The 57671-nt window shown below is 45.2% G+C and carries 55 protein-coding genes and 3 pseudogenes (1 of these 58 running past the window's edge); 39 read left to right on the top strand and 19 right to left on the bottom strand.

Annotation, left to right across the window (positions count from 1 at the left end; genetic code table 11):
* The 14 genes and pseudogenes from AC08OG_RS00290 to AC08OG_RS00225 form a co-directional block, all read left to right on the top strand.
* Window positions 1-460, top strand: the 3' portion of a protein-coding gene (locus tag AC08OG_RS00290) for a ParB/RepB/Spo0J family partition protein (RefSeq protein ID WP_292358499.1). 404 nt of this gene lie to the left of the window's left edge; the window shows 460 of its 864 coding nt (coding positions 405-864); the start codon falls outside the window, past its left edge; the stop codon is at window positions 458-460.
* 239 nt (window positions 461-699) lie between these two features.
* Window positions 700-2529, top strand: coding sequence for a methyl-accepting chemotaxis protein (locus AC08OG_RS00285; RefSeq protein WP_292358498.1), 1830 nt, complete (start codon window positions 700-702; stop codon window positions 2527-2529).
* Window positions 2530-2817: 288 nt separating this feature from the next.
* Window positions 2818-3192 (top strand): ATP synthase subunit I, encoded by a 375-nt coding sequence (locus tag AC08OG_RS00280; protein WP_292358496.1) that lies wholly within the window; start codon window positions 2818-2820, stop codon window positions 3190-3192.
* Between the two features lie 7 nt (window positions 3193-3199).
* Complete coding sequence (atpB, locus tag AC08OG_RS00275) at window positions 3200-4099, top strand: F0F1 ATP synthase subunit A (protein ID WP_292358494.1); 900 nt, start codon at window positions 3200-3202, stop codon at window positions 4097-4099.
* A gap of 57 nt (window positions 4100-4156) precedes the next feature.
* Window positions 4157-4390 (top strand): F0F1 ATP synthase subunit C, encoded by a 234-nt coding sequence (gene atpE / locus AC08OG_RS00270; RefSeq protein ID WP_007144166.1) that lies wholly within the window; start codon window positions 4157-4159, stop codon window positions 4388-4390.
* Between the two features lie 45 nt (window positions 4391-4435).
* Window positions 4436-4906, top strand: a complete 471-nt coding sequence (locus AC08OG_RS00265) for a F0F1 ATP synthase subunit B (RefSeq protein WP_014705460.1) — start codon at window positions 4436-4438, stop codon at window positions 4904-4906.
* Window positions 4907-4918: 12 nt separating this feature from the next.
* On the top strand, window positions 4919-5449 hold the full coding sequence (locus AC08OG_RS00260) for a F0F1 ATP synthase subunit delta (protein ID WP_286845423.1): 531 nt from the start codon (window positions 4919-4921) through the stop codon (window positions 5447-5449).
* A 24-nt stretch (window positions 5450-5473) separates the two neighbouring features.
* A pseudogene (atpA, locus tag AC08OG_RS00255) lies at window positions 5474-7014 on the top strand (F0F1 ATP synthase subunit alpha).
* Window positions 7015-7028: 14 nt separating this feature from the next.
* Window positions 7029-7895, top strand: coding sequence for a F0F1 ATP synthase subunit gamma (gene atpG, locus AC08OG_RS00250; RefSeq protein ID WP_292358481.1), 867 nt, complete (start codon window positions 7029-7031; stop codon window positions 7893-7895).
* A gap of 50 nt (window positions 7896-7945) precedes the next feature.
* On the top strand, window positions 7946-9322 hold the full coding sequence (gene atpD / locus AC08OG_RS00245; protein ID WP_292358479.1) for a F0F1 ATP synthase subunit beta: 1377 nt from the start codon (window positions 7946-7948) through the stop codon (window positions 9320-9322).
* Between the two features lie 18 nt (window positions 9323-9340).
* Window positions 9341-9763 (top strand): F0F1 ATP synthase subunit epsilon, encoded by a 423-nt coding sequence (locus AC08OG_RS00240; protein ID WP_292358477.1) that lies wholly within the window; start codon window positions 9341-9343, stop codon window positions 9761-9763.
* Between the two features lie 97 nt (window positions 9764-9860).
* The gene (gene glmU, locus AC08OG_RS00235) at window positions 9861-11234 is read left to right on the top strand and encodes a bifunctional UDP-N-acetylglucosamine diphosphorylase/glucosamine-1-phosphate N-acetyltransferase GlmU (RefSeq protein WP_292358475.1); all 1374 of its coding nucleotides are present in this window, start codon (window positions 9861-9863) and stop codon (window positions 11232-11234) included.
* Between the two features lie 98 nt (window positions 11235-11332).
* The gene (locus AC08OG_RS00230) at window positions 11333-11995 is read left to right on the top strand and encodes a hypothetical protein (protein ID WP_292358473.1); all 663 of its coding nucleotides are present in this window, start codon (window positions 11333-11335) and stop codon (window positions 11993-11995) included.
* 2 nt (window positions 11996-11997) lie between these two features.
* Window positions 11998-13104, top strand: a complete 1107-nt coding sequence (locus AC08OG_RS00225) for a helix-turn-helix domain-containing protein (RefSeq protein WP_292358471.1) — start codon at window positions 11998-12000, stop codon at window positions 13102-13104.
* A gap of 314 nt (window positions 13105-13418) precedes the next feature.
* On the opposite strand, the gene AC08OG_RS00220 is transcribed toward AC08OG_RS00225, so the two are convergent.
* Entirely contained in the window at window positions 13419-13832 is a 414-nt protein-coding gene (locus AC08OG_RS00220; RefSeq protein ID WP_482929856.1) for an ester cyclase, read from the bottom strand.
* 126 nt (window positions 13833-13958) lie between these two features.
* Between AC08OG_RS00220 and istA the strand changes: the two genes are divergently transcribed.
* The 3 genes from istA to AC08OG_RS00205 all read left to right on the top strand — a co-directional run bounded on the left by istA (window position 13959) and on the right by AC08OG_RS00205 (window position 16366).
* Window positions 13959-14978 (top strand): IS21 family transposase, encoded by a 1020-nt coding sequence (gene istA / locus AC08OG_RS00215; RefSeq protein ID WP_482929750.1) that lies wholly within the window; start codon window positions 13959-13961, stop codon window positions 14976-14978.
* Window positions 14975-15760, top strand: a complete 786-nt coding sequence (istB, locus tag AC08OG_RS00210) for an IS21-like element helper ATPase IstB (protein ID WP_482929749.1) — start codon at window positions 14975-14977, stop codon at window positions 15758-15760. The genes istA and istB overlap by 4 nt, the downstream gene beginning before the upstream one ends.
* 237 nt (window positions 15761-15997) lie before the next feature.
* Window positions 15998-16366 (top strand): winged helix-turn-helix transcriptional regulator, encoded by a 369-nt coding sequence (locus AC08OG_RS00205; RefSeq protein WP_292358467.1) that lies wholly within the window; start codon window positions 15998-16000, stop codon window positions 16364-16366.
* 31 nt (window positions 16367-16397) lie between these two features.
* Here AC08OG_RS00205 and AC08OG_RS00200 read toward each other — a convergent pair whose 3' ends face one another.
* Together AC08OG_RS00200 and AC08OG_RS00195 are read right to left on the bottom strand one after the other, a co-directional pair.
* Window positions 16398-16877, bottom strand: coding sequence for a DMT family transporter (locus AC08OG_RS00200; RefSeq protein WP_292412777.1), 480 nt, complete (start codon window positions 16875-16877; stop codon window positions 16398-16400).
* Between the two features lie 6 nt (window positions 16878-16883).
* Window positions 16884-17312 (bottom strand): DMT family transporter, encoded by a 429-nt coding sequence (locus AC08OG_RS00195; protein WP_292358464.1) that lies wholly within the window; start codon window positions 17310-17312, stop codon window positions 16884-16886.
* Between the two features lie 89 nt (window positions 17313-17401).
* On the opposite strand from AC08OG_RS00195, the gene AC08OG_RS00190 reads away from it, so the two are divergent.
* Window positions 17402-18322, top strand: a complete 921-nt coding sequence (locus AC08OG_RS00190; RefSeq protein ID WP_292397685.1) for a LysR family transcriptional regulator — start codon at window positions 17402-17404, stop codon at window positions 18320-18322.
* Window positions 18323-18343: 21 nt separating this feature from the next.
* Here AC08OG_RS00190 and bfr read toward each other — a convergent pair whose 3' ends face one another.
* Window positions 18344-18823 (bottom strand): bacterioferritin, encoded by a 480-nt coding sequence (gene bfr, locus AC08OG_RS00185; RefSeq protein ID WP_292358461.1) that lies wholly within the window; start codon window positions 18821-18823, stop codon window positions 18344-18346.
* A gap of 305 nt (window positions 18824-19128) precedes the next feature.
* Here bfr and AC08OG_RS00180 point away from each other — a divergent pair, with 305 nt between their 5' ends.
* The gene (locus tag AC08OG_RS00180) at window positions 19129-21183 is read left to right on the top strand and encodes a TonB-dependent siderophore receptor (protein ID WP_292358459.1); all 2055 of its coding nucleotides are present in this window, start codon (window positions 19129-19131) and stop codon (window positions 21181-21183) included.
* A gap of 82 nt (window positions 21184-21265) precedes the next feature.
* Here the strand turns inward: AC08OG_RS00180 and AC08OG_RS00175 are convergent, their stop codons facing one another.
* Window positions 21266-21652: a hypothetical protein gene (locus tag AC08OG_RS00175; RefSeq protein WP_292358457.1), complete on the bottom strand. Its 387-nt coding sequence runs from the start codon at window positions 21650-21652 to the stop codon at window positions 21266-21268.
* 154 nt (window positions 21653-21806) lie between these two features.
* On the bottom strand, window positions 21807-22382 hold the full coding sequence (locus tag AC08OG_RS00170; RefSeq protein WP_292358455.1) for a TetR/AcrR family transcriptional regulator: 576 nt from the start codon (window positions 22380-22382) through the stop codon (window positions 21807-21809).
* A 101-nt stretch (window positions 22383-22483) separates the two neighbouring features.
* Between AC08OG_RS00170 and AC08OG_RS00165 the strand changes: the two genes are divergently transcribed.
* From AC08OG_RS00165 to AC08OG_RS00155, 3 genes are all read left to right on the top strand, one after another.
* Complete coding sequence (locus tag AC08OG_RS00165; protein ID WP_292358454.1) at window positions 22484-22960, top strand: nuclear transport factor 2 family protein; 477 nt, start codon at window positions 22484-22486, stop codon at window positions 22958-22960.
* Between the two features lie 76 nt (window positions 22961-23036).
* The gene (locus AC08OG_RS00160; protein ID WP_482929855.1) at window positions 23037-23954 is read left to right on the top strand and encodes a DUF808 domain-containing protein; all 918 of its coding nucleotides are present in this window, start codon (window positions 23037-23039) and stop codon (window positions 23952-23954) included.
* 163 nt (window positions 23955-24117) lie between these two features.
* Window positions 24118-25077, top strand: a complete 960-nt coding sequence (locus tag AC08OG_RS00155; protein ID WP_292358450.1) for a diguanylate cyclase — start codon at window positions 24118-24120, stop codon at window positions 25075-25077.
* 80 nt (window positions 25078-25157) lie between these two features.
* Here the strand turns inward: AC08OG_RS00155 and AC08OG_RS00150 are convergent, their stop codons facing one another.
* From AC08OG_RS00150 to AC08OG_RS00140, 3 genes and pseudogenes are all read right to left on the bottom strand, one after another.
* Window positions 25158-25346 (bottom strand): PDZ domain-containing protein, encoded by a 189-nt coding sequence (locus AC08OG_RS00150; protein ID WP_482930560.1) that lies wholly within the window; start codon window positions 25344-25346, stop codon window positions 25158-25160.
* 174 nt (window positions 25347-25520) lie between these two features.
* Window positions 25521-26416, bottom strand: a pseudogene (locus AC08OG_RS00145) (Do family serine endopeptidase); the annotation flags it as partial.
* 147 nt (window positions 26417-26563) lie between these two features.
* A complete protein-coding gene (locus AC08OG_RS00140) occupies window positions 26564-27457 on the bottom strand; it encodes a DnaJ C-terminal domain-containing protein (protein WP_292358446.1) in 894 nt (297 codons plus the stop codon).
* A gap of 245 nt (window positions 27458-27702) precedes the next feature.
* Here AC08OG_RS00140 and AC08OG_RS00135 point away from each other — a divergent pair, with 245 nt between their 5' ends.
* Window positions 27703-29655, top strand: coding sequence for a TonB-dependent receptor (locus tag AC08OG_RS00135; RefSeq protein WP_349676191.1), 1953 nt, complete (start codon window positions 27703-27705; stop codon window positions 29653-29655).
* Window positions 29656-29728: 73 nt separating this feature from the next.
* On the opposite strand, the gene AC08OG_RS00130 is transcribed toward AC08OG_RS00135, so the two are convergent.
* Complete coding sequence (locus AC08OG_RS00130) at window positions 29729-31216, bottom strand: RimK family protein (RefSeq protein ID WP_292358445.1); 1488 nt, start codon at window positions 31214-31216, stop codon at window positions 29729-29731.
* A gap of 167 nt (window positions 31217-31383) precedes the next feature.
* Here AC08OG_RS00130 and AC08OG_RS00125 point away from each other — a divergent pair, with 167 nt between their 5' ends.
* The 3 genes from AC08OG_RS00125 to AC08OG_RS00115 all read left to right on the top strand — a co-directional run bounded on the left by AC08OG_RS00125 (window position 31384) and on the right by AC08OG_RS00115 (window position 34068).
* Entirely contained in the window at window positions 31384-32454 is a 1071-nt protein-coding gene (locus tag AC08OG_RS00125; protein ID WP_292358443.1) for a DUF2817 domain-containing protein, read from the top strand.
* A gap of 110 nt (window positions 32455-32564) precedes the next feature.
* Window positions 32565-33560 (top strand): GNAT family N-acetyltransferase/peptidase C39 family protein, encoded by a 996-nt coding sequence (locus AC08OG_RS00120; protein WP_482929854.1) that lies wholly within the window; start codon window positions 32565-32567, stop codon window positions 33558-33560.
* A 52-nt stretch (window positions 33561-33612) separates the two neighbouring features.
* Entirely contained in the window at window positions 33613-34068 is a 456-nt protein-coding gene (locus AC08OG_RS00115; RefSeq protein ID WP_292358440.1) for a tellurite resistance TerB family protein, read from the top strand.
* Window positions 34069-34135: 67 nt separating this feature from the next.
* Here AC08OG_RS00115 and AC08OG_RS00110 read toward each other — a convergent pair whose 3' ends face one another.
* Window positions 34136-34933, bottom strand: a complete 798-nt coding sequence (locus AC08OG_RS00110; RefSeq protein WP_292358438.1) for a hypothetical protein — start codon at window positions 34931-34933, stop codon at window positions 34136-34138.
* A 49-nt stretch (window positions 34934-34982) separates the two neighbouring features.
* Between AC08OG_RS00110 and AC08OG_RS00105 the strand changes: the two genes are divergently transcribed.
* The 4 genes from AC08OG_RS00105 (at window position 34983) to AC08OG_RS00090 (ending at window position 37225) form a co-directional block, all read left to right on the top strand.
* Window positions 34983-35657, top strand: a complete 675-nt coding sequence (locus AC08OG_RS00105; RefSeq protein WP_292412779.1) for a Fe2+-dependent dioxygenase — start codon at window positions 34983-34985, stop codon at window positions 35655-35657.
* 129 nt (window positions 35658-35786) lie between these two features.
* On the top strand, window positions 35787-36326 hold the full coding sequence (locus AC08OG_RS00100) for a sigma-70 family RNA polymerase sigma factor (RefSeq protein WP_292358437.1): 540 nt from the start codon (window positions 35787-35789) through the stop codon (window positions 36324-36326).
* The gene (locus tag AC08OG_RS00095; RefSeq protein WP_292358435.1) at window positions 36323-36619 is read left to right on the top strand and encodes a DUF4880 domain-containing protein; all 297 of its coding nucleotides are present in this window, start codon (window positions 36323-36325) and stop codon (window positions 36617-36619) included. Before AC08OG_RS00100 ends, AC08OG_RS00095 begins: the two co-directional genes overlap by 4 nt.
* A 309-nt stretch (window positions 36620-36928) precedes the next feature.
* Entirely contained in the window at window positions 36929-37225 is a 297-nt protein-coding gene (locus tag AC08OG_RS00090) for a Rho termination factor N-terminal domain-containing protein (RefSeq protein WP_292358433.1), read from the top strand.
* A 30-nt stretch (window positions 37226-37255) separates the two neighbouring features.
* On the opposite strand, the gene AC08OG_RS00085 is transcribed toward AC08OG_RS00090, so the two are convergent.
* From AC08OG_RS00085 to AC08OG_RS00070, 4 genes are all read right to left on the bottom strand, one after another.
* A complete protein-coding gene (locus AC08OG_RS00085) occupies window positions 37256-38428 on the bottom strand; it encodes a DUF748 domain-containing protein (RefSeq protein ID WP_292358432.1) in 1173 nt (390 codons plus the stop codon).
* Window positions 38429-38540: 112 nt separating this feature from the next.
* The gene (locus AC08OG_RS00080; protein WP_292358430.1) at window positions 38541-40613 is read right to left on the bottom strand and encodes a catalase; all 2073 of its coding nucleotides are present in this window, start codon (window positions 40611-40613) and stop codon (window positions 38541-38543) included.
* 368 nt (window positions 40614-40981) lie between these two features.
* Window positions 40982-43426: an acetamidase/formamidase family protein gene (locus AC08OG_RS00075; RefSeq protein WP_292358428.1), complete on the bottom strand. Its 2445-nt coding sequence runs from the start codon at window positions 43424-43426 to the stop codon at window positions 40982-40984.
* 90 nt (window positions 43427-43516) lie between these two features.
* Window positions 43517-44974 (bottom strand): acetamidase/formamidase family protein, encoded by a 1458-nt coding sequence (locus AC08OG_RS00070; protein ID WP_292358426.1) that lies wholly within the window; start codon window positions 44972-44974, stop codon window positions 43517-43519.
* A 307-nt stretch (window positions 44975-45281) separates the two neighbouring features.
* Between AC08OG_RS00070 and AC08OG_RS00065 the strand changes: the two genes are divergently transcribed.
* From AC08OG_RS00065 to AC08OG_RS00045, 5 genes are all read left to right on the top strand, one after another.
* A complete protein-coding gene (locus tag AC08OG_RS00065) occupies window positions 45282-45446 on the top strand; it encodes a hypothetical protein (protein ID WP_292358424.1) in 165 nt (54 codons plus the stop codon).
* 247 nt (window positions 45447-45693) lie between these two features.
* Window positions 45694-45975 carry a DUF3649 domain-containing protein gene (locus tag AC08OG_RS00060; protein WP_292411431.1) on the top strand — a complete coding sequence of 94 codons (282 nt, stop codon included), beginning with the start codon at window positions 45694-45696 and terminating at the stop codon, window positions 45973-45975.
* The gene (locus AC08OG_RS00055; RefSeq protein WP_292358421.1) at window positions 45972-47615 is read left to right on the top strand and encodes a PepSY-associated TM helix domain-containing protein; all 1644 of its coding nucleotides are present in this window, start codon (window positions 45972-45974) and stop codon (window positions 47613-47615) included. The genes AC08OG_RS00060 and AC08OG_RS00055 overlap by 4 nt, the downstream gene beginning before the upstream one ends.
* A complete protein-coding gene (locus AC08OG_RS00050) occupies window positions 47615-47965 on the top strand; it encodes a DUF3325 domain-containing protein (RefSeq protein WP_292358419.1) in 351 nt (116 codons plus the stop codon). The genes AC08OG_RS00055 and AC08OG_RS00050 overlap by 1 nt, the downstream gene beginning before the upstream one ends.
* Before the next feature lie 26 nt (window positions 47966-47991).
* Entirely contained in the window at window positions 47992-48207 is a 216-nt protein-coding gene (locus tag AC08OG_RS00045; protein ID WP_292358418.1) for a hypothetical protein, read from the top strand.
* Here the strand turns inward: AC08OG_RS00045 and AC08OG_RS00040 are convergent.
* Together AC08OG_RS00040 and argH are read right to left on the bottom strand one after the other, a co-directional pair.
* Complete coding sequence (locus AC08OG_RS00040; protein ID WP_292358417.1) at window positions 48204-49568, bottom strand: DUF5924 family protein; 1365 nt, start codon at window positions 49566-49568, stop codon at window positions 48204-48206. The two genes, AC08OG_RS00045 and AC08OG_RS00040, sit on opposite strands and share 4 nt — an antisense overlap.
* A 143-nt stretch (window positions 49569-49711) precedes the next feature.
* Entirely contained in the window at window positions 49712-51094 is a 1383-nt protein-coding gene (gene argH, locus AC08OG_RS00035; protein WP_292358415.1) for an argininosuccinate lyase, read from the bottom strand.
* A 119-nt stretch (window positions 51095-51213) separates the two neighbouring features.
* On the opposite strand from argH, the gene hemC reads away from it, so the two are divergent.
* The 4 genes and pseudogenes from hemC (at window position 51214) to AC08OG_RS00015 (ending at window position 55122) form a co-directional block, all read left to right on the top strand.
* Window positions 51214-52143: a hydroxymethylbilane synthase gene (gene hemC, locus AC08OG_RS00030; protein ID WP_292358413.1), complete on the top strand. Its 930-nt coding sequence runs from the start codon at window positions 51214-51216 to the stop codon at window positions 52141-52143.
* A pseudogene (locus tag AC08OG_RS00025) lies at window positions 52127-52899 on the top strand (uroporphyrinogen-III synthase). The gene hemC and the pseudogene AC08OG_RS00025 overlap by 17 nt, the downstream one beginning before the upstream one ends.
* Entirely contained in the window at window positions 52889-53923 is a 1035-nt protein-coding gene (locus AC08OG_RS00020; protein ID WP_292358410.1) for a uroporphyrinogen-III C-methyltransferase, read from the top strand. Before AC08OG_RS00025 ends, AC08OG_RS00020 begins: the two are co-directional and overlap by 11 nt.
* Window positions 53920-55122, top strand: coding sequence for a heme biosynthesis HemY N-terminal domain-containing protein (locus tag AC08OG_RS00015; protein WP_292358409.1), 1203 nt, complete (start codon window positions 53920-53922; stop codon window positions 55120-55122). The genes AC08OG_RS00020 and AC08OG_RS00015 overlap by 4 nt, the downstream gene beginning before the upstream one ends.
* 66 nt (window positions 55123-55188) lie before the next feature.
* Here the strand turns inward: AC08OG_RS00015 and dnaN are convergent, their stop codons facing one another.
* Together dnaN and dnaA are read right to left on the bottom strand one after the other, a co-directional pair.
* Window positions 55189-56292, bottom strand: a complete 1104-nt coding sequence (dnaN, locus tag AC08OG_RS00010; protein WP_292358407.1) for a DNA polymerase III subunit beta — start codon at window positions 56290-56292, stop codon at window positions 55189-55191.
* Window positions 56293-56306: 14 nt separating this feature from the next.
* Window positions 56307-57671: a chromosomal replication initiator protein DnaA gene (dnaA, locus tag AC08OG_RS00005; protein WP_292358405.1), complete on the bottom strand. Its 1365-nt coding sequence runs from the start codon at window positions 57669-57671 to the stop codon at window positions 56307-56309.

Below are 57671 nucleotides of genomic sequence, written 5' to 3'. Positions count from 1 at the left end.
GCATCGGCTACGAGAAGAATTTGAATTAACTCACCAGCAAACCGCTGAGGCGGTGGGTAAGTCACGCGCGACCATCAGTAACTTACTGCGTCTGCGAAATCTTAATGATGACGTGAAGAAATTACTGGAAAACTGTGATCTGGAAATGGGCCATGCACGAACCCTGTTGGCTTTAGAGGGCGAAAGCCAATCCCAGGCAGCTTTACAAATCGTTGAAAAAGGCCTCTCGGTTCGTGAAACAGAACAGCTTATTCGTCGATTATTAAAGCCATCCACGGCAGATAAACAGGAAGTCCCACAACCTTCGCTGGAAGAAATCGAGCGAATCGAACAGCGCATCGCCGACAAGTTAGGTAAAGGTTTCAGTATCAAACACCGTCCTAATGGAAAGGGTAAGCTGGTTTTTGATTATTCCAATGTGGATGAGCTAAAACGCCTTATCAAACAAATAGGCGTATAAAGCCAGCGTCATTTCAAGTCCAACTATGTAATGTGCACATAATGAGTGAAAAGTCTGTTTCACTGTGGTGCAACTTTATTTCATTAGCGATGACTCCAAACACTTTAGCAGCATAAACTTAAACTTAGCTGCACCATAAGCTCAGGGTTTTAAAGCATTTCAATCTATTCAATATTGTAAATCCATTCGCTGGACTGACAATTGCATATTCCTGCTGACTCTAAACTAGGGAATCCGCAGTGAAATTGTTGAGCAGACTATTTAATTCATCTGAATTCATTGAAACTCAAATTGCAAGTACCACGGTGCAGGAAGATGTGGCATCAACTCCGCATTTTACCGAAGCAGAAAAACGCTTTTACCGTTCCCTGCAATTGGTGAGCAGTCAAACCGCCCAGCTTTCACGACAGGTTTTCCGTGCGCTTCAGGTTCAGGAAAACTTTTTATCAGAAATCGGCCAGCGTACTGACAAGCTGGATAATGAACTGCAGCGGGCCAGTGATTATCTGAATAGCTCAAATTCAACGGTCGGGGCTTTACAGGCCCAGATAGATGTTGAAGCGAACGAGGTAAACGCCGCAGTCGGCGAAGCGATGCAGCATATATCCCTTACCCTTGACGAAAAATCCCATAGTGTCACCGATGTGCTGGACGGCATTCTGGAAATTGGTAAAGGGGTAAATATGTTGGCACTTAATGCTGCTATTGAAGCTGCACGTGCCGGAGAACATGGGCGAGGATTTGCCGTGGTGGCTGATGAGGTCAGACGTCTTGCTGCGGTTACCATGGAACAGGCACAGCAGGCAGCCAGGCAACTGGACTTCACTCAGGTTAATGCCGAGCTGGATCAGATCCGTCAGACCAATTCTGAAAGACTGAACAGTTTTGTAGAGGTTATCCAATCGGCTACAGCACAGCTCACCGAATTATTTCAATCGATTAGTGAACAGTTGAACGCGGTGATGGAAAACACCGGAGTGATTTTTGAAACGCTGGATCTCAGTAATGGTGTTATGCAGCGTATACAAAGCAAGAATAAAATCATCAACGATGTGGTTGAAGATATGTCCACTGGACTGGAGCAAATTGATATACAAACAGCGGAGATCGATTCAGCAGTCAGGTCAATGGACAACACATTGAAAAAACTCTATCTGGTACCTGATGCATCACATGATCAACTTGACGATATTCTACAACGTGGAAAATTGAGGGTAGCGATAGAACCCAATTTTGTCGGTTTGTCGTTTCGTGAAAAACTCGGTGAGCCGCTGAAAGGACTCGATGTGGATTACGCCAGAGCTTTTGCACGTTACCTGGGTGTCGAATGTGAATTTATCGAAGCGCCTTGGGATATGTGCACAGAGTTGCTCACGGTGGGTAAAAAATATGGTGAACCGCCGGCGGATATTGTTATCAGTGCACTTCCTCCGTCGGCAGAATACGATAACGTGGCGTATTCTGAAGCCTACACATATCTGCATTGGGTATTGGCTCGCAGGAAAGGTGATAATCATATTAATCGGCTTGACGATCTAAATGGCAAAGTCGTTGGAATTATTAATGATCCGGCGGCGTTTCAAGTGCTTGAAGATTGCGGTATTCGCTGGAGCAGTAATGAAAACAAACCCGGTGAAAGGGTCCGACTGGATAATCTAATCGCTTATTCCGATCAAACGCGCATCCATAACTGTCTAGCGGATGGAGTAGTAGATGCCTTTGGGGTCGATTTGCCAATTTATTACTGGGCTTGTGAAAACCCTGCCAGTCCGTGGTTCGGCAAGATTGAAATTCTGCCAGGAAATATTGCGCCCCAACCGTATTATTACACCATGACAGTTAATGCCTGGGCATCAAGTTACCGTCTGCTGGCCAAAGCCAATGCGTTTATTCATTGGTTTAAACAACAGGATGAACGCCAGCAGATAGAACGTAAATGGCAGGGAGCCGCAGTAAATGGCGATATCAGTTACCGCGATGAGCCGGGGGATCTGATGGGGGAGGCCGAATTAAAAAATTTATACGAAGCACATTGCAGCAAATTTAAGCTGGCGCCCAAAAGTCTGTAATCGAAGGCAATGTAGTCTGAGGGGAAAAGAAGATAGTCGTTTTCTACAAAGTTAAATGTCTCGTTATTTAACCTCTTACGGGAAAATATCCCAGTTGTAATCTCCAAAAATCAGATGCCTTAGTGGAATCTTTCATAATTGTGAAGACTCTTCAAACAAAACACTAAATCAGTGTGACATCATCAATCAAAAATAAATTAAGCGATATAGTCGTTGACCGTGCAAAGGGTAGGTCTATATAATTCCCTGATTTGCTTAAGGCAAAACTAAAAGATCCAGCGGATAGAGATGGAGCAACTAGCCAGAGTCAGGCCCGTAAATCAGCTGCTAATAACACAGGTTATAGCGTTGGTTGTTATTGTGGCTTGTGTCTTATGGTTACATGGCAAGGATGTCGCCATAGCCGTATGCTTTGGGGGCATGATCAGTGTGGTCAACACACTATTGCTGAAATGGCATTTACTGAGAACAGTCGTTAAGGCTGGTGCCAATCCGGCAAAGAATCTCGGTGGCGTATACAGGTGTATTGCAGAACGATGGGTTTTTACCCTGGCCATGTTTGTGGTTGGCTTCGCGGTGTTTGAATTTTCCGCGTTACCGCTCTTGCTCGGCTTCGTCGCGATACAAGTGGTTTTATTGTTTGGAAATATGAAACAGGCTTGAGACAAACATGGCGGAAGAATTAACAACTTCAGGATACATCAAGCATCACCTGCAAAATCTGACCTTTGGTCCGAAACATGAAGAGATAGAGGCAGGCGTTTGGGCTCCAACAGGTGATTATGGTTTTGCAATGTCTTCTGGTGAAGCAGCGCAAATGGGTTTTTGGTCCATCAATGTCGACACCATGTTTATGTCGATTCTACTTGGCGGTTTGATGATGTGGTTCTTCCGCAGCGTTGCCAAGAAAATCTCCGCAGGTGTCCCAACCAATACACAGAATTTCGCAGAATGGATCATTGAATTTATTGATGATTCAGTACGTGGCTCCTTCAGCGGTGGTAAAAACACTCTGGTTGCTCCGATGGCATTAACCATCTTTGTCTGGATTTTCCTGATGAACCTGATGGACTTAATTCCAGTCGATCTCATTCCTTTAGCTGTAGCACACGGCGCATCAGCAATTTTCGGTGTTGATCCTCACGATGTCTTCTTCAAAATCGTCCCAACTACCGATCCAAATGCCACACTCGGCATGGCATTGTTTGTTTTCTTACTCATGCTGTATTACAGCTTCAAAGTCAAAGGCGTCGGTGGTTTCATTGGCGAGTTGACCTTGCAGCCGTTTGGTAAATGGGCGCTGCCTATCAACTTTGTGCTCGAAACTGTCACTTTGATTGCAAAACCATTTTCATTGGCATTACGGTTGTTCGGCAACATGTATGCGGGTGAGATGGTGTTCATTCTGATCGCCACCATGTACGGTGCCGGTCTGGTTCTAGGTTCTTTTGCTGGCCTGTTACAGGTTGGCTGGGCGATTTTCCACATTCTTATTATTACCTTGCAGGCATTTATCTTTATGGTGCTGACCACGGTATATATGGATATGGCGCATCAGGAACATCATTGAGTTTGATTGAGTTGTAACTTTATTTTTTTAGTCTTTAGACGTTTGTAGGAGAGAAAAATGGATATGGGTTTAGTTTATATTGCTGGTGCACTGATGATTGGTTTGGGTGCTCTGGGTGCCGCGATTGGTGTAGGTCTGTTGGGTGGTCGCTTCCTGGAAGCTGCAGCTCGCCAACCTGAATTAGTACCAATGTTGCGTACACAGTTCTTCCTGGTCGCGGGTCTGGTTGACGCGGTACCAATGATCGCTGTTGGTTTGGCAATGTATGTACTGTTCGCGGTAGCTGGTTAAGATCATTAACTCAACTCCCAATAGCGATAAACAAGAGGTACAGGCATGAATATCAATGCAACCTTGATAGGCCAGCTAATTGCCTTTGCGATTTTCGTCGCATTCTGCATGAAGTACGTCTGGCCGCCTATCATGCAGGCGTTGGAAGAACGCAAAAAGAAAATCGCTGATGGTCTGGCTGCGGCAGAACGTGGTCGTCATGAACAAGAGTTGGCAGAAAAACGTGCCCAACAGGTAATTCATGAAGCAAAAGATCAGGCAAGCGAAATTGTTTCTCAGGCTCAACGCCGTGGAAACGAAATTGTCGACGAAGCCAAAGGCACTGCGCGTACTGAAGGTGAGCGTATTCTCACTTCTGCCCGTGCAGAAATTGAGCAGGAAGCAAACCGCGCCCGTGATGAACTGAGAGCACAAGTTGCATCAGTTGCACTGGCAGGTGCTGGCAAAATCCTTAGTCGTGAGATTGATGACAAAGCCCACACCGACCTGCTCGATGAGTTGGTCAGCCAAATCTAGAGGAATCATAGGATGGCAGAATCAATAACCATCGCTCGCCCCTACGCATCAGCCGTATTTGCGATTGCACAAGAAAAAGGCGACATGCAGGCATGGTCTGAACTGCTCACAGTACTGGCGCAATGCGCTGCTACTCCCGAGGTCGAATCCATTTTGGTGAGTCCTGCGGTCAGTGATGAACAGGCAGTCAATCTGCTTGGTGACATTACTGGTGAACTTAGTACAGATGCTCGTAGTTTTCTGCTGCTTCTGGCAGAAAACAATCGACTGCTATTGTTACCGGAAATCGCAGAGCTATATGAAGAGTTACGCGCCGATGCGGAACAAATGCTGACAGCCGATGTAATAACTGCGCGGCCGTTGACAGATGAACAAAAAAGCAAGATTGCAGCCGCACTGAAAAAACGCCTGGGCAAAGAAATTACGCTCAGCGAAAGTGTAGACGAGAGTCTGCTGGGTGGCGCAATCATTCGGGCAGGTGATCTGGTAATTGATGGATCTGCCGTAGGTAAATTGAACAGACTGGCCAGCGCGATAAGCTAAGCGGCCCGTAAAGAGGAAACAGAGATGCAACTGAATTCAGCAGAAATCAGTGACCTGATTAAAAAGCGAATTGAAAGCTTTGACGGGGCTACTGAAGCACGAACAGAAGGCACCGTAGTCGGTGTAACCGATGGTATTGTGCGTATTCATGGTCTTGCCGATGTCATGTCCGGGGAAATGCTTGAGTTTCCAGGCAACACTTTCGGTATGGCTCTTAACCTAGAGCGTGACTCAGTCGGTGCCGTTATTCTGGGCGCTTACCAACATATTTCTGAAGGCGACAAAGTCAAATGTACTGGTCGTATTCTGGAAGTTCCAGTAGGTGAAGGCCTGTTAGGTCGTGTTGTTGACTCACTGGGTAAACCAATTGACGGTAAAGGCGATATTCAAGCCAGCGGTTCTTCTCCAATTGAGAAAGTAGCGCCAGGCGTTATTGCTCGTAAGTCAGTTGACCAGCCATTACAAACCGGTTTGAAATCCATCGATGCGATGATCCCAGTCGGTCGTGGTCAACGTGAGTTGATTATCGGTGACCGCCAAACGGGTAAAACAGCTATCGCAGTTGATGCCATCATCAATCAGAAAGGTACAGGCGTTAAATGTATCTATGTAGCGATTGGTCAAAAAGCGTCTTCTATTGCGAACGTGGTTCGTAAACTGGAAGAACACGATGCACTGGGTCACACCATCATCGTTGCGGCTTCTGCTTCTGATTCAGCTGCTTTGCAATTTATTGCTCCTTACGCGGGTTGCTCAATGGGCGAATACTTCCGTGATAAAGGCGAAGATGCACTGATCATCTATGATGACTTAACCAAACAAGCCTGGGCTTACCGTCAGGTATCCTTGTTGTTACGTCGTCCACCAGGTCGTGAAGCTTATCCTGGTGACGTTTTCTACCTTCACTCACGCTTGCTGGAACGTGCAGCACGTGTAAACGAAGATTACGTAGAAAAACTCACTAATGGTGAAGTGAAAGGTAAAACCGGTTCTTTGACTGCGTTACCTATCATTGAAACTCAGGCGGGTGACGTTTCTGCTTTCGTACCGACCAACGTAATTTCGATTACAGACGGTCAGATCTTCCTGAAACTGACTTGTTCAACGCCGGTATCCGTCCTGCGATTAACGCGGGTCTGTCGGTATCACGTGTTGGTGGTGCCGCTCAAACCAAGATCATCAAGAAACTGGGTGGTGGTGTTCGTCTTGATTTGGCTCAGTATCGTGAACTGGCAGCGTTTGCTCAGTTTGCTTCTGACCTTGATGAAGCAACCCGCGCACAAATCAGCCGTGGTCAACGTGTTACCGAGTTGATGAAACAGAAACAATATCAACCATTATCAATTGCTGAAATGGCGATTTCATTGTTCTCAGCCAACGAAGGCTTCCTGGATGATGTTGACGTCAGCAAAGTCGGTTCATTTGAAGCGTCACTGCTGTCAACCATGCGTTCACAGCATGCTGAGCTGATGGACACAATCAACACTACTGGTAATTTTGATGACAATATCGCTGGCCAAATGCGCAGCGCGATTGAAAAATTCAAAGCCAACGGTAGCTGGTAAGCGAGGCATAATTCATGGCTAGCGGTAAAGAGATACGTACGCAGATAGCAAGCATCAAGAGCACGCAGAAGATAACCTCTGCGATGGAAATGGTGGCTGCCAGTAAAATGCGTAAGGCTCAGGAACGCATGGCGGCAACACGTCCTTATGCTGACAAGATCTTAAATGTTATTCAGCATTTGGCGTTTGCCAATCCGGAATACAGACATCCTTATTTGCAGGATCGTGAAGAGAAACAACGTGTAGGTTATATCGTGGTTTCTTCGGATCGTGGTTTGTGCGGTGGTTTGAACAATAATCTGTTCAAGGAAGTGCTGCACGAAATCAAATCCAAGTCAGATAAAGGCCTGCAGGTTGATATCTGTGCAATTGGCCAAAAAGCCTCAACATTCTTCAGCCGCTTGCCAGTGAACATGGTTGCACAGGTTACCCAATTGGGTGATGCACCACGCGTTCATGAATTGATTGGTAGCATCAAGGTTATGTTGGATGCTTACGAATCAGGTCATATTGATAGTCTGTACCTTGTTTATAACCAGTTTGTGAACACCATGACGCAGGAAGACACATTTATTCGTCTTCTGCCTGCGACACCTGGTGCGCCAAGCGAGGAAATGTCCCATCACTGGGATTATATTTACGAGCCGGATGCGAAAGAAGTTTTGGATGATTTGCTGGTCCGTTACATCGAGTCAGTGGTTTATCAAGGCGTTGTTGAAAACATTGCTTCTGAACAAGCATCGCGCATGATTGCGATGAAAAATGCGTCTGACAATGCCGGCGATCTTATTGATGACCTGCAACTGGTTTACAACAAAGCTCGCCAGGCTGCGATTACACAGGAAATCTCTGAGATTGTTGCGGGTGCCGCTGCGGTCTAACTGAATTAAAAGGGCTGAGCAGCCCGAACTTATTTGAAAGAGGAAGCAAGATGAGCTCTGGAAAGATTGTACAAATTATCGGTGCGGTCGTTGACGTGGAATTTCCCCGCGACAGTCTGCCAAATATCTATGATGCCTTGATGGTTGAAGAGGCTGGTTTAACCCTTGAAGTACAGCAACAGCTTGGCGACGGCGTAGTCCGGACCATTGCAATGGGTACTACAGACGGCTTGAAGCGCAGCTTAGCTGTATCAAATACCGGTAAAGCTATCAGCGTACCAGTCGGTCAAAAAACACTGGGCCGTATCATGGACGTATTGGGTAACCCAATCGACGAGAAAGGCGACATCGGTGAAGAAGAGCGTTGGGGTATCCACCGTAAAGCACCTTCATTTGATGAACTGTCTGCCAGTAACGAATTGCTGGAAACCGGTATAAAAGTAATCGACTTGGTATGCCCGTTTGCTAAGGGTGGTAAAGTTGGTCTGTTTGGTGGTGCCGGTGTAGGTAAAACCGTCAACATGATGGAGCTTATCCGTAACATCGCTATCGAGCATAGTGGTTTCTCGGTATTCGCTGGTGTAGGTGAGCGTACTCGTGAAGGTAACGACTTCTACCACGAAATGACTGACTCAAACGTTATCGATAAAGTATCACTGGTTTACGGTCAGATGAATGAGCCACCTGGTAACCGTCTGCGTGTTGCGTTGACTGGTCTGACCATGGCGGAATTCTTCCGTGACGAAGGTCGTGACGTATTGTTCTTCGTTGATAACATCTACCGTTACACATTGGCCGGTACTGAAGTATCTGCATTGTTGGGTCGTATGCCTTCTGCGGTAGGTTACCAGCCAACATTGGCTGAAGAGATGGGTGTATTACAAGAACGTATTACATCTACTAAGACTGGCTCTATCACCTCTATCCAAGCGGTATATGTACCTGCGGATGACTTGACTGACCCATCTCCTGCAACAACATTCGCTCACTTGGACGCAACAGTTGTACTGTCACGTTCAATTGCTGAATTGGGTATCTACCCTGCGATTGACCCACTTGACTCAACATCACGTCAATTGGATCCATTGGTTGTTGGTAACGAGCATTATGATATTGCCCGTGGTGTTCAAAACACGCTGCAACGTTATAAAGAACTGAAAGATATTATCGCGATCCTGGGTATGGATGAATTGTCTGAAGAAGACAAACTGTCTGTATCACGTGCTCGTAAAATTCAGCGTTTCATGTCACAGCCATTCTTCGTTGCTGAAGTATTTACCGGTGCACCAGGTAAATACGTTTCACTGAAAGATACCTTGGCTGGTTTCCGTGGCATTCTGGATGGTGAATATGATTCACTGCCAGAACAAGCGTTCTACATGGTTGGCACCATTGATGAAGCGATTGAGAAAGCCAAAAAGTACTAATCTCTTGGGAGGTAGCTGATGGCTATGACAATTCATGTTGACATCGTAAGTGCTGAAGAATCCATTTATTCTGGATTGGTAGAAGCGGTAATTGCCTCGGCACAAGAGGGTGAGGTGGGTATTTACCCACGTCACGCTCCATTGCTGACACGTTTAAAAGCCGGCGAAGTGCGTTTACTGAAAGATGGTAAGGAAGAGCAGTTTTATATTTCCGGTGGCATTTTAGAAGTTCAGCCACACATCGTCACTATTCTGGCCGATACCGCATTACGCGCTGATGACGTTAATGAAGCCGCTGCTTTGGAAGCCAAAGCAGCAGCTGAAAAAGCGCTAAATGATAAATCTGCTAAACTGGACTTTGCTGAAGCACAAGTTCAATTGGCAGAAGCAATGGCACAGTTACGCGCCATTGAAAGAGCACGTAAAACACGTAAGCATTAATCACGAAAGTGATGACCCAAAAAAGGCTGTCTTCGGACGGCCTTTTTTGTTTCCAGGTCTTTGCTAAACTACAAAGCTGTTACAAGGAATCTCCATTATGTCTCTGGCTATTATTATTCTCGCTGCCGGTAAAGGCACCCGCATGAAATCCGCCAAACCCAAGGTGATGCACACCCTGGCGGGTAAACCCATGTTACAACACGTCATTGATACCGCTAAACAGCTTTCTCCAAGCCAGTTAGCCGTAGTCTCTGGTAATGGTGCTGACGAAGTCGTGCCGTTCCTGCAAAATCAGCAAATCGATGTTGTGATGCAGCATGAACAAAAAGGCACCGGTCACGCAGTAGAGCAGGCCAAAGCCAGCTTTGTTAACAGTGAACAGGTGTTGGTGTTATACGGTGATGTACCGTTGATCACAGCGGATACGCTACAGGATTTGATTGAATCTGGTGATAACAACAGCCTGAAAGTACTGACAGCGATATTGGAAGATCCCACCGGCTATGGCCGTATTGTTCGTGATTATGATGACAATATGTTGTGTATCACCGAAGAAAAAGATGCCGACGAAGAAACCAAACTAATCAATGAAATCAACACCGGCATTATGTGTATTCCGGCTAAGTGGCTCACCGAAGCCTTATCACAGCTCGATAACAATAATACCCAGGGTGAATACTATCTGACCGATTTGATTGCCAAAGCGGTTAATCAGGGCATCGAAATTAACTCAGTCACCTGTGAAGATGAAATGGAAGTGGCTGGTATCAATAATCGCGTGCAGCTGGCTGAGGTTGAAAGTTATTATCAGCAGCTCAAAGCAACAGAATTGATGATGTCAGGTGTCACTTTCCGTGATCCGGCACGGGTGGATATCCGTGGAGATATCAAAGCAGGACAGGATATCACCATCGATATCAACGTGATTTTCGAAGGCAATAATACCATCGCCGATAATGTCAGCATCGGTGCCAACTGCATTCTTATTAATAGCACCATCCATGAAGGGGCGGAAATCCTGCCAAACAGCATTATCGAAAATGCCGAAGTGGGTACTAACTGCTCAGTAGGACCCTTTGCCAGACTACGTCCCGGCACCAAGCTCGCCGCCAAAGCCAAAGTCGGTAACTTTGTGGAAGTTAAAAATGCCAATATTGGTTTAGGTTCTAAAATCAATCATCTCAGTTATATCGGTGATACGGATATGGGGGCAGATGTAAATATTGGGGCAGGTACAATAACCTGTAACTATGATGGGGCGAATAAACATCGTACTGTAATTGGTGATCGGGTGTTTGTGGGATCGGATACGCAGTTAGTTGCGCCTGTCACTGTTGAGGATGGGGCGACGATTGGGGCTGGATCAACGATTCGGAAAACGGCACCTGCAGATTCGTTGACGTTGACTAAGTCGGAGCAGAAGACGGTTAAGGGGTGGCAGCGGCCGATAAAAAAGAAAAACACTGGTTAACAAATTAGATTAAACCCTCCTTTCTAGTTGACAAAATAAAAAATAAGCAATATTCTGGCCGGCATGCATATGCACTCATCTCTAGAGGTCTCGTAATTATGTCAACAGAATTTAAATCTCCTTTCGAAGTTTGCTCGGCCTTTAACGAGGAGCAGTTAAATATAATAGCACGCGAGATTTTAGATATTGCAGAGCAGACAAGGCTATCAAACACTGGTGAATACGACGACAGGTATACATTTGAGACAACTTTACATGGAAGACTTAGACAGTTATTTATTAAGCTCAGCCATGATGCCGGAAAACCTTGGCTAACCTTAGCTAGTACAGGCATGGACTACGTGCCCAAACTTAATAATATACCTTTAAGGGTTTTTAGAGATGAGCCTCGCTCTCCCCGCAAAAGAATAAAAATCTTTAACCAGAATGAAATAGAAAAAGGTCAATTAGTCCTTTTATTAGAAGATTATGATGAATATGAACAAAGTAATCAGGATCTCTACTGGAGATTAATGGTCGTAGCTCCAACAGTTATAGGTATTGGAGACGAGATTGTTGATTTAGAAGATGACTTTAAAGTAGCCCTAGCTGGCTATCACCCTATTAATAATTCTTTGGTGTCATTGTGGTATTCGGATGACAGAGTCAACAATAAATTCCAATCCGTTGGAGATAGGTTAATTCAAGAAAAGCCAATCGAGAGAAAACAAGTAGCTTTAAAAATAATAGAAAAACAAAAAACAGAACATTCGGATAAGTAAAAATGAATGAAATTCAAGGTCTGCAAATATATCGCAGCGATAAGCTCCGTTTGGCAAGGCTTGCTAAAGGACTTTCTTTAGATAATATTGGTTCAATTCTCAATGTAACAAGACAAAATGTCTCCAAAATGGAGTCAGGACAAGAGCCTAAAGATTCACAATTTGAGCTGCTATGCAAGGAGCTAGGTGTAGAAAAGAGTTTTTTTTATTCTGAACGAGGAGCACCAGTTGTTGAAGAGCAGTGCCACTTCAGAAGTATAAGAACTAGAACAAAGACAATTACAAACACAGTCATGGCTAGAGCGGAGATTTTGACAAATCTTATTTCTGAAATTGAGAGTTATTACGATTTAAATGATTTTCGAGTAAATTTTGATAATGATTTTGAAAATATTAACGCTGCAAGTATTGAAAAACTATCTGATTTATTAAGGCGAGAATGGGAGTTAGGTTTAGGTCCTATTTCTGACATAACAATTGTTTTAGAAAATGCAGGTGTAATTATTACTACGGTCGATGGGGTTGATGAAAAAGTTGATGCCTTTTCATTATCAACAAAGCGTCCAATTATTATTCGTAATAATGCCAAAAATAATCCATGTAGGTATCGCTTTGACTTAGCACATGAATTAGGTCATTTAATTATGCATGAGGGCATTGATACAGGCTGTAAATTAACAGAAAAACAGGCTAACTATTTTGCTAGTGCTTTCTTAATGCCGAAAGTAACCTTCAGTAAGGCAATAGAAAGCTTTCCAATAACCAGAGGTACTAAGAGCTTAAATTGGAAAAATATCTATAAATTGAAACTGTATTTCAAGGTTAGTTTCAAAGCGTTATTATTCAGAGCCAAGACTTTAGGTCTGGTATCTGAAGATCAGATGCGTTCTGGTTATATGTATATTAATAAAAAGGGATGGGCAAAAGGTGAACCATTAGATGAACAAATTCCATTTGAACAGCCTGCGTTATTGGAATCAATGATTAATGGGATTGGCTTCGGATCATGGAAAAGAGTTTTAGTAAAATTAGGTTTAACTGAGAATGTCATAAAAGAGTTTTTGCCAGACATTAGCTTTCCCGAGAATAAATTGAGAGCAGTAAAATAAGTAAAGTACATGCTTCATGAGATTAAGCTGAATATCTCAACCTCATTTATTTCGCATGATTGCGAGTCAGGGAATTGCGTGCCCAATTCCCTAACAACCCAAGGGCACCCCTTGTGCTGGCCTGCGGCTTCCCAATAAAAATAGTTATCTCAGGGAAATCGAAAAACTCGCTGCGCTCAAACATTCCGATTTCTAATCCTGAGATAACTATTTTTATCGGCAGCACAAAAGGGGATTTGGGAAGTAGCAGTTCGTTTGGTTACTGAAAATAAAGCAAAAAAAGCAGAGCCGAAGCCCTGCTTTTTGAATAACGATTACTTAGCTTGTAACTGAGTGAATAAGGTATGCAAATCCATCACATCCCAATGTTCAGCTAATTTTCCATCTTCAATTCTGAAGATATCAATCGCATCAAACTTATACTCGGCTTGAGTGGCTGGAATGCCCAGCCATTCATTTTCATGGGTACCTGAATAAGTCCCGTAGACCCAAACGAATTCATCATTAGCGATGATGTTTTTCAGCTCATAATGAAAGTCGGGGATAGCGGCAAACCAGTCAGCAAAAAAGGCTTTAAATCCTTCGCTGCCTTGGGCGACGGCAGGGTTATGCTGGATGTAATCTTTTTTCATATATGCATCCAGATTAGAGAGGTCTTTATTAACAAATACCTCGCCAGCAAAATTGCTCAACAAAGTTAAGTTTGGGTTTGTGTTTTGATCAGCCATTGCGTGTGTTCCACTAAATAATTGTCATCGACAATGTAAAACTGCCCCACTAACGACAATCAAAAATTGACCCACCTGAGGCAAAATGGCCGTCATTTGTAACGACAGGATGGCGGTTGAAATGCGATGTTAAATCAGGAGTCATTAGTGGAAATACATGTATTACACCGGCAGGGTCACAGTATCCGCGCCATCAGTAGGCAACTCGGGATCGCCAGGAACACAGTCCGTAATTATCTGCGTGACCAAGCCCGTTCACCCAGTTATGGTCCACGCGAAGAAAGACCATCAAAACTGGACCCGTTTAAACCTTATTTACTTGAACGTATTGCGGCAGCAAAACCTTATTGGATCCCCGCCACGGTATTGTTCAGGGAAATCAAAGAGCAAGGCTTTACTGGTCAGGAAGGTATCGTCAAAAACTACATCCGGCAGTTCAAACCAACGTTACAAGAAGATGTGGTTCGGTTTGAAACCCTGCCGGGTCAACAGATGCAGGTCGACTTTACCACTATCCGACGGGGACGCAGCAAACTCAAAGCCTTTGTTGCCACACTCGGTTACAGTCGGGCGAGTTTTGTACGGTTCAGCAGTCATGAGCGTCAAGAGGACTGGCTCACGGGAATAGAAGCCGCCTTGCAGTACTTCGGCGGTGTGCCCAAAGAGATCCTGTTTGATAATGCCAAGTGCATCATGATTGAACGCGATGCATATGGTGATGGTCGCCACCGCTGGAACGACAAGTTGCTGCAGTTAGCAGCAGACTATAGTTTTCGCCTTCGTGCCTGTCGGCCCTACCGGGCGAAAACCAAGGGAAAGGTCGAGCGCTTTAACGGTTATCTGAAAAACAGCTTTATCACACCGCTGGCAGCTACTCTGAAACAAGCGGGACTGGTGCTGGATGTTGATACGGCTAATGGTCAAGTCGGTCCCTGGTTACGAGAGGTAGCACATCAGCGCTGCCATGGCACCACCGGACAGCAGCCGCAAACGCTGTTGATTAAAGAGCAGTTGGCATTGGCTGACTTACCGGCATGCGTGATTAAAGAAAAACACGTTGCTTTCCCATCTCGTCACGCTCTCCCGATTGAGAGTCTGCAGCATCCGCTAAGCACCTACGACCAGTTGCTGGAGATGAGCCGATGAACTTGCAGATGGCACGGATTGAGCGGGCCTGTGAAGAACTCAAACTCAATACGATGGCAGTGGAATGGTCAGCGGTGGCCGATACCGCAGCGGGTAAAGGCGCTACACTAGCCGACTTTTTGGAGCAGCTGCTTAACCTTGAAGTGGATGCCAGAACGCAGCGGACACGTGAGACCTTGCAGAAATTTGCCGGATTGCCAGCAATTAAATCGTTTGAGGACTACGACTTCAACTTTGCCACCGGTGCACCCAAAAAGCAATTGCAGGAACTCAATAGCCTGGCGTTTATCGAACGGGCCGAAAACATTGTTCTGCTCGGTCCGAGTGGTGTCGGCAAAAGCCATCTGGCCATTGCTTATGCTTGCAAAGCGATTCAAAAAGGTATCAAAGTACGCTTTATCACAGCAGCCGACCTGATGTTGCAACTGGCTACTGCGAAGAAGCAGGATCGACTGGAAGGTTATCTGAAACGCAGTGTGCTGGGGCCCAAACTGTTGGTCATTGACGAAATTGGTTATTTGCCCTTCGGGCATGAAGAGGCCACCTTGTTCTTCAATGTGATTGCTAAGCGCTATGAACAAGGCAGCGTGATAGTGACCAGTAATTTACCATTTTCACAATGGGCAACAGCTTTTGCCAATGATCAGGCACTCACAGCAGCATTACTCGACCGGCTTTTACACCACGCACATATTGTGCAGATCTCAGGAAACAGTTATCGATTGAAAGGAAAGAAAACTGCTGGGATAGCCCCAGTAACGTATAAACAAATTAACGAATAGTCGCCAAGGGTGGGTCAATTTTACTTTGTCGGAAAGTGGGTCAAAATTGGATTGTCGTTGACAAATAATAAAGTTGTAAATGCGATGATGTTTAAAAAATAACGTTTCATGATGTTTTCCTTTGAGTTGCTTTTAATTGGCAAGAGAAATACTATGAGTGACGGTATCTTTCCGCAAGAAGGCACTTTAAAGTGCTATACATACTAAAAAGTGACTATAAAATGGAAACAATGGCTTATGGCTGAATGGAATGTCTATAATAAAAACTGTCCCACCCGTTTAGTGCTGGATCGGATTGCGGATAAGTGGACAGTACTTACTGTGGGGGCTTTGGCTGAAGAGACAAAACGCTTCGGGCAGCTACGTCGGGAGCTGGATGGTATTTCACAGAAAATGCTGACGCAAACCCTTCGAGGACTGGAACGTGATGGCCTGGTTAACCGTAAGGTCTATCCGACCGTTCCACCAAAAGTGGAGTATTCATTAACACCGCTTGGGCAAACTCTGATCGATTTATTAGATGGCATTAAAAATTGGTCAGAAGGTAATATTGAGTATGTACTGGAAGCTCAGCAGGCTTATGACACCCTACCGAATGAGTTCTAATATTTATAAAAAACCACTCGTTTTAATTTATTTACTGTTCATTTAATAGAAGTGCTGCTTCGCGTCTTTTATTGCTCAAATAAATCATGGCTATCGCGCCAATCAATAATATAGCCGCAAGATAACGTTCTGCATCAAGGGTGATTACGGCGTTATTCAGCCAGCCAAAGTGGTCAATCAATAAACTCATCATCAATTGGCCGGAGATAACCGAAACGGTAGTGCCTGCGATACCTATTCTCGGCACGGCGAAGACGACAACGACCATATATACCACACCGAATAACGCACCGATAAGTTGCCATTTCGGAGCGGTGAGTAGTGTTTGATCGTGGGGAGATTCAAAAAAGAAAAACAGCAGAAAGGTTATCGCAAAGCCGACAATAAACGTCAGCCATGAGCTGGCGATGACGCCGACTTTATTACCAAGATTACCGTTTATTGAGGATTGCACCGATAAAGCAATGCCGCCGAGTGTAAGCATTAAGATGGTTAATGTGAATGTCATCATGTGTTCCTAACTTAATAACCAAAGAGCGGACAGAATCATGACGATAGCCATGATGCGATAAGGATCAATGGATCGTTTTACCGAGCCCAGTAGACCGTAGTGATCAATGACCAGACTCATGGCGATTTGTCCCAGTAACACGCTGGTCATGGTGACACCGAGACCAACAATGGGCGTGCCAATTGTCAGAAACACTACATACAACGGTCCTAATACGCCGCCAGTTAATAACCATTTGGGTTGATTAAACAATTTGTTGAGATCGGTTTTGACAAAAAAGATCAGGATCAGTGACAAAATAATTGAGCCGATCATAAAGATGGATAAGGTGGCCGCGAGATGACCGACTTGAATACCCAATGGTCCCAGCAATCCGGCTTCAATGGACAACCCCATCCCAGCGATGAGTACCAATAGGTAAATAATGATCTGCACGAATGTCGTTTCCTGAGTAAAAGTTGTGGTGATTGTCTATTGATGCTTAAATTCAATCAATAACGTAAATAACAATAGATAATTGCACTATGAGCATGAATGTTTTGAAAGTATTTGTGGCTGTGGCACAGGCAGGTAGCTTTGTAGCTGCTTCAAGAGTATTGGATTTACCGCCTTCATCTGTTTCACGTTATATCGCTGGATTGGAAAAATCATTGGGTCAGCGGTTGTTTTATCGTCATACTCGAGCGGTCAAGCTAACGGAAGTGGGGGAGATCTATTTTGCTGAGGTCAGAGAAGCACTGATTAGTATTGAACTGGCAACCGAGCTTGCTAAGGGAAGTGCTTTGGTGCCCCAAGGCAATCTAAAAATCAATGCTCCAGTGTCTTTTGGACGATTGCATCTAACCAAATTACTTCACAAGTTTCAGCGACAATATAAAGATATAAACATCGAGCTGGTATTAACAGATAGTTATATTGATCCGATCATCGAGGGCGTGGATGTTGTAATCCGTATTGGGGGAATGGCCGATTCCAGTTTGAACTATAAAAAAATTGCCAATGAAAAGTATGATTTGTGTGCTGCACCTGAGTATGTGGATTCAATGGCTGAGCTGTCAGAACCAAAGGGGCTGATTCAGCATAATTGTCTAATTTATAAGGGCAGTATGGGACGGCGGAGCTGGTTTTTTAGACCCAATGCAGAGGCAAAATTTGAAGGCATTGAGGTCACCGGAAATTTATATAGTAACAATGCCGATATTCTGGTTGATGCGGCCGTTGCAGGGCAAGGAATTGTGTTGTTCCCACGCTGGCTGATAAGCAAGTATCTTCAATCCGGTGAATTGGTGCCTTTACTACAATCATGGGAAGCATCAGAAAAAGCCGAACCACAAAAGATTTATGCGCTTTATCCAGCGAATCGGTTGAAATCTTCTAAAGTCAGATATTTTCTAGATGCTATGTCAGGCTACTTTGGCGAAGAGAAACCGTATTGGGATGCGTAAAATCAATTAAAAAATAGTCATTTATGCTTCAGCTAGCGTCATGGCTTGCTGGTAATTTCTCAAACCCATTTTATCAATTAACCCTAGCTGTTGTTCCAACCAATGGGTGTGATCTAGTTCGGTATCTTCCAGTTGTTTAAGTAACATCTGGCGTGTTTCGTAATCATCTTCTTTTTCACACAGCGCGATACCTTCCCGCAGATTTTTGACCACAGCGTATTCCAGATCCAGATCGTTTTGCAGCATTTCCGGTACGGTGTGACCTACACGTAACGGTTCGCGGTGTGTCAGGTCGGGCATGCCTTCCAGAAACAAAATACGCTTGATCATCTGATCGGCATGGTCGGTTTCATCCTGCATTTCATGAGAAATACGGTTATATAATCGTGTCAGCCCCCAGTCTTCGTATATTCTGGAATGAATGAAATATTGGTCCATCGCGGTCAGTTCACCGGCGAGGAGGTTATTAAGTAAATCAATGACTTTTTGGCTGCCTTTCATAAGCGTTTTCCTTTTGGTAATCAAGTTTGGGCTGAGGCGTTATTTTATGTAAAGCTTGACTCATCAACTGGCACTTGTCACGGGTATTTGCCAATTTAAACAAATTTGTACGGCAAAGCTTGCAACACACTTAAACCAAAATCCGTTTTGTGATTTCAAACATACAAATTGACAGAATTGTTACATTTCTTTACATTATGCAAATCTAAATCACTATCATTTAGCTTTAATAAATCGTTTGGGAATCTGTAATGTATCCATCTGTTCAAAAAAACCGGTTGTTTTGTGCCCCGGCCGTCTTAGCTATGTTCGTATTTACAGCTAATGCTATCGCTGAAGAAACCGAAGAAAAGTCTCTGGATTTGCCGACAGTAGAAGTAACTTCGACTGGTGCTGATTCGTTAGGTTATATCGAGCTGGAAGAAGAACCAGTTGTTGGTAAATTAAATGTGCCGATAATGGATCAGCCATTTTCGATGTCTATTATCGATGATGATTTCATGAAAGATACTGGGGCAAAAAATATTCAGGATGCTCTACAGTATACCTCCGGTGTTTACTCTGGCGCATTTGGTGCTGATACCCGAATCGATAGTGCTAAAGTCCGCGGTATTTCCCCTGGCCTTTACCTTGATGGTTTAAGACAACTCTATGGTTCGTATAACAGTGTTCGAACCAACGTTTATGCATTGGAAAGTATTGAGGTACTGAAAGGACCTTCATCCATGTTATACGGACAGGGGGATCTGGGTGGGGTTATCAATTCGGTTTCAAAATTACCAAAAGCTGAACAGCAAGGTGAGATATGGGGACAATATGGTTCTCATAATCGTAAGCAGATTGCATTTGATGTGACTGGCCCTGCGACAGATGACGGCAAACTGCTGTATAGAGTTGTTGGTTTACAACGAGATGCTGATACTCAGGTCGATCATGTTGAAGATGATGGTTATGTAATTGCTCCATCTATAACGTGGCGTCCCACAGATGACACAACATTTTCTTTCTTATTAAATCGCCAGGAAAATAGAGGCCAGGTTTCTGCTCAGTTTTTGCCACAAACCGGCACACTTGATCGAGGACCTTTAGGTTATGTCGGTTCAGAAACCTTTGTTGGTGAGCCTGACTGGGATAGATATGATAGAGAGAAAACGGAATTAACTTTCTTTTTTGATCACAAATTTAATGATATTTGGTCATTTTCTACTACCGCTCGTTACACAGAATCTAGTACCAAAACTCGCGAGCATTGGGCCAGGGTGGGAGCAGTTGTTTCTCCTGAAGGCAATATTGCACGAAGTATTCATACAGCTGATCGTCAAACTAGAATTTTTAATCTGGATACGCGTCTTTCAGGTGTCTTTGATTTGGGTATAACCCGTCATAACCTAATTATTGGCTGGGATAGACAGGATGCATTATGGGAGGAAGAAAATTATATTTCTAATTCAACCGGTGGTGGAATTATTAATCTTTATGATCCGCAATACGGAAACTTAAATACTGCAGCCCTAGCGAATCCGGTAGATCGTGATGATAATGAAATACAACAAGTTGGTATCTACCTGGCTGATCATATTGAAATTGGGAAAGTGGTTTTATCGGCTGGTTTACGGCGTGATTTCGCCAAAAACCGGAAACTTGCTGTAAACGGACCCAATGTCACGAGTGATGAGCAGGAAACAACTGGCAGAGTTGGATTAATGTACAGGTTTGATAATGGTTTATCGCCTTATATCAGTTACTCCGAAGCATTTAGCATGAACCTCGGTACTGATGGCACTTCTGCAGCCAATACCTTAAAACCCACCACCGGTGAGCAACAAGAAATTGGTATTAAATATCTCTCTCCAGATAAAACATTGGCTGTCACAATGGCTTATTTCGATATTACGGAAACCAATCGTATCGTTCAGGGACAGACTCCTGGTGGTGTTGAGCAGGTTGGTTCAGTCATTGATGGTTGGGAACTGCAAATTAACAAACGCTGGCAGAACTTCGAAACTCAATTTGCTTATACGGACTTAAACGCAAAAAATGATAATACCGGAGACCGACTGTCTGCTTTGGCTGAAAAAACTGGTTCATGGTGGAATAAACTCTACCTGGGAAATCATTGGCGTGTTGGTGCGGGCATTCGCTATATTGGTGATGTCGTAGGTGGCGGCGGCGCTCCGGAGATTCCTTCTGAAACGCTATATGACGCCATGATTGGTTATGCCGTAGGTGATTGGGATTTCACTGTTGATGCGAAAAACCTGACTGATGAAGAATTTATTTCCTGGTGTCGTGGAGAAGGTTTTGATTGTGGTTACGGCGAACGTCGTAGCGTAGCGGCTAATGTGCGTTACAGCTTCTAATTAAAATAAACCATAGAAAAGCCCCGAATGGGGCTTTTCTTTTATAACTAAAACGATCTGCCAGTTATCAATGAACAGTCAATTATCGATAATAGCGATGTTCCCGATGTTCATAATTCCGATGATTTCCTCTGGATTCGTAGCGGTACTGGTCACGGTGATTATCGTAGTCACGATAGGATTTCGGATGTTGTTTATGCTTTGAATAATATTTTTTTGGCTGGTGGTAATGGTGTTTATGTTTTGAATAATACTTTTTGGGTTGATTGTAATAATGCTTGTTATAGCTGTAACGAGGAGCATGGTGTTGTACGACATAATCATGATGGCGGTGATCCACATAGCCGGTTGGATACCCAAGCCCGATATTTATTCTGACATCGGCTCTGGCCTGATTTACTGAAAAACCGATGATGAATAATGAAAACATCAGCAGTATGGATGTTTTGGTAATTTTTGAATTAGCCATTATGCTTACCTCACTTTAAGAGCCTTGTAACTGATAAGCAGCTTAGGTCTTTTCTTTGTAAGTTTGGTTCAAGCTATGTAAATGTAGGTAAATATTAAGATAAATGCAGAGCTTATGATGATTAAGCGGCTTTTTTTCTATCAAGCGCCACTATTCAGCTCAGATAGGCGGCCAACACAATCCAGGTCATCGCTTTAGCTTTTTGTGCTGCCGTTAAATCACCCTGGACATGGGCCGTCACTATAGCCCCTTCTTTTAACAGGCTAATGGACTCGGTGACATATTGAATGGCTAACTCGCTAATTCCCAAGGCACGAATCTGTCTTTCAATTAAGCTGTTAACTCTGGTTTTATGCTGCTGGCATTGTAGATATACGGGATGGTTTGGATCGTTATATTCCGCACAAGTGTTAATAAAAAAACAGCCATGGAAATCTGTTAGCACATCAACACGATTATGGATCCAGTCATCAACTGCATCAAATAATTCATTCAGTCCATCATAGCCTGGTTTTACCTGTTCAAGCCGCGACGCTAGCCAGTTGTAAAATTTATCATCACGATATTCGACTACTGCCTGTATTAATTCTTCTTTACTGGCAAAGTGATGATAGAGGGTTTTTTTCGCAATCCCGGCTGTTTGCAGAATCTGATTAATTCCTACGGCATGAATACCATTTTGATAGAACAGATTAAATGCGGTGTGAATTAATTGCTGACGTTTATCCATAGTGAACACCTATAAAAACTTCACCAAGTTTGACAGAGGTATACCGATCTGTCTATTCTTGATGTAGACAAATCGGTATACCTTAAATTGGGAGAGATACAATGCAACAAAATGAACAGAAGCCCCCATTTCCACCCTTTACAATCGAGACAGCGAAACAAAAAGTTCGAATGGCTGAAGATGGTTGGAATAGTCGTGATCCGGAAAAAGTTGCTTTAGCTTACACCGTCGACAGTCAGTGGCGAAATCGTGCGGAATTTCCTGTTGGACGAGAACAGATCAAAGCTTTTTTACAGAAAAAATGGCAGCGCGAAATGGAGTATCGATTGGTAAAAGAGCTTTGGGCTTTTACCGAAAATCGGATTGCGGTTCGCTTTGCCTATGAATGGCATGATGAACAAGGTCAGTGGTATCGCTCGTATGGTAACGAGAACTGGGAATTTGACGAAAATGGGTTGATGAAAACCCGTTATGCCAGCATTAACGATCTGCCTATAAGTGAAGCTGAACGCAAACTGGTTTGGCCACAGGGCCGACGTCCGGATGATTATCCTGGCCTCAGTGAGATGGGACTATAAATAACAATATTATCTGCTAATCAATCAACAAACATCTCTATAATCCACAGGTAATTAACTACCTAGAGAGAAAGTTATGGCCAGCGTTGGTTTACTTGCATTAATTGATGATATTGCCACGTTACTTGACGATGTAACGCTGATGACAAAAGTCGCCGCCAAGAAAACAGCCGGTGTATTGGGCGATGATCTTGCCTTAAATGCTCAGCAGGTTAGTGGCATTGATGCCAGCAGAGAATTACCTGTTGTCTGGGCTGTCGCTAAGGGATCTTTAATAAATAAACTGATTCTGGTTCCGGCTGCCTTGGCAATTAGTGCTTTTTTGCCATGGCTGGTCACTCCATTAATGATGCTGGGAGGCTTATATCTTTGTTTTGAAGGCGTTGAGAAGTTGGCCCACAAGTACATTCATGATGAGGCAGAAGACGACGCGCATCATAATGAATTAGTCCATGCTGTGACGACACCTGAAATTGATATTGCTGAATTCGAAAGGAGCAAAATCAAAGGGGCGATACGTACAGACTTTATTTTATCTGCAGAAATCATTGTTATTTCATTAGGCGTTGCTCAAGGCGCTCCGATAATGACACAAACTATCGTGGTTTCATTAATTGCCTTAGTAATGACCTTTGGTGTTTACGGCTTAGTCGCCGGAATTGTCAAATTTGATGATGCCGGATTGGCCCTGATTACAAGCGCAGGAAAAGACTGGTTTGCAAAAGTTAAACGTGCAGTGGGACAGAGCATTTTATGGCTTGCCCCCAAATTTATGAAATTTTTATCAGTCGTTGGAATGTTGGCTATGTTTCTGGTTGGCGGCGGAATTTTGGTGCATGGTTTAGCTTTTTTGCATCACTGGCGGGAAAGCCTGAATGTAGGAAATGCGGTGGGTGCTTTTATCGTTCCACAACTTTTTAACGCAGGAGTGGGTGTTGTTGCAGGCGCTGTAGTGCTACTAATGATTCAAGGCATTAAACGGGTTGTGAAATAAGGAGTTTTAATCTCAACAAAAAGCATTTGAAGTGGACACACTTTTGCAATTTATTTTGCAGGAATATCCTCCCAAGCTTGTATAGGAAAAATACATTCCGTATAAAGAGGTAACTTATATGCCGGAATAGTATGGAATACGATTTTTCTGGGAGAAGATAATCTTGGATAGTCTTCAGCAACAGCAGTTTGCTATTAATCTGATGGAGCATTTAGTTACAGCAACTTTTGTGCTTGATGACACAGGAAAAGTGATTATCTGGAATAAAGCCTGTGAACGGCTGACCGGTATTAAAGCCTCAGAAGTAATTGGTACCGATAACCACTGGCAGGCCTTTTATTCCGAAAAACGACCCTGCCTGGCAGACCTGCTGGTGCAAAATCGCATTGATGAGCTCGATAAACTATATGTTTACCATGCTGAACCTTCAGCCTATGGTAAAGGCTATCAAGCAGATAACTGGTGCTATCTGCCACGAATAAACCGAAGGCTTTATATCGCTTTTGATTCAGGCCCAATCTATGATTTTCAGGGGAATCTGATTGCAGTAGTCGAAACCATGCGGGATATGACGGAATATAAGACAGTTCAGTCCGCACTGGAAAAGCTGGTAGAAATAGATGACCTGACTGGCCTTTCAAATCGACGCTATCTGGCAGAGCATCTGGAAACAGAATGGTCAGCTGCATTAGCCAATAAAAATCATTTTTCTATCATCATTGCAGATATAGATTTTTTTAAACAGTTCAATGATACCTATGGTCACCAGACAGGCGATGAATGCTTAAAATCAGTTGCGAATGTGATGCAGCAAAGTTTACTTCGAGCAACTGATGTTGCCATCCGTTTTGGAGGTGAAGAGTTCTGCGTATTATTGCCGAATACCAGGCCTAAAGACGCAATAGATATTTCTGAACGGATGCGTCAAAACATTTATGACATAGCGTTAGAGCATAAAACCAGCAGCGTGGCAGATTACGTAACAATAAGTTGTGGGGTGGCCAGCATGGTGCCTACCGGTGAGAAACAGGCCGCAGACTTAATTAAACAGGCTGATGAGGCACTTTACCAGGCAAAAGCCGCATGTAGGAATCGAACAGTAGAATATCAACACGATTTATAGGTTAAAAAAACCAAGGATCTACCCAGTTGCTGTCCGAGAATCTTGGTGATGGCGCGGAGCTGGGCTCCGCGCCAGAGTCCTTATCGTAATAGCAAGAACATAGCCTGATTATCCCGGACAATATTAAGTAATAACTCCGGTTGATTAGAAACCAGTTGTTTGAATTGTTCGAGGTTGGCAACCGGTTGACGATTGACCGAGGTGACAATGTCATAACTACGTAAACCTGCGACCCAGGCCGGGCTGCCACGTTCAACCGAGTACAGCATAATGCCTTGAATTCTGCCGTAGGCAGGTGAGCTTTGTTCGATATCACCAAAAGTGGCGCCTCGCAGTTTCGGATGCACATCGCCAGTTTGGGTTTTACTGGATTGGACTTCAGTAACTTTTGCCGTCAGGGTCTTTTCCTTGCCATTACGAATGATGTCCAGCTTGATAGTCTGGCCCACCATCAATAAACCGATGGTATTACGCAGGTTATCAGCGTTTAACAGCGAAACGCCATCGACAGCGGTCACCACATCACCCACTTTTAAACCCGCTTTTTCAGCAGCAGAATCTTTAATTACATTGGTTACTACGGCGCCGCCACGGTTGTCTTCAATACCAAATGCCTGAGCGAGTTCTGGGGTAATGTCTTGCATCTGTACACCCAGATAAGCACGACGAACTTCTCCATATTCCAGTAACTGATCAGTAATCTGTTTGACAAGATTACTCGGAATAGCAAAGCCAATCCCTACATTACCGGATTGATTCGGTGAAAAAATAGCGGTGTTAATACCCACTAATTCACCTCGCAGATTAACTAATGCACCGCCCGAATTACCGGGATTGATGGAAGCATCGGTTTGAATAAAGTTTTCGTAACCTTCAAGTCCCAGACCGCTCCGTCCCAAAGCACTGACAATACCGGATGTCACTGTTTGGCCAAGGCCGAACGGATTACCAATAGCGACCACAAAATCGCCAACCCGCAGTCTGTCGGAATCCGCCAGTGGCAGAGCGGTAAGTTTTTCGGGGGAATGCGAATCACGGCCACGTCAGTTGCTGGATCGCTGCCTACTACTTCAGCCTGAAAGGTACGGCCATCGTGCAGGGATACAGTAATTTCGTCTGCACGCTGAATCACATGATTATTGGTTAATACCAGACCTTCTTTAGCATTAACAATAACGCCACTCCCCAGGCTTTGGGCCTGACGAGTACGGGGTTGCTGTTGTTGAGGTAAATTAAAAAAACGTCGGAAAAACGGATCATTTAATAATGGATTATCCTGAATTCTGACTTCACTACGTGTGGCAATATTCACCACGGCAGGTTTGGATTGATCCAGCATCGGTGCAAGCGTGGGCATTTGATTATCATCATCCAGCCATGGCAAAGGCAGGGCAGCCACCGCAACCTGCGTCAACAGAGTTACACCGGCCAACCAGATAACAGCAGATTTCAGTTTATTCATCATTTTGTCTCTACCTCAAAATGCTTATTCAATGTTCTCTCTTGGATTAAACGGAAGTTTTTCAGCCATTTGCTGATAAAACTTTTTCGCTTCGGCAGTCGTCGCCGGAGGAGTCATTATCTGTAAAACCACAAATTGATCACCGGGCGTTTTAGCGGGAAGCCCGCGGCCTTTCAAACGCATTTTTTGACCACTTCGAGTGCCCGCAGGGATATTCAAACTAATTTTTCCAGCTAAAGTTGGGGCGGTAATTTTGGCACCTAATGCTGCTTCCCATGGCGTAATTGGCAAATCCAGGTAGACATCCTTGCCTTCCAACCGATAAAGCGAATGTGGGGCAATCTGGATTTCCAGATATAAATCACCCGCTTTACCACTCATTCCAGCTTTACCTTGTCCGCTTAAACGAATTTTTTTACCCGGTTCGATGCCGGCAGGGATCTTGACGTTAACGGTACCCGTTTGCGTGGCACCGGCAGGACGGCGAATCGATTTATTCGCGCCGTTAAACGCATCTTCCAGTGAAATAGTAATTTTGGCGCTTACATCCTCACCACGGGCAAAAAAGTTATCCTGTTGACCGCCGCCCATTCCGCCCATGCCACCAAACATGTTTTCAAAAAAGCTGCTGAAATTACCCTGACCGAAGCCACCGACATTTTCCTCCCAGCCTGGAGGTGGAGAAAACGATTGACCGTGACGGAACTGTCCACCAAACTGGTCATATTGTGCACGCTTTTCTTTATCGCGCAGCACCTCATAAGCCTCACCGACTTCTTTGAACTTTTCTTCGGCATTCACCTCTTTGCTGACATCAGGGTGATATTTCCTAGCCAGTGTGCGATAGGCTTTTTTTATCTCCTCTGGTGTTGCTGTCCGGCTTACGCCAAGGATTTTGTAATAGTCTTTGTATTCCATGGGCTCATTCGAAAAAAATTGATCTGGGTCATTAGATGGGGATGATAGGACGTTTTTCAACGTCAATTAAGGATTTTTCTGATGTGTTGTAAAAAGACAACATGAGAAAATTCGTTAAATTTTTACAACATATAATCTAGGAACCATAGCTCATGCCAACCTTACGCAAATTACCCATATTGATGGCCCTGGCCAGCATGAATATCGCCTTACCTGCTTAAGCTCAGGAAGAAGAGGACTTATCTCTGGACGAGCTGGTTGTTACCGGCACCCGCTCGGGAACGCCAATCCTCGATTTAGCGGGGAATACCGGCAGAATTTCAGAAGAAGAAATCGATTTGGTTCGCCCGGATCACATCACCGAAATCGTCAATCGTGTCAGTGGTGTCAATATTCAGCGCGGTAATGGCCAGGAGCATCTGACTTCAATTCGTTCGCCAGTGTTAACCGGTGGTGCCGGTGCCGGGTCATTTCTGTTTCTGGAAGATGGTATTCCATTACGCGCAGCGGGCTTCGCTAATGTAAATGGTCTGTTTGAAGTTAATTATGAGCAAGCTGGCGGGATTGAAGTAGTGCGCGGTCCAGGTAGTGCCTTGTATGGTTCTAACGCCGTCCACGGCTTAATCAATGTTTTAAGTCGCGCCCCCTCCCTGGAACTTGAGCGAGAAATTGATCTTTCCATTGGGCCACATGATTTGTATCAAATGAAAGGTACAGTGAGCGATACCATTGGACAGCATGGTTACCGCTTAAGCGTAAATGGAACAACTGACGGCGGCTATGTCAGTGACTCGGGCTACGATCAGCAAAAAGTCAGCTTTCGTCATGATTATTATGGCGATATCGACAGCTTTAAAACCTTATTCAGCCATACCAATCTCAATCAGGAAACCGCTGGTTATATCACAGGATTTAGAGCCTATGAAGATGAAAGTCGCTCGCGTACCAATCCTAATCCTGAAGCCTATCGTGATGCTAAATCGACCCGGTTATCCACCGAGTGGGAACGCCAGTTAACAGACTCTTCTACCTTTAGATTAACCCCTTATCTGCGCCATACAGAAATGGAATTTTTGATGCATTTTCTACCAGGACAGCCGGTGGAGAATAACAAACATAGCAGCGTGGGACTTTTAGCTGCTTATACCAAGGATCTGGATGGCGGCCACAAAGTTATTTTCGGGACAGATTTTGAATATACAGAAGGAGAGCTTTCTGAGGTTCAATTTAATCCAACCATATTTGGACAATTTTTACAGGGTGTTCATTATGACTATGAAGTGGATGCCACAGTCGTTGCCCCTTATGTGCACAGTGAATGGCAGGTATTGGACAGAACTCGTGTCACCGCAGGTGTACGCTATGAATACACTAAATACGACTACACCAACAACACTGATTCACGCGAATTTGGTACGCGATATTTACGTCCAGATAGCGGTAAAGACACATTTAGTAACTTAAGCCCCAAACTAGGTTTAGTTCAAGAGCTTACCGATAATACTGCTGCATTTATCAACTATGCTCGCGGTAATCGCGCACCACAGACTACCGATTTGTACCGTGCCCAGATTGGACCTTCGCGTACCGGTGGTGCTGATTCAGAGTCTATTGATAGCATTGAGATCGGGGTTCGTAAGGTGGGAGATGGCTTGCAGTATGAAATTGCTGCTTATCATATGAAGAAAGATGACTATTTCTTTACTGATACAAACAACGAAAATGTTCCTGATGGTAAAACTAACCATACTGGTCTGGAGCTTGGCATGTTTTACCCGTTTAATGAATTGTTTGATATTGGTGCAAATGTCACTTTTGCCAAGCATGAGTATGACTTCAACAAGCCAGGAAGCGGTATCGAAAAAGGTGACTATTTAGTAACTGCGCCTAAAAGAATGGGGAATATTCGGCTGGGTTGGAATGTAACACCAGTTACTCGTGCTGAACTAGAGTGGGTGCATATGAGTGAATATTACATTACTGATGGCAATGACAAGAAGTACGACGGCCACGATGTGTTTAATTTGCGGGCGTCCCATGATGTCACCAATAATCTGACGCTGTACGGGAAAGTGCACAACCTGTTTAACACTGAATACGCTGAACGTGCTGACTTTGGTGGCGGTGGTGGTGGCGATTATCGCTATTTTGTAGGTGAAAAGCGTTATCTACATGTAGGCGCCAGCTACTCGTTTTAAATCGCCATAAGTTAAACCAAAAAAAGCGGTGGTTGAATTATCAGCCACCGCTTTTTTTATATCTAAGGAATGCTTAAGACTGACGATGCGCTTTACGAGCTTCGAGCCGACGTAAAAATTCCCGCATGATATCGTCATATAAAGCCGGTCCCAGATAGGCATCTTCTACGCCGCTATCGATACTGGGATTGTCGTTAATTTCAATTAATACGACTCGACTTCCGCTTTGTTTGATATCGATACCATAAAGACCATCTCCTACCAATTTCGCCGATTTTGCCGCGATTTTAAGTACTTTTTCCGGAACTTCAGAAATAGGCACCGCGGCTGATTTACCGGAATCCGTGCCTTTTTTGGTATTGTGGTTATAAATCTGCCAATGGCCTTTACTCATAAAATACTGGCAGGCATAAATCGGTTTGTTATTAAACACTCCAATACGCCAGTCGTAATCGGTAAACATAAATTCCTGCAACAGGATTATTGCCGATTGTTGGAAAAACTCTGCGGCATTGCTTCGCAGTTCATCGGCATTATTCACCTTGATAACACCTTTGGAAAAAGCGCCATCAGGAATCTTCATTACCAAAGGGAAAGTCGCTTCAGCACAAATTTTTTCCAGACCGGTTTTATCGTTTCGATAGAGCAAATGTGATTCCGGCATCGGCAAGTTATGCTTTTCCAGCAGCTCTTTCAGGTAGATCTTGTTGGTACAGCGAATGATTGAAGTCGGATCATCAATTACGACCAATCCTTCACTTTCCGCCCGCCGGGCAAATTTGTACGTGTGATTATGAATCGCTGTGGTCTCACGGATAAATAAAGCGTCATATTCGGCAATACGGATATAGTCACGCGGCGTGATCAGCTCGACATCAATACCGATACGTTTACCACTGGCGATAAAGCGTTTTAATGCCGTGGCATCACTGGGCGGCATTTTTTCATCGGGGTTGTGGAGAATGGCCATGTCATATCGGTATTGGCGACGCTTTGAAGGTTTGCGCCATAACTTATGACTGAATGCATCCAAAGCATTGGCGAAGTTATCCTGCTCACTGTCAGTGAGCTGATTAAGCGGAGCAGCCTTGATGGCAGAAATTAACCAGTGCCCTTTGTGGCTGAACTCGATTTCGATGATAGGACAGGGATACTGTTCAAAAATCTGTCTTGCCAGCTTCTGCAGGCCTTTAAATTCACATTGGCCAAAGAATACTTTCAGCTTAAAACTGGTTTCAGATTGTTTATCACTGGCCGCAATGACTTTATCCAGGTGCGTACCAAAATCCGATAAATCGTAGGCATAAAGACTTTTACGGGATAAGTCATTAATGGTGCGCAAACTCGGCATCACCCGATGACCACGTGCTTCAGCTACCATTGAGCAGTAATAGCCGGGACTTAAATATTCAAGGCCGTGACAGAGGTTAATAATTTGCGCACGCTCACTCGCACTGGGGGAGGGGGTTTGCAGATAATCATCCACTGCGATGACCTGCGCGCTTGGGAAGTAAGGTGCCCAGTCTTCGATATTTTCAAGAATTATCAAATGGTTAGTCATATGACTTTAGCGTTGCTCCTAATCAATTTAGTCAGACGATTTGTGCATCATAAAGTGATTGTGTCATGGTTGTGATAAATATTTTTGCCACTATGCTGATTATCTGGTCAAAATCATGAAAGTCGCCTATTCTTCGCCGAATTTTCATCTACAGGAGAGTTGTTGCCATGTATGCAGATGCCGTTCTGAGTGTTTTTTCTCAGCGCTATGCTGGTGCACGTGACAAGTTCATATCAGCAGTGGAAACAAGCTCCATTGTCGAACGGGTCAATAATATTATTCACCCGGTTCGCGGGCCAAAAAACGAACGTTTGTTTTGTGATATTGCCTGGGCTGGCAGTCCTAAAGCAAAAAATATTCTGGTACTGGTTTCAGGCGTTCATGGTGTTGAGGGTGGAGTAGGCTCAGCAATTCAATCTGATTTTGTGGGACGTCACCGACGTTTACCCGCCGATGTGTGTGTTGTTATGGTGCATGCATTAAATCCCTGGGGATTTGCCTGTGCTAGCCGAAATGACCACGAAGGTATCGATATCAACCGTAACTTTGTTGATTTTAATGCCAAACTTCCAGACTCTGCTGATGCGATAGCGATATGGGAAAAGCTCAGTAAGCAAAAGGACGCAGTCGATTTAGTTGGGGAGCAACGTGAGCAGTTTGATAAGCTCAGCCAAGGCCAATACAGCAAAGCCGATGCGCTTTATTTCGGTGGCGAAAAAGCCAGTTGGTCACGTCAAACCATTGAAGAGCTGGTCGCACAACTTAAACCGGAAAAACGCGATAATGTTATTGTCATAGATATTCATAGTGGACTCGGGCCTTATGGATATGGCGAATTAATCTGTGATCATCTCCCAGAAACTGCCGGTCAGAAAAAAGCGCGGCAATTATTTGGCCCGACAGTGACCGAACCGGCTCTCGGCACCTCAACTTCTGGTGTAAAGTACGGTTTGCATGATTACTTCTGGCATCAGCAAGGGGATAATGTGTGTTTTCTGACACTTGAATTTGGTACTTTTAGCAATCAACAAATGCTTAAAGTACTGTTTGCAGATCAACAGTTACAACAGTCCGGTAAAATCGATTGGTCTGATCAGAAAACGCTGGATATTAAACACGCAATGCAGGATTTTTTCTGTCCTGATGAGACCCAATGGCAAGAGCTGGTATTGTTTCGCGGGCGCCAGGTCATCGAAATGGCCCTGGAGGGTTTGACCACTAATGCAAATGGCAGTTAATCAACAGACGAATTCGTCGTGCGGCCACTTTAGCTGATGTAGATGCACTGCTGGATATCGAAAATATCTGTTTTGATAGCGATCAACTCTCTCGTCGTAGTTTTAAATGGATGATCAACAAGGCTAATGCCTTATTACTGGTCGCTGAGCAGCAACAAAAATTGATGGGCTATGTGCTGTTGTTATATGCCCGGGGCACTTCGCTGGGGCGCATCTATTCGCTGGCGGTTTTACCTGAATATCGTAATCAGAAAATTGCCCGGGCGTTGATGCGTGAAGCGGAGCAGGCTGCATTGACAGCTGGCCGCAGTTTTATTCGTCTGGAAGTGCGGCCCGATAATGCTGGTGCAATTAAACTTTATGAAAGCCTCGGCTATCACCAGTTTGAAATCGTCACTGACTACTATGAGGATCATGCCAACGCCCTACGTATGATGAAGGTGTTGCAGCCACAACCGGAAGAACTGCATCAGCAGGTATTTCATTATTCACAAAGTACGGACTTTACCTGTGGTCCGGCCAGTTTGATGATGGCCATGAAAACGCTGCAACCGGTGATGCATCTGGATCGTGGCCTGGAATTACAGTTATGGCGTGAAGCTACCACCATATTTATGACTTCCGGACATGGCGGCTGTAGTGCACAGGGACTGGCGTTGGCGGCATGGCGACGTTATTTCAACACTACGTTAATCACCAATAGTGATGATGTGCCGTTTGTAAATGGCGTTCGTAGTGAAGATAAAAAAGCCGTGATGGAATGTGTGCACCTGGATTTTATGCGACAACTGGAAACCTCGGAAGTTGAACAGCAGATGCGCCAAATCGATGTGAATTTACTACGTGATTATCTGAACCAGGGCGCACTGGCAGTAGTGTTGATTAGCTCTTACCGACTAAATCAGAACAAATCACCGCATTGGGTGGTGCTGGTATCGATTTCAGATACCTTTGTCTATTTTCATGATCCAGATATTGATTGGGATGATGACAAAACCCTCACCGACAGCTTCTACGTTCCGGTGACTCATAAAGAGTTCAATCGCATGTTAGGTTATGGAAAACCCCGTTATCAGGCGGCTGTGATTTTACACTCGACAAAATAATCCTTAAGAACTGCTGCGTGATTAATCTGTCACTTCAGTACAGGAGAAACCTATGCTCGATAAACTCAAACAACTTTTACAGCGAGAATTGCTCGAGGATCACGATACCGGTGATGCTGCACATTTATCGGTGAAACTTGCAGCCGCTGCGTTAATGATAGAAGTCATTGCTGCTGATTATCATTTTAAAGATGAAGAGCGGGATATGTTGCTATCTATTTTGCAGAAACGTTTTTCTCTCGATAAAGATGCTGCCAAAAGTCTGCTTGCTGAAGCCGAAAAGGCACACAAATCTGCTACAGATTATTTTGCCTTTACCTCGGAAATCAATCATCGCTATAGTCAGAAAAAGAAAGTTGAATTAATTCATATCCTCTGGCAACTGGCCAACGCTGATCAGGAAATCCATCAGATAGAGCAACACGTTATTCGACGAATCAGTAACCTGTTGCATGTCGAGCACAGCGATTATATTGCCGCTAAGCTGGCGGCAACAGGTCATCGGTAAATGGCGTTAGAGTAATGCCTCGTTCTAAGTTTGTGCTGAGCTCAGACTTAGAACGAGGATTGTTTTATTACAGTCCTAAGGCAGCTATTTCAATCCGAGCTGCCGCGCCATAAAGCTTGGATGCATCTCCATCAACATCACCTTTAGGGGCGATGCTAGGCCATAAACCGGCCAGTTCTTCCAGATAGCCTTCAACCTGTTCAACTGTATCGGTTGACTCGTTGCGTGTTGCTTCGGGAAGTTGTTCAAGTCGACGTTTGGCGATTTGGGTAAAGCCATAAGCATCTTGATATTCATGCAGATTAATGAGTTTGCCGTTTTCTACGCCCAGTGCATATTCTTCACCTGCTGTGCGAATCAAATCTTTAATACTTTGCAGGGTATTTTTTAAATCCGGTTTTGCTACTGCTTCAGCGGCTTTAATGCCGGCTTCAAGCTGTTGGTAGGCTTCATCCACTTCAGCTTGAGGTGCTTTGCTGGTCACTTTGTCGGCCAGATTGCTTAATGCATCATCAAAGCGTTCACCACCACGATATTCTATTGATGGCACCAGACCCGCATACAGTTCATCGCGTGGATGTTTCATATGGGTGATAGCCATATCGACCTGGCCTTTTTTATATAACTCATAACCTACTAACAAATGACCACGAATCAGACCCAAACGCGTTAAAAAAGCGACATCATTAGTCTTCAGATCAGTCTCGGTGACACCACCACCTTCGCCTTCACCAGCCGCAGCCAGCGTGAAATTTTCATTGGTGAAATGCATATCATGTGATATATCTGCTGCGGTGGTGTTCAAACTGATTCCACTGGCTAGTGCAACCCCAAGGCTTACCCATTTTTTACGATTTTCTTGCATAGTCTGTCTCTCTGAGTGGCGTTATGATAAGTTATCTACTTTGCCATAAATGAGTCTCATTCTCAATATGATCCTGCATCTCTCACAATGTTTATCAGAAGTTGATCTTGAAGCGATAAAGGCAACGCTTAAGGATGTCTCGTTCCATGACGGATTGAGCACAGCGGGCCGGGCCGCCCTCCAAGTAAAGCAAAATCAGCAGGCAGATATGGCGGAAATTTCTGGCATTTTAAAGCTGGTGGAACAACGCCTTTTAGCCAATGATTTATTTGTGCAGAGCACCTATCCACAACAATTCGTTCGTCTCTTAATAAGCCGTTATCAGTCAGGTATGCGATATGGCACCCATGTCGATGAAGCATTGATAAACAATCAGCGTACGGATATTTCATTCACCTTATTCTTATCCGATCAAACCCAGTATCAGGGCGGCGAACTAGTGTTAGAAGACAGCAGCGGTGAACGTAGCTGGAAACTGGATGCGGGTGATTTACTGTTATATCCCTCTACATATCTGCATCGCGTTAATGAAGTTAATGATGGTGAAAGACTGGTTATTGTTGGTTGGGTCACCAGTCGGATACGTAATCCTAATCGACGGGAGATTCTGTTTGATATGGAGCAGTCGCTCCGTCAAGAGTTCAATCAAAACGGTAAAACAGAACAATATGATCGGCTTTCCCGAGTACGTAATAATTTGTTACGACAATGGCTGGATCGTTAAGGCCGAGATATATTTAATTATTATTTCACGCAACTAAAAATAAGATAGTTTCTATGAATTGCTCTTAATTATTAATTATCTTAGAATGCAACTGATAATCATTATCATTAACGGTTGTAAGTAATAATTATGAATGCGCCATTGTCACCACCTCGTACAGAGAGCCTGGAAAAACTCTATCAAAATAATTTCAGCTGGTTACAGAGCTGGTTACGTGAGCGTTTGAGCTGTTCGTATCAGGCGGCCGATTTGGCGCAGGATACGTTTGTAAGATTGCTATCAGCCCCGGATTTTAATGGCAAAATTGAGGCTATTCGTGAACCTCGCAGTTATCTGGTAACGGTAGCAAAGCGGGTGATGATCGACCATTTCCGTCGACGCACGATAGAACAATCTTACCTGCAGGCCTTAATGCAGCAACCGGAACAGGAAGTCATCTCGGCAGAGCAGAGCATGATTGTACTGGAAACGCTATATCGCATTGATGCCATGCTGGATGGTTTGGGTGTAAAGGTGAAAACTGCTTTTCTAATGTCCCAGCTTAAAGGCATGACTTATCGTGAAATTGCTGAAGAAATGGGGCTATCAGAAAGCTCGGTCAAAAAATATATGGCCAAAGCCACGCAGCATTGCCTGTTATTTTCGTTATATGAACAGTTAGACGCATGAACGCTTCTTCAGCAGGTTTGACGCCTCAACAACAGCAAGCACTGGCAGAAGCTGCTCAGTGGTATGCAGAACTCACTGCTGAATCTAATACCGATCACACCCGGCAGGACTGGCAAAGCTGGTTATTGAAACGGCCGGAAAATCAATGGGCCTGGCAACAACTGGAGCAATTACAACAACGTTTTAACCAACTTTCAGGGGAGTTGGCTTTTGAATCACTCAAAGCAGCTAACGATGAGAAGATATCAAATGGCGATCACATTCGGCAAAGAAATTTTTCTGGAGTTGACTGAACCAAAAAAGCAGAGAATAAGGGCCTTGGCTGATGCCAGGCAGGGCCTTTTTGTTATTTGAAAGAAAATGTTAGCTTCCTCATGCAGACATATTTTGTATGTCTATAAGCATTATTGCCCTATGTTTTGTAGACCTTTGAAAGCCACCAGCGAGCAAGGCTATCTCTGTAATTTATTCATTCACCATCTTGTTATCAAGTTTGGCGCTCCCACGGATTCGGTTACTTTAACCTAGGATATTGGCAAGGTAGCAATAGCATTGCTACTGTGGGATGTGACTTTTTAATACTGTAAACAGGAGGACTATTTATGGTTGCCGAGTGGACAGATAAAGATGAACGTCAATATGAGCATATCAAGGATCAGCAGAAAAAAAGCGGTAAAAAGACCGATAAAGCTGAAGAAATTGCGGCTCGCACCGTCAATAAGCAACGTCGTGAGGAAGGCCGTACCCCCAGAAAAACTTCTCAGGGTACTGGCAATCCTAATAGCCCTTTGGAGTCTCGGACAAAACAGGAGCTGTATAACCGGGCCAGTCAGCTAAATATTAAGGGACGTAGCAAGATGAGCAAGTCGGAATTAGTGGCTGCTATTCGAAACAACTGATTTCAAACAACGTTACTGTTATTTGGTCACTTAGTCGCATTTATCCCACATTGGCCGAAGCTGACAATTAACAGCATCGGTTTCAGTTTCTGATTTGGATTCGGACTTAGAACCAGATTCAGGTTGAGATGTTGTGTCTTGGGATGGAGATGATTCGGAACCAGTCTCACGATCAAAATCACTTTCGAATGCGTCTACAAAAGCATTTTCCAGAATGGCGAGAAAGGCCTGCCAGGCACTGACATCTGGGTCATCCAGATTGCCACGTATCTCAACTTCGGTGGCTATACGGTTTTTGGGATCGTTGCGGAATATCTGGCCAAAAGCACCGACAATGGCTTGCCAGGTTGCACTGAAAACGCCATCTTGCAGATCTTCTTCCAAATCAAAGATTTCAACATTATCCAGAACGGGTTTTGCATAGCCGGTTAATTGAGCCTCCTCAGCCTGCAATTCCATCACAAAATCACCGTTACCTGATTTGAAATTAAAATTACCATAAGCTTCAGAGACTTCATTGAGTTTTGTCAGGTTTATACCGGTGATTTTTAACTTGAGTTCAAAATTATGAAAATCGCCTAAGGGATCCAGGCGGCCATCCAGTCTAGCCGAAGCGCTATCTAACACTTGCCCCTGAATATCAAAATTAGCGAATTTCAGTCCATCTCTTCGTTCAGCATTACTTAGGTTGGTTATTTCACCGTCTAATTGGTAAAAAACCAGATGTACTTGGGGATCAGAGGTAAAGTTATGAAAATGAATTTCACCATTATCAATATTTAATCGATCAATTTGTAATGGAATAATTTCCTGAACGGTCTGACGCCAGGTGGATTCTTCTTCAGGCTGGTCTTCTGCTTCGTCATCGACCAGATGGATTTCGGCATTTATCAAATCAACATCTGCGACCACTTTGCCTTTGAATAAAGATGCCCAGCTGACAGAAGTATCTATGGTTTCGGCATTAAAAAATTCCACCGAAGGTTGGTCTTTTTTAGTGATTTCCAGTTGATGAACAGAGTAGGCGCCACGCCACAGATGAATGTCGACATTAGCGATTTCTCCCTGATAATCACCCATATCCGCGAGTTTGCCATTCAAGTAATCTTTCACCATTGAAGGCAATTGCATGCGCAGAATGATTAAAGCGATAACCACTAAAACAACAAAAATCAGCGTATAGGAATAGCGTTTGGCGATCATGATGCTCTCCTTCTAAGACGTTTTAGATGAAATCCAAGCTAACGCAAAATCACCCGTCTGAACATTCAAACGGGTGACCTGATTCAACTGGTTATTTCATCATAAAAAACAACTAATCAGCACGTTGCCAAAACCGAATATCACGACAGTTTTGGGTAAATTCGTCCGTCGTTTTAGTATTGGTCAATTGCAGGCAGCCTTCATCCAACATCTCACTGATACCGGCCTTTTTCAAAAGCGGCATGGCATCTTCACCGTAGCCAATAAATTTCATGTGATTAAAGGCATCACTGACAAAGGTTAATGCTGGTGGCATTTCTGCCAGCATTTTCACACCGTCGCTACCAGGCAAAATCACAATGGCATCAAATAACACGGAAGGTCCGCCATCAACCTTTTCATCAACCTTGATGCTGTCACCAGCACTGCTGGTTATTTCACCGGTATGTGGCGCAACAACTTCAAACATTGCCCCTTCTGCTTTAAGTGATTTCTCCAGCGATTTGAAAATATCAGCATCAAATCCATCGGTCATCAAGACACCAACTTTACGGCCTTTAAAGCTATTCGGGCCATTTTTGAGAATGCTTAACTTGTCAGAAGCTGGCAAATCATCCCTTGTTGGCATCGCTGCATCAGCCGGTTCCGGCAACGGATTGATGCCCAATTTTTCAGCAACTTTTTCGGCTAGTTGTTGATCAATATTCAGCAGATGACTAACCATGCGTTTACGGATCGCCGGTGTTTTGACTTTACTGAGCTCAAATGAAAATGCATTGATAATATGCTGCTGTTCCGTTTCAGTCTGGCTTATATAAAACTGCCTGGCCTGGCTGTAGTGATCAGCAAAGGTTTCAGAACGTTCACGGACTTTTGGACCAGATACATCTTCTGGATAACTTTCAAAACCTTTTACCGGACATTCACGTGGACCGCCTTCTTCTTCGCCCCAGCTATTCGGTTCATAGTTGGCCCGTCCGGTAGGATTGCTCATTGCCATATGACCATCCTGCTGGAAATGATGCATCGGACATTTCGGCGCGTTGATTGGAATGTGGGTGAAATTGGGTCCACCCAGACGCTTTAACTGCGTATCGAGATAGGAAAAGTTTCTGCCCTGCAGCAAAGGATCATTTGAATGATCAATACCTTTGACGATATTCTGGGTGCAGAATGCCACCTGTTCGGTTTCAGCAAAAAAGTTACTGACAACCCGATCCAGCACTAGTCGACCGACAATGCGAATCGGCACCTGTTCTTCAGGGATAAGCTTGGTGGCATCCAACACATCAAACTCAAATTTCTCAGCAAATTCCTCATCGAAAATCTGCAGTCCCAGTTCCCACTCAGGGTAATCTCCCTGAGTAATGGCATTCCATAAATCACGACGATGGAAATCCGGATCGGCACCATTGATTTTTAACGCTTCATCCCATAAAACAGACTGCAAGCCTTGCTTTGGCTTCCAGTGAAATTTAACAAACTGGGACTTGCCGTTTTTATCTACCAGTCTAAAGCTGTGTACGCCAAAGCCTTCCATAAAACGGAATGAGCGTGGAATCGTACGATCGGACATTTGCCACATCAGCATATGCATGCTTTCCGGCATCAAAGTCGCAAAATCCCAGAAATTATCGTGGGCCGATTGGGCCTGTGGAAATCCGCGATCAGGTTCTTCTTTGACGGCGTGAACCAAATCAGGAAATTTCATTGCATCCTGAATAAAAAACACCGGGATATTGTTACCCACGATGTCCCAGTTACCTTCTTTGGTATAGAGCTTGACGGCAAAGCCACGCACATCGCGGGCCAGATCGGCTGAACCCTTACTGCCGGCAACGGTTGAGAAACGCACAAAGGCCGGGGTTCTTTCACCTTTACGCTGGAAAATATCAGCAGAGGTGACATCTTCGAGCGATTCGGTGGTTTCGAAATAGCCGTGAGCACCAAAACCACGGGCATGCACCACTCGTTCTGGAATACGTTCATGATCGAAATGGAAAATCTTTTCGCGCATGATGTGGTCTTCGATTAAACCTGGACCACGAGCGCCAGCTCTTAATGAATTCTGATCGTCGGCAATCGGGCCGCCTTGCTGGGTGGTGAGTGTTGAGGTATTTCCGGTAGCTTGCTGATGGGGTTCGCCACCATTACCTCGGTTTGTTTTCGGATCGGTTTTGTCCATGACTTCTCCTTGATTTTTTTGGTGTAGAGGGGTGTGTCGCGAGAAATTTCGCGATTGGCAAGGGCCTATTGATCTTTCATTGCCACCACTTCACGTTGCTCGTCATTTATTTAGAATGACTAAACTTCATTCCTCGCGCCTGTGTGGTGCATTTTCAGTCACAACAGAGGCGGCTATGAAAGATCATTAGGCCCTGACCATTCTGCGCCGGACCTAACTAATCGCATTAACCTAAGTAAAGTGAACTGCGTCACAAAATTCAGAATTAGCATCAGACAGTGTTTACAGGTTACAAAGAATTTTAATGGGGAAGGTGAATGAGGAGAGCGCGTTCGAATTGTCTGAGAAAAGGCAATTAATAAGTATTTTTAATCAGCGTTATAGTCTGGAAAAATAGCCTTGCGGATAATCGCATGCACACCCAGATTGCCATCCACAACCTGGGTAATACCAAAATCCACCGCTACCGAAATCAGTGAAATTGCTTCATCTTCACTAAGCTCATGTTCTTTCATTAGGTAGTGACGGGCTTTTCTGAAAGCGTCACGCATGGCGGCTTCCATAGAGGAGTTTTTATACACTTGCGTTTGGGCATTCGGGCCGAGCTCGGCCTGATAGTCGGAGAAACTCATGCCCTGTAATACCCATTCATCCGGTGTTTCCAGAAATGGATGACTTAGGCCATCCATAAAGCTGCCTTTTAAATCACGTTGTTTGTGTAACACCAATTGAAACACACCGGTTAAAGAACACTCGATAGCGGTGCCACATAATTCCGAATCACCTTGTGAAGCATGTGGATCACCGACCGAAAATAGAGCCCCAGTTGTGGCGACGGGCAGAAATAATTTGGTGCCTTTGCCCGCCCGCCAGTTATCCATATTGCCACCAAAATAGCTGGGTGGAATAGAATCAATCATACCGGTCTCACGCGGGGCGACGGCCATGACGCCAAAATGCGGTCTGACCGGAATAACGGCTTTGTCGAGAATACCGAACTGCTTGTCGATACTAGAGTGATCAACCGGTATGCCAGGGTAATCAATGGTTGGGTGCACAATGCCGTAAGGATCGGTTTGTGGGGTCCAGCGAAAGTTATAAATCGCCTTGGCATGCGGTGGATGGGTGTGTTGGTGTACTTCGTATACGGTCACTACTTCACGCTTTTTCGGTTCGGTGAGCAGATCGTCATATTGAAAGCCCCACCAGGTGGCGGCATTGCTACCAAAGTGTTTACCTTGATGCTTCGGGCTGCAACTGAGTCGTGGTTGAATATCCAAAATGCGTATTTCCAGCACATCACCGGGTTCAGCATCGGTGACATACACCGGCCCGGTACAAATATGTACCCCAAAGCCCTCTCCGGCACCGCGGCCGAATATCGTGGCATCCATCGGCCCGGCACCCCGCCGGTCAACGTTCTTTGTTGTACTAGTCCAGTGAAAAACGCTTTGTGCTCCGGCATCTCCGTCAATCATGCGTTCGCAGTCATCAGACGCATGCTGGGATAAGGTTTCAATCGTTACAATATCACCGGAGCGAACGGTTAATACCGGTTTGATCGCATTACTGAAATAGCCCCAGTGAACGGTTTTATCGGACACTGGCAGGTAATATTGTCGAGAAGAGTGAGTGTCGGTTTGTGAAGACGTAGTGTTATCTTGGTCGGAAACCCGTTTCGGGGCGAGTCGCAACGACAACGCATATTTAGCATGATCATCCAATACTTCCTGAAATGGTCTGCGTCGTTTTTGAATGTCATCATCCTGCAAAAAGGATTGCGGATCGGCGGTAATTGAACGAGCTGACGGTTTTGTTTGCGGACAGCCACGGCGAAGCTGTTCATGCAGATCCTGTGGCGGTGCAGAACGATAGCTTTTCGGTGACATGCCCATAAACTGTGAAAAGGTACGGCTGAAGTTTGCGGCGTCATTAAACCCCCAGCGGTAGCACAGCTGGGCAATACTGAACTGGGCAAGGGCAGGGTTAGCCAGATCAATACAGCAATGCTGTATTCGGCGGCTCTTCAGATATTCACTGAACGTTGTGCCACTGTTTTTGAACAGTTTTTGTAAGTATCTGGCGGATAAACCTTCCTGTGCAGCGATTTGCTCAATATTCAGATCCGGATCGTCCAGCCGTGAATCCACCGTTCTGCACACCCGACGCAAATGGGCCAATTGCACATCAGTAGCTTCTTCATTGGCAGCAGATTGTCTATGGGAAAGACAGGCTACCAGTAACTCGGCCAGCGTTACTTCTAATGCGGGTAGCTCATTGTGATCCACATGGGGCAACTGTTCGGTCAGTGATTGCAGCATGTTCAAGCATAATGCGCCGATACCTTGTTGTGTGCTGATGCGGTTCGCTTCCTGTCGTCCGCTACGAACCAACCTGAGCAGAAAGCTGGATGACTCTAATTTGATTAGCATGATGCGAAAACGAGTTTGCAAAGCCAGTCGCCAGGATTGAGTAGGATCCAGCAACATGATGTCGCCTGAACGTAATTTAACTGTTTGATCGGCATCCAGCACCTGCGCGGTGCCATCAAGCAAGGCGAGCACCAATACAGTGCCTTGTAACGGTTGAGTTGCTTTGGCAGTTATGGGTGAAAGAATCTGTGGAGCTGCGGTGAGTTGAACAAATACTGAGTCGCGTGCCGAGACGGACAGTGCCATATGGCCACTGTCGTCATTACGAATGGAGCTTGCAGCATCACTCGCCAGCCCGAGCCTGGAAAGTATTTCATTCCAGGCCGGCTGGCGTAGCTCTGCGGGTATAGCACTGGCAGAAAAGCGTTTCAGGTCAGTCACGGTCGTGTCTTATTCCTTGAATACTGAAGCATCCTTTCGCAAGTGTTATGCCATAACTATTAACGAGGGTATTTAGAAGATAAACCGACTCTAGTTACGCGCCGGGAACATGGATTTTTTCAGGATCGCATGCACGCCCCAGTTGCCATCCACCACTTGAGTGATACCAAAGTCGACCGCCACCGTCATCAGTGATATCGCTTCATCTTCATCCAGATGCTGAGTGGTCATTAAAAAGTGTCGCATCTTGCGATAGGCATCGCGTAAAGCTTTATCAACCGAAGATTTGCTGTAAATATCATCCTGAGCATTGGGGCCCAGTTCAGCCAGATAATTGGCATAGCTAAAGCCATGTAACACCCAGTCATCCTGGGTTTCCAGCAAGGGGTAATTGAGTTCAGCCAACGAGGTGCCGGGCAAGTCAGCTTTTTTGTGCAAGATAAACTGGAAAGTCCCTGTTAAAGAGCACTCAATGGCGGTACCGCACAACTCAGAGTCACCCTGTGATGCATGTGGATCACCCACTGAGAACATGCCGCCATCCACTGCGACCGGAAAATAAATCTTCGCACCTTTGCCAATCCGCCAGTTGTCGATATTGCCGCCGGTGTAGTTGGGCGGAATCGAGTTCACCATATCGGCTTCTGCGGGAGCGAGGCCAATGGTGCCAAAGTGAGGACGGATCGGAATACGGATATCACGCAGAATATTTTCCTTCTTGGTGATGGTGCTGTGATCGACTGGCACCCCCGGATAATCGATAGTCGGATGAACCACGCCGAAGGGGTCAGTTTGTGGTGTCCAACGATAGTTGTAGACGGCTTTGGCCCAGTTACGCTCACCCGTTGCATCGACTTCGTAGATGGTAACGACTTCCCGTTTTTTCGGTTCGGTAAGCATATCGCCGTAATGAAAACCCCACCAGGCAGCAGCATTACTGCCAAAAGTCTTGCCTTTGTAATCAGGGTTTCCACTGGGTCTGGGAGCAACATCGACAATCCGAACTTCAAGAATATCACCCGGCTGAGCGCCTTTTATTCGTACTGGTCCGGTACAAATATGCACGCCGGCTCCACCGCCGGCACCAATCTTCGCATCCATCGGGCCAGCACCACGTCGGTCGACACCTTTGCCTTGAGCATCCCAATGAAAAATACTTTCAGCACCGGGGTCACCTTTTACCATCCGTTCTGCATCATCGTTGGCATGATGGGTGAGTGTTTCCATGGTGACAAAATCACCGGACTCTATTTCAACGGTAGGCTTGGCATTCTTGCTGAAATAACCCCAGAGAACCGTTTCCGGTGTGGCCGGAATGTAATAGTGCATCTGGCCGGGTGTGTCAGCATCGATGGGAGTATTAGCGCCAGCGGCAAAGCTCATGGGCGACATGGTCACGCCCATAGCGCCGAGAGAGGCGGCACCACCGCCAACAAAAGCGTTACGGATAAATGAACGTCGCGCAGTATCAAATTCTTCTACCACGTCTTTTTTATTTTCTTCGGTGATGCCGTGTGTGCAACCTGGAGTACAAATATGTTCTGTCATGATGAATCCCCTCGGATAACTGCTTGATGTCGGAGGTGCCCCGGCAGTGCGGCACGTGCAGATATTATGTTCCTGAGGGTGAGGTTTCTTCTTGTCAGCTGGCGCACTAATTCTTGTCGAGCAGCATTAATTACGTTGTCGTTGAGGTTTTACTCAATGTCATTGCTAGGGCTTGTTTATCTTTCATATCCCCCTCTGCTGGCGGCTATTTTTGTGTCCGACAAGGCGGAAAGCACGCCGTGTAGCCTTCCTACAAAAGTGATTGACAACTCAGGCGGTCGTAAAAACAGTCCCAGCCCTTCGGGTTGTGACTGAAAAAGCGCCACTCTGCGTGGCCTACATGGATGTAGGTCAGGGGCGTGAGCAGGATGCGGAAGCTTTGCTCGTCGCTTATTTAGAATTACTAAAAATCGCTCCTCGTGCCTTGATTGACGCTTTTTCAGCTCACAACAGAGGCGGAGATGAAAGATAAACAAGCCCTGAGTAAAACTGTTTTCTGGTCGTACTTCAAAGCATTTTTAATAAGGCACCGTAAAAGCGAGACTTGTTAATTACGAATGCAAACGATAATCTATCTCATTAATATCGCATGTTAAAAAACTACTCTTCCTGATAAATGGGCCTTTAAGAGTTGTTATTCGACATTAAATAAGTCAGTGAAATTTTCTGATCTTTTATCATTAGATCCTAGCTAAAAACCGTGTATGGAACACCCCAATATGACCCTGTCTTACTCTGGCCGAATCTTTTCGCTGGTGCTGGCCGCAACATTAGGTGGCTATTTATTAACCTCGGCAGTGATGATTTTGATTGCCGCCATTCTGCCTTTATCCCGTGCCGATGCTGTGATTACCAGTGCATTACTGAGCTTTGCTGTGTACACCGCCGCGGTCATATGGATATTTGCGGTTAAAAATGCCAAACGTGCCTGGATAGGAATGATAGGTGCAACAGTGATTATTGGCGGCTTGGGTTTGCTGTTAACGGAGTGGTTACGATGAGCAAATCGACGGATGTAAGCCTTGAGCAGGGACGTTTTCGTCAAACGATGGCCTGGTTGCATACCTGGGGCAGTTTAGTTGCCAGTTGGGCATTATTCGCCATTTTTCTGACCGGCACTATTGGTGTGTTTGATGATGCCATTACCCATTGGATGACGCCTGAGCGAGCATTAATCGGTGAATTTGATCCCGAAACCAGTACTCAAGAGCAACGCCTGACCGCAGTAACACAAGCTGAAAACTTTCTACGAAATGCCGCGCCCCAAAGCCATTTTTGGCGCATACGGTTGCCCAGTGAGGCCGATCCAGCAATTGGATTATCCTGGGAAGATGACAATGCCGAAATTCAGCAGCGCCGGTTACATCCTGTCACTGGTGAAATAATTCCTGATCAGCAACAGCGTGAGACTCAGGGCGGTCATCACTTTGTGCATATGCATTTTGAGTTTCATGCTGGTATGACCGGTATCTGGCTGGTGGGATTTTTTACCATGATCATGCTGGTGGCTTTGGTCAGCGGTATCATTATTCATAAACGTATCTTCAAAGATTTTTTTACCTTTCGCTCGGGTAAAGGCCAGCGCAGCTGGCTCGATGCACATAATGCCTCTTCGGTTTTATCGTTGCCATTTCAATTGATGATTGCCTACAGCGGGCTGGTGATCTTTGTGTCGATCTATATGCCAGCCGGGGTATTGGCCAATTATGACAAACCACAGAGTTTCTTTGCCGAAGTGTTCAATCAGCCGGAGCATCGACCAGAGACCGGTATTGAAGCGGATGTTCTATCGTTGACTGAGCTGTTTAAACAGGGCGAAGCGTTAATGGAGAAACCGGGTAGTTTTATTAATGTAGAGCACCCCGGTGACAGTAGTGCGGTTGCTAAAGTCTTTGGCTTGTTTGAGCAGGAGAAAAATAATGGACGGTTACTCTTTTTGAGTGCCGGGCAGGTTATTTTTGATGCGGTAACAGGTGAAATGATTCATATTGAAGCACCGGATACATTTGATAAAAGTAATGCCTTTGCCGCACAACGTATTATGCGGACCTTACATTTTGCCAATTTTGGTGGTTATACCGTGCGCTGGATTTATTTTATTTTGGGCATGGCGGGCACCATCATGATGGCGACCGGCGCCATTTTGTTTATGGTGAAACGTCGGCAAAAATCCTTGAACGAATTTGGGGCGCAAACGCCAAAGGTCTACCGGGCTATTGAAGTCCTGAATATCAGCGCTATTAGCGGATTAATGGTCGCCTGTGTCGCGTATTTTTGGATAAACCGGCTGTTGCCATTGGATGTGCCTGAGCGCGCCAGCTGGGAAATAAAACTATTCTTTTTTATCTGGCTGGGCAGCTTATTACATGCGGCTTTACGACCCGCTTCTCGTGCCTGGATAGAGCAATTATCCTTATTTGCTGCGTTATGTTTATTACTGCCCATCCTCAACTGGCTGACGACAGGACACCATTTAATCAGCCATTTCATTGAGGGTGACTGGCTGAATGTCGGCTTGGAATTAACCGTCGTGTTGTTCGGTGTGTTGGGCGTTTGCTCCGTCAAAATACTGAAAAGCAAACAACATAAAGCCGCGATACAAGGTTCCAGCCGTTATAAAACCAAGTCGGAGGCAGCGTAATGCAAATGTTGTTGATGATGTTGCTTGCCACAGCATTATGTTATGCCGGTATGGCGGGGTTAAGTCTGGCGATGTCGAGACACTATTCGCAAGTAAGCACAGCTAAATTATCTGCCAGTCGTGCTCGTCAGTTGCGAATCGCTTCCACTTTGTTGCTGATAGTTTCCTTATGGCCAGCGATCAGTATGTGGGGTGTTGTGGTGGGTATTGTTGTCTGGCTGGGCCTGTTATCGGTGGCAGCGCTGCTATGGGTCGGTTTATTGGCTTACTGGCCACGGTTTGCAGCAACAAAAGCGCTTATTCTGGCTTGGGTTGGCTTATCTGCTTGTGTCGTTTTGTGGCTAAATTAATCTCGAATTTGATTCATGGAGTTTTTATGAAGAAAATCAGACTGGATTCGATATTAAGTTATATCGGGATTATAGGTTTAATGATTAACCTGGCATTGAATCTTTATGCCTATTTTTTTATCGATCCTGTTTCATCCTCGCCGTTGGAAGAGGGCTGGTGGTCTATCTGGCTGCCCAGTTTCATGGTTTGGATAGTATTTTTAATGGTCGCTTCGTTTATTGGTGCCAATCGTAAGGATTAATTCTGTTCTTCAGATTTCTCATGCCCTTCAGTGCTGTTTAGATCTTCGGGGATGTGTTGTATTTGAGCATCAATTTCTGGCTCTTGGGCGTTTTCCGGTTCTTCAGTGTTTTCCTGTGTTTTAGTACTCTCCTGTTCTTGAACAGTTTCCGATTCTTCAGGGTTCTCCTGACTTTCGGTCATCTCCTGAATAAACTGCGGCGCTAGACGCTCATACAGGCTTTGTTGTCCTTCAGTATTCTCCGGTTGTTGAATGTCGTCAGCATCTTCAATGTTCTGCTGATCGTCGATTGGCTCCTGAAAGAATGGCGGTTTGAGACGCTCAAGCAGACTTTCCCGTTCATCAAAGCTGGCTTCAACGGTAAAGCGTTTTATACCAATCAGCTGTCCTGAGTCTGTGACCACTTTAACCTGCCATTTACCGACCGGATCCTCTGGGAAATTCAATTTCTGTGTCCAGGCCCGATAGCCTTGTTCACTGCCGCCTTCGATATTCAGCGTGATTCGATCGACTTGTTTACCGTTATGGATCCACAGGTGATGAATTTTTTCCTGCAAGCCGCGAGGTGCGCGGATAGCTGTCCAGGCATATATGCCATCGCGTTTCAGGGATTGCACATCAAGGCGATCAATATGAATGCTGTGCGTGCGTTGTTCACGATCAACCTGTTGTACCAGATTAAATTCAGTTAATCGCAATGCTGCGGGTGGGACTAAGCTGGGGACTTGCCACAAGCCAGCGGCTAAAGCGGCCAACATTAACGTCATTAACGGCCGTCGCCACCAGCGACCATTGGCAACAAACTTCACTAAACTGGGCAGACTGAACAACAGGGAAGCAATCAGAGCAAACGCCAGGCTTTGACCAGTAGTCAGCTGTAGCAAGATGGGGAGAGCAACCAGTAATACAGCGAATAAAGCCAGCGCATGAAAAATAACAAATAAAGATCGACGCGGTGCCAGTTGTTTGTAATACAACGGATCAATCACCGAGATCAGAGCACATAAAATCAATAAAGCGGTAAACCCTGCCTGAGTGTGATTCCAGGTGGTGACGGCAAGAAAAAACGGCAACACAAAAAACAAACTTTCCTGATGGACTAATTGAGTCAGGTAATGCATTAAAGCGGGTGGAATATTGAGTCCAAAACGGCTTTTAAAACTTTCCCGCAGCCAGTTTTCCAATACCAGAAACACCCAGCTGACCAACATCAGGATAGCGATAACCTGCGCCAGTGACTCTTTGCGTTCCACCAGAAAATAACTGGCCACACCGGAAATAAAACCAATCGCCGCAATCAGCCAAGGCCAGCGTTTCGCCAATTCAATTAGCGAAAATAGTAATGATTTTAATGTGACCATTTGGGGTCAGACACCGATCAGTGATGATGATAAATGATGATATTCAACTTAATCATCGTATAACGCTTTCAGTCTGATTATTATTAGTGATCATATGACTGAAAGGCGAATACTGAACTAGTCCATCTGTTCAGGCAGTAGATTTACAGTTCGCTTCGGGCGATTTGAATAGCTTTTTTAACTTGTTCTGGCGCTGTTCCACCCAAATGATTACGGGCGGCAACCGAGCCTTCGAGCGTTAATACCGAAAATACATCGTCGCCGATCTGATCACTGAATTGCTGCAGTTCCTGCAGTGTTAACGCCGACAGATCTTTTTGCTGTTTTATGGCAAAGGCTACTGACAAACCAACTACTTCATGAGCATCACGGAAAGCAACACCTTTACGCACCAGATAGTCTGCCAGATCGGTGGCGGTCGCATAACCTTTCAGAGCCGCCAGACGCATGTTGTCTTTTTTGACGGTGATTACTGCGAGCATATCGGCATAGACACGTAACGAGCCAAGCAATGTGTCGATGGTGTCAAACAGCGGTTCTTTATCTTCCTGATTATCTTTATTGTAGGCCAAAGGCTGGTTTTTCATCAGCGTCAGCAGGTTAAACAGATTACCGTAAACCCGGCTGGTTTTACCGCGAACCAGTTCCGGCACATCAGGGTTTTTCTTCTGTGGCATGATTGATGAGCCGGTACAGAAGGCATCACCCAGATCAACAAAATCAAACTGGGCCGAGGACCAGATAATCAATTCTTCCGAGAACCGCGACAGGTGCATCATTAGCAGTGAGGCGAAGCTGTTAAATTCAATGGCAAAATCGCGATCACTGACCGCATCCAGTGAGTTACGGCAGATACGCTCAAAACCGAGTAATTCAGCCGTGTATTCACGATCAATCGGAAAGGTTGTCCCGGCGAGTGCTGCAGCACCTAATGGCAGGCTGTTGACCCGTTTTGTGCAGTCATCCAGACGTTCCAGATCACGGCTGAGCATCTCAAACCAGGCCAGCATATGATGACCAAACGTGACAGGCTGCGCCGTTTGCAGATGGGTAAAGCCAGGCATAATGGTATCGAATTCACGTTCAGCCACATCCAGCAAGGTAGAGCGCAGCCGCTGTAATTCACTGCGAACAGGCACAATCATATCGCGCAGATATAAACGCACATCGGTTGCCACCTGATCATTACGTGATCGACCTGTGTGCAGTTTTTTGCCGACTTCGCCAATCAATTTGATTAGTCTGGATTCGATATTCATATGCACATCTTCCTGTGCAATGGACCATTCAAACTGATCGTTATCGATTTCGCTTTCAATCTGCTGCAAGCCAGTGATGATTTGATCGCGTTCAGTTTCTGTTAAAACGCCCACTTTACAAAGCATAGTGGCATGCGCGACGGAACCCTGAATATCCTGCTGATACATGCGTTTATCAAACATCACCGATGCAGTGAATTCCTCAACGAACTTATTAGTAGGCTGGGTGAGACGGGCGGAAGAAAGCTTTTTATCAGATGCGGTCATGGCACGGGCCTGTGATTGCTGGCAGAAAAAGACCGCATTATAACGCGGCTGTTCGTGGAACCGCAGGGGAAAATGTTAGAATCGACAACACTGTTAACTATAATGTGGATTTTTGTTTCATGAGTCAGCGTACTGTTCGAATTGCTACCCGTCGCAGTCCCCTTGCCATCTGGCAGGCCGAGTTTGTCCGTGACAGTTTGTTGGCGTTGCATCCACACCTGAATATCGAACTGGTTCGTATTAAAACCCAGGGCGATATCATTCTTGATACCCCATTGGCCAAAGTGGGCGGCAAAGGCTTGTTTGTCAAAGAACTGGAACAGAGCATGCTGGCCGGTGAAGCCGATATAGCGGTGCATTCGATGAAAGATGTACCGGTGGAGTTTCCGGAAGGTCTGCATTTACCGGTTATTTGTGAACGCCATGATCCGCATGATGCTTTCGTCTCTAATCATTATGACAATGTTGATGATTTACCTGAAGGTGCCGTTGTCGGTACTTCCAGCCTGCGCAGGGAATGTCAGCTTCGTCACTACCGACCGGATTTGAAGATTGTACCGTTGCGCGGCAATGTAAATACCCGCCTCGCCAAGTTGGATGCGGGTAATTTTGATGCGATTATTCTGGCCAAAGCCGGATTGGAAAGACTGGGTTTTGATGAGCGTATTCGCAGTGCTTTAACCCCTGAGCAAAGTTTGCCTGCGATTGGACAGGGCGCACTAGGTATTGAAACCCGTATCAATGATGACGAAATGAATGCATTAATTGCCCCGCTTAATTGTGAGCTGACCTCAATTACTGTCAAAGCTGAACGGGCATTAAATCGTCGCTTAAAGGGAGGCTGTCAGGTTCCAATCGGTGGCTACGCTATCTTAAATGGTGATGATATCTGGGTTCGTGGGCTGGTTGGGCGCCCAGACGGCACCGAAATGCTGCAGCAGGAAATTCGTGGCAAGGCCAGTGAATCCGAACAACTTGGTTTAACATTGGGTGAGATGTTACTTAACCAGGGCGCTGATAAAATTCTGGCTGATGTTTATGATGCCTGAGCACTCGGCTCTGGCATTGGAAGGCCGCAAGATTCTCGTAACAAGGCCAATTCGACAGTCGAATGGACTGGTCGACCTCATCGAACAGCAGGGTGGAGAGGCCATCGTCTTTCCGGTTATTGAAATTACGGCGATTGATGTCAAACAATGGGGCGAATGGAATCCGCAACAAACCAATTGGCTGGTATTTGTCAGTCGTAACGCTGTTGAACAATTTCTGAAGGGTAATCCGCAACCATTTCCAGGTCATGTTAAATTGGTTGCTGCAGGTGAAGGTACTGCGCAGGCATTACGGGAAAACGGTTTAACGGTGGATTTACAACCTGAACTGTCAAACGGCAGTGAAGGTTTGCTGCAGTTACCCGAGTGGCAACAAATGACTCAACAGCAGGTCGTAATTGTGCGGGGGAAGGAGGACGTGAGCTGATGGCAGATACCTTGCGTGCCAGAGGTGCTAAGATTAGTTATCTGGAAGTTTACCGTCGACAATTACCCACGGTATCGTCCGAACTTCAACAACAAGCCTGTTCAGCCGATTGGCTAACAGCAACCAGTGCCAATGGTGTGACAAACCTGTTAAATTTATTATCAGCTAGCTGCCCGCAGGTTTTACAAAAACCTTTGTTGGTAGTCAGTGAACGGATCAAGGCTTTTGCCGTACAACAAGGATTCAAACGGGTGCATGTCAGTTTAGATGCCAGTGATGGTGCAATCATTCAGCGACTTATAGAGATGGGATCAGATCATGGAGCCTAACAGCAAATCTGAGCAGGTCGAAAAGCCCGCCAAAAAAACTGAAAAAAATGTCTCAGAAACACCCAAAAAGACAGTTTCAGTAAAGTGGGCGCTGCTAATCATTTTAGCGATAGTGATAACGCTGCCCGGGGCTGGTGCACTTTGGCTGGTATGGCAGCAGAAACAGCAACTGATGGAAGTGGAAAGTCGTTTTGATGAAATGGCCGAACTCGAAACGGATATTTCGCAACTGACCAGCAGTCAGCGCCAATTAAACAATCAACTATCGACATTTAAGCAAACTCAGCTTGAACAAGGTGACGTACTGACCAAGCTACAAAACCAGTCACCCTTAACAACTGAGGAAATCGAGCTGGAATGGGCATTGGCGGAAATTCGTTATTTGCTCAATCTGGCCAATCAGCGCGCTTTGTTGGCGAATGATACCAGTGGGGCAGCACTTGCCTTATCACTGGCTGATCAACAGATCCGTGAAATTGGTGATTATCGCATGCAACCATTGCGTGAGCTGATTGCAGAGGAAGAACTGGCACTTGAAGCAGCCGGAGAAACCGATGTAGCGGGAATTGCTGCCGATATGCTGGGGTTGATGGGCTCAATTGATAAGCTACGTGTTGTTACTGGCCCTAAGCAGTCTTACTTCGACGAAACTGAAAAAGAAGCAACAGAACAATCAGCCTGGCGTGAAGTGATTGCTGATATTTGGAGACAGCTACGTTCACTTGTGGTTATTCGTCAGCAGGAAGATGCCCCGGCCGCAGTATTAATGCCTGAACAACGCTACTTCCTGTATCAGAACCTGCGCTTGCAACTGGAGACCGCTCGCTTTGCTGCGCTTTCAGGCAATCAGCGAATGTTTGAGCAAAGCCTGCAATCGGCCAGCAGCTGGCTTGAACAGTATTTTGTGGGTGATCATCGCGATGCAATGCTGGAAAGTTTGCAAGCTATGCAGAACCAGGCCATTAGTATTGAAACACCGGATATTTCGGGCTCACTTCGCTGGTTGAAAGGATTTGAACCATGAAATGGCTGATTATTATTGCAATTGCACTGGCATTAGGCGGTATGTTTGTCTGGTTGGCTGATTTCGAGCCAGGCTTTGTGTTGGTGCAGTACGGACAGTGGACGCTGGAAACTTCGCTAATTGTATTTACCGTGGCTTGGTTAATTCTGCTGTTATTGGTTTATTTTACGCTGCGCAGTCTGGCGGTCATTAAAAGTACGCCAAACCGCCTGTCGCAATGGCAGGAAAACCAGCGCCATAAACGTGCTATTAAAGCGTTAACCAATGGGCTGATAACACTGGAAGAAGGCCGTTGGGCAGAAGCTGAACGATTGTTATTGCGACATGCTGGCAACAGCGAGACACCGTTATTACATTATCTGGCAGCTGCACGTGCTGCACAGAAACAACAGGCGCCAGAGCGGCGTGACTCCTATTTGAAACTGGCTCACGAAACGACCCCCAGCGCTGATATTGCTGTCGGGGTGGTACAAGCAGAATTACAACTTTCGGCCGGACAGAAAGAACAGGCTTTAGCTACCTTGCAACATCTTCGTCAAGTTGCGCCAAAACATCCCTATGTTTTACAGCTTCTTCAGCAGTTGTATCAGGAAACGGATCAATGGCAGGAAGTGCAATCAGTGTTACCTGATTTGCGTAAACGACATGTTTTGGATGCCAGTTCAGCCAATGCTTTGTCGGCAGAAGCCACTGTGGGACAATTGCAAAATGCCTTGATACGTCAGGAATGGCAGCGAATGGAACAGATATGGCTGCAATCTCCGGCGAAAATCAGACAATCTGAGCACGTATTGAAAACATATGTGAATGGTTTGTTATTGCAGGGCGAGCAACAGCAGGCAATGCAATTGATTGAAGAATATTTACGCAAAAACTGGAGTGATGCGCTGATTTATCAGTATGGCAAAATTCTGCAGGGTGGTTTATTGAAACGTCTGGCCACGGCCGAGAAGTGGTTAAAACAACATGAGGAGAACCCCTGGTTATTGCTGACGTTGGGAAGACTGGCGCAGGCAAATAAGTTGTGGGCCAAGGCAGAAGCTTATCTACGGGCCAGTATTGAGCACGGTCCTCGCGGTGAAACCTATCAGGCGCTGGCAGAAGTATTAATGGCGCAGGATAAACGTGATGCTGCAGCCAATGTTTACAAACAAGGGCTGGATGTCATGCTACAGAATAATCCCAATAAAGTGATCTAATCTTTTTCAAGAGTTTAAATAAAAACGGCGCTTGAAAGCGCCGTTTTTATTTTTGGAATTAACGTCTTACAGCCGCATCGGCATAACGACATATTGCCGTGTGAATTTGGGATCATTTGGGGTAATCAACGCACTGCTGTTTTCATCGGTAAATAACAGTTTGACCTTGTTATCAGGAATGGCGTTGAGCAGATCCAGCAGATAAGCATTATTAAAAGCGATTTCCAAATCCGGACCGCTATATTCCACTGCCAGTTCTTCCTCAGCGGATTCCTGTTCCTGATTGGTCACGGTAGCTTTGAGCAGATTGCTACTGAGATTCAGCTTTACGCTGCGATGCTTGTCATTAGCCAGAATCGAAGCTCGGGATAATGCCTGTTTAAGCTCATCTCGTTCGGCAATGACTTCCTTATCACCACCGACCGGTAAGACACGTTCGTAGTTAGGGAATTGGCCATCAATCAGCTTGGAAGTGAAATGCATATCCGGCAGTTCGACTTTAAGTTGCTGGGGGCTGATCGCCAGGGTCACGTTATCCGCAACATCACCTAATAACCGTCCCAGTTCCAAAATCGCTTTACGGGGTACGATGACACTGTGTTTTTCATTGGTTTTTTCTGCGGTTTCAATGCTGCCTAAAGCCAGTCGATGACCATCAGTAGCTACAGCACGCAAGATATTTTCTTCGCGTTCCAACAGCAGACCATTCAGGTAATACCGTACATCCTGGCTAGCCATGGCAAAACTGGTTTCATCCAGCAGATCTTTTAATGCTGATTGAGGAACTGTCAGCTGATCAAGATAATTTGCACCTTCGCTATCTGGAAAGTCTGTTGCCGGTAGCGTGGCTAAAGAAAAACGACTTTTTCCTGCCCGAACCAGTGATTTGTTGTCTTCAGCCTGAAAGCTAATAGTGGCGTTTGCGGGTAAGGCGCGAACGATATCCAGTAGTTTGCGAGCAGAGACAGTGGTTTCACCTTCTTTTTCGACCGCTACCGGTAACGTTGCAATCATTTCCAGTTCCATATCGGTACTGGTCATGGTTAATTGCTGATCACGGCAACGTAACAGAATATTAGACAAAATAGGCAGGGTGGAGCGCCGTTCAACGATGCTGCACACCAGTTGTAAGGGACGGGCAATAATGTCTTGGCTCACAGTAAATTGCATGATGTCTCTCTCGGCTAGCTGGATAAAGTTCGAAGTAAATTACGGTAGTCTTCCGCGATGCGGCTATCAGTTTCTTTCAGTTCCACTACTTTACGACAAGCGTGCAGAACAGTGGTGTGATCTCGTCCACCAAACGCTTCACCGATTTCCGGCAAGCTATGACTGGTGAGCTCTTTTGCCAGCGCCATTGCTATTTGTCGTGGACGGGCAACCGAACGCGTGCGTTTTTTTGCCAGTAAATCCGATACCCGTATTTTGAAGTATTCTGCAACAGTTTTCTGGATACTTTCCAGTGTGACCAGTTTTTGGTGCAAAGCCAGCAGATCTTTTAAAGCATCCTGAGCCATATCAATCGACAGTGGCTGGTTGGTAAAGCGCGAGAATGCCATGACGCGTTGCAAGGCACCTTCCAAATCACGGACATTTGACTTAATGCGTTTGGCAATAAAAAAGGCCACATCATCCGGTAGGGTAATCAGATTTTGTTGCGCTTTTTTGATCAGAATAGCGACACGGGTCTCCAGCTCTGGTGGTTCAATGGCAATCGTTAACCCCCAACCCAAACGAGATTGCAGACGCTCATCCAGATTTTCAACTTCTTTGGGAAACCGGTCACAGGTCAGAATGATTTGCCGTTGGCCTTCCAGCAGACTATTAAAGGTATAAAAGAACTCTTCCTGAGAGCGTTCCTTTTTGGCAAAGAACTGGATGTCATCAATTAATAATGCATCGGCACTGCGGTAATGTGCTTTGAATTGATCAATAGCGTTGTTACGCAATGCGGTAATCATGTCCTGTACAAAGCGCTCGGAGGATAAATAAATCACTCGTGCTTTGGGATTGTTCTGGCGAATTTTGTTGCCGACCGCCAGCATCAAATGGGTTTTGCCAAGCCCGGTGCCGCCATAGAGGAACAATGGATTGTAACCGGAGGTACCCGGTGCTTCAGCAACATGTAAAGATGCTGCGCGGGCAATCTGATTGGATTTACCTTCAACATAATTATCAAAGGTAAACAACGGATTCATCGGGCTGCCAATCGCGGGGGAAGGTTCTGTTTCCGAAACTGCTATTGATGCGGGGGCTTTATCCGTTGTTTTGACACGACGTTTGGTTTTTTCGGCGGAAATGGAATCTTTGGTACCGACTTCGATTTCAATTTTATTGATGCTGCCGTTGGTCAATCCTTTGATCAGCGCATTTATCTGTTGTTCAAGCTGTTCGTGAACCCAGGCCTTAACATAAGGATTTGGCGCCAACAAGCGCAGACTATCTTCCGTTTCGATGGCTTGCAGGGGCCGTAACCATGTGTTCAGCTGTTGTGCCGAAAGATCACCTTCGAGATGGGATAGGCATTTTTCCCAAAGGGGTGAAGACAC

It is taken from the genome of Methylophaga sp. F7 (assembly GCF_056863975.1).
Note: the sequence above shows the minus strand (reverse complement) of the source record. Positions and strands in the feature narration are given on the sequence as shown.

Excerpts from the sequence above, each read along its gene's own strand:
- atpD (WP_292358479.1), top strand. The coding sequence starts at position 7,946 with ATGAGCTCTGGAAAGATTGTACAAATTATCGGTGCGGTCGTTGACGTG.
- istB (WP_482929749.1), top strand. The coding sequence starts at position 14,975 with ATGAACTTGCAGATGGCACGGATTGAGCGGGCCTGTGAAGAACTCAAA.
- atpG (WP_292358481.1), top strand. The coding sequence starts at position 7,029 with ATGGCTAGCGGTAAAGAGATACGTACGCAGATAGCAAGCATCAAGAGC.
- AC08OG_RS00200 (WP_292412777.1), bottom strand. The coding sequence starts at position 16,877 with ATGATGACATTCACATTAACCATCTTAATGCTTACACTCGGCGGCATT.
- AC08OG_RS00130 (WP_292358445.1), bottom strand. The coding sequence starts at position 31,216 with ATGACTAACCATTTGATAATTCTTGAAAATATCGAAGACTGGGCACCT.
- AC08OG_RS00230 (WP_292358473.1), top strand. The coding sequence starts at position 11,333 with ATGTCAACAGAATTTAAATCTCCTTTCGAAGTTTGCTCGGCCTTTAAC.
- AC08OG_RS00090 (WP_292358433.1), top strand. The coding sequence starts at position 36,929 with ATGGTTGCCGAGTGGACAGATAAAGATGAACGTCAATATGAGCATATC.
- AC08OG_RS00175 (WP_292358457.1), bottom strand. The coding sequence starts at position 21,652 with ATGGCTAATTCAAAAATTACCAAAACATCCATACTGCTGATGTTTTCA.
- dnaN (WP_292358407.1), bottom strand. The coding sequence starts at position 56,292 with ATGCAATTTACTGTGAGCCAAGACATTATTGCCCGTCCCTTACAACTG.
- atpB (WP_292358494.1), top strand. The coding sequence starts at position 3,200 with ATGGCGGAAGAATTAACAACTTCAGGATACATCAAGCATCACCTGCAA.
- AC08OG_RS00115 (WP_292358440.1), top strand. The coding sequence starts at position 33,613 with ATGCTCGATAAACTCAAACAACTTTTACAGCGAGAATTGCTCGAGGAT.
- hemC (WP_292358413.1), top strand. The coding sequence starts at position 51,214 with ATGAGTCAGCGTACTGTTCGAATTGCTACCCGTCGCAGTCCCCTTGCC.
- AC08OG_RS00260 (WP_286845423.1), top strand. The coding sequence starts at position 4,919 with ATGGCAGAATCAATAACCATCGCTCGCCCCTACGCATCAGCCGTATTT.
- AC08OG_RS00165 (WP_292358454.1), top strand. The coding sequence starts at position 22,484 with ATGCAACAAAATGAACAGAAGCCCCCATTTCCACCCTTTACAATCGAG.
- argH (WP_292358415.1), bottom strand. The coding sequence starts at position 51,094 with ATGACCGCATCTGATAAAAAGCTTTCTTCCGCCCGTCTCACCCAGCCT.
- AC08OG_RS00160 (WP_482929855.1), top strand. The coding sequence starts at position 23,037 with ATGGCCAGCGTTGGTTTACTTGCATTAATTGATGATATTGCCACGTTA.
- AC08OG_RS00190 (WP_292397685.1), top strand. The coding sequence starts at position 17,402 with ATGAGCATGAATGTTTTGAAAGTATTTGTGGCTGTGGCACAGGCAGGT.
- AC08OG_RS00225 (WP_292358471.1), top strand. The coding sequence starts at position 11,998 with ATGAATGAAATTCAAGGTCTGCAAATATATCGCAGCGATAAGCTCCGT.
- atpE (WP_007144166.1), top strand. The coding sequence starts at position 4,157 with ATGGATATGGGTTTAGTTTATATTGCTGGTGCACTGATGATTGGTTTG.
- AC08OG_RS00095 (WP_292358435.1), top strand. The coding sequence starts at position 36,323 with ATGAACGCTTCTTCAGCAGGTTTGACGCCTCAACAACAGCAAGCACTG.
- AC08OG_RS00125 (WP_292358443.1), top strand. The coding sequence starts at position 31,384 with ATGTATGCAGATGCCGTTCTGAGTGTTTTTTCTCAGCGCTATGCTGGT.
- AC08OG_RS00170 (WP_292358455.1), bottom strand. The coding sequence starts at position 22,382 with ATGGATAAACGTCAGCAATTAATTCACACCGCATTTAATCTGTTCTAT.
- AC08OG_RS00045 (WP_292358418.1), top strand. The coding sequence starts at position 47,992 with ATGAAGAAAATCAGACTGGATTCGATATTAAGTTATATCGGGATTATA.
- AC08OG_RS00280 (WP_292358496.1), top strand. The coding sequence starts at position 2,818 with ATGGAGCAACTAGCCAGAGTCAGGCCCGTAAATCAGCTGCTAATAACA.
- AC08OG_RS00040 (WP_292358417.1), bottom strand. The coding sequence starts at position 49,568 with ATGGTCACATTAAAATCATTACTATTTTCGCTAATTGAATTGGCGAAA.
- bfr (WP_292358461.1), bottom strand. The coding sequence starts at position 18,823 with ATGAAAGGCAGCCAAAAAGTCATTGATTTACTTAATAACCTCCTCGCC.
- AC08OG_RS00220 (WP_482929856.1), bottom strand. The coding sequence starts at position 13,832 with ATGGCTGATCAAAACACAAACCCAAACTTAACTTTGTTGAGCAATTTT.
- AC08OG_RS00180 (WP_292358459.1), top strand. The coding sequence starts at position 19,129 with ATGTTCGTATTTACAGCTAATGCTATCGCTGAAGAAACCGAAGAAAAG.
- AC08OG_RS00080 (WP_292358430.1), bottom strand. The coding sequence starts at position 40,613 with ATGGACAAAACCGATCCGAAAACAAACCGAGGTAATGGTGGCGAACCC.
- AC08OG_RS00205 (WP_292358467.1), top strand. The coding sequence starts at position 15,998 with ATGGCTGAATGGAATGTCTATAATAAAAACTGTCCCACCCGTTTAGTG.
- AC08OG_RS00015 (WP_292358409.1), top strand. The coding sequence starts at position 53,920 with ATGAAATGGCTGATTATTATTGCAATTGCACTGGCATTAGGCGGTATG.
- AC08OG_RS00120 (WP_482929854.1), top strand. The coding sequence starts at position 32,565 with ATGATCAACAAGGCTAATGCCTTATTACTGGTCGCTGAGCAGCAACAA.
- AC08OG_RS00110 (WP_292358438.1), bottom strand. The coding sequence starts at position 34,933 with ATGCAAGAAAATCGTAAAAAATGGGTAAGCCTTGGGGTTGCACTAGCC.
- AC08OG_RS00105 (WP_292412779.1), top strand. The coding sequence starts at position 34,983 with ATGAGTCTCATTCTCAATATGATCCTGCATCTCTCACAATGTTTATCA.
- AC08OG_RS00050 (WP_292358419.1), top strand. The coding sequence starts at position 47,615 with ATGCAAATGTTGTTGATGATGTTGCTTGCCACAGCATTATGTTATGCC.
- AC08OG_RS00150 (WP_482930560.1), bottom strand. The coding sequence starts at position 25,346 with ATGCTGTACTCGGTTGAACGTGGCAGCCCGGCCTGGGTCGCAGGTTTA.
- AC08OG_RS00055 (WP_292358421.1), top strand. The coding sequence starts at position 45,972 with ATGAGCAAATCGACGGATGTAAGCCTTGAGCAGGGACGTTTTCGTCAA.
- AC08OG_RS00020 (WP_292358410.1), top strand. The coding sequence starts at position 52,889 with ATGGAGCCTAACAGCAAATCTGAGCAGGTCGAAAAGCCCGCCAAAAAA.
- AC08OG_RS00100 (WP_292358437.1), top strand. The coding sequence starts at position 35,787 with ATGAATGCGCCATTGTCACCACCTCGTACAGAGAGCCTGGAAAAACTC.
- AC08OG_RS00060 (WP_292411431.1), top strand. The coding sequence starts at position 45,694 with ATGACCCTGTCTTACTCTGGCCGAATCTTTTCGCTGGTGCTGGCCGCA.
- glmU (WP_292358475.1), top strand. The coding sequence starts at position 9,861 with ATGTCTCTGGCTATTATTATTCTCGCTGCCGGTAAAGGCACCCGCATG.
- AC08OG_RS00070 (WP_292358426.1), bottom strand. The coding sequence starts at position 44,974 with ATGACAGAACATATTTGTACTCCAGGTTGCACACACGGCATCACCGAA.
- AC08OG_RS00085 (WP_292358432.1), bottom strand. The coding sequence starts at position 38,428 with ATGATCGCCAAACGCTATTCCTATACGCTGATTTTTGTTGTTTTAGTG.
- AC08OG_RS00240 (WP_292358477.1), top strand. The coding sequence starts at position 9,341 with ATGGCTATGACAATTCATGTTGACATCGTAAGTGCTGAAGAATCCATT.
- istA (WP_482929750.1), top strand. The coding sequence starts at position 13,959 with ATGTTAAATCAGGAGTCATTAGTGGAAATACATGTATTACACCGGCAG.
- AC08OG_RS00140 (WP_292358446.1), bottom strand. The coding sequence starts at position 27,457 with ATGGAATACAAAGACTATTACAAAATCCTTGGCGTAAGCCGGACAGCA.
- AC08OG_RS00265 (WP_014705460.1), top strand. The coding sequence starts at position 4,436 with ATGAATATCAATGCAACCTTGATAGGCCAGCTAATTGCCTTTGCGATT.